Below are 55,461 nucleotides of genomic sequence, written 5' to 3'. Positions count from 1 at the left end.
CTTGGGTACCTTCGCCGCCAGCCGGATCGCCTTGATCGGCGCGCGCTCGGCCGCGGTTTCGTAAAAGCCCAGCGCGCCGGTGCCGCGCGGCAGCGAGGACAGCAACTCCATGCCCTTGATCACGCGGCCGACCGTGGTGATGTTGAGGTCGAGGTGGCGCGGCGATTGGCCGATCACCACGTACAGCTCGGCGCCGTTGCTCGAATCGATGGCCATGTCGCGGCCGGCGCCGACGGTGCCGTAGCAGTGCGCGAGCCAGCTCGAACCGGTCGCCGAATCGCGCGCGGCTGGGAAACCGGCGGCGAAACCGGCCTGCGGCGCCCAGCCGTCGGGATCGGGCAGCACGGTCATGTTCAGGCCCGCGCTCTTACGCGATACCTCGGCCGGCAGCTTCGGCTTGAAACCCGCGCCGAACGGCTTGCGCTTGCTCGCGTCCTCGGCGTTGGCGTCGCCCCACTGCACCACGTAGTTATCCTGCGAGCGGTTGATGCTGAGCCCGTTCCAATAGCCGTTGCTGGCCAGCGCGCGGATGTTGGCGACGTGCGCGGGCGCGAACTGCGGCGCCAGTTCGATCACCACCCGGCCGCGTTCGAGTTCCAGGTACAGGGTGTTGTTCGGGTCCAGCGCGCGCCAGTCGGCGGGCCGGCTGGCGTCGAGGATGTCCTGCATGCCGCGCGGCTTGGCCGGCGCGGCGGTCTGCGCGCCCGCGGTCGCGGCGATGAGGGTCAGGGCGAGGGCCAGCAGCACGGCTTGGGAAAGCGAACGCTTCATGCGGTTTCCTGAGAGAAGGTGGGCGGTGACGATACGGCCGCCTGCGAACCGGGCGACGATCGCCGAAGCGTAGCCGGTTGCAACCGCCCGCGCAGCCGCGGTGTCCCTGTCGGCACGGTCTGCCAGCCCACTCACTCCTCACTCCTCTGAACTCACTCCTCCAGTCGCCCGCCGTTAGCCACGATGACTACCGGCACATTCACTATACCGAACTTAGCACTAGCATCAGCTCCAACCTAGAGGAGCCTGCCGTGACCGAGCTCGACAGCCAATTGCGAAAGTTCCAGAAGGAGCTCAGCGCCGGCACCGTCTCACTGGCCTTGCTGGCGGTGCTGGGGTCGGCGCGCGAGCCGATGTACGGCTACCAGATCGCCAAGCGCCTCGAGCGCGAAGGCGAGGGCGTGCTCAGCGGCAAACAGAGCGCGCTGTACCCGGTGCTGCGCAACCTAGGCGCGGCCGGGCTGCTCGACAGCCACGTCGAGCCGTCCGTGACCGGTCCGCCGCGCCGCTACTACACCATCACCGACGCCGGACAGGCCGCGCTGCGCGAGTGGACAGCCGCCTGGCGCGCGACCCGCGACTCCGTAGATTCCGTACTCCAGGGGCTGAACGCATGAACGCCATCAACGACGCAGGTCGCCACGATTCATCCGTCGACGCGGACCTGCCGCGTTCGATTCCCGACTACCTCGACCGCCTGCGCGCGGCCTTGCGCGGCGCCGATCCTGCATTGATCCAGGACGCGCTGTACGACGCCGAGGAATACCTGCGCTCGGAACTGGCCGAGAACCCCGACCGCAGCGAGGCCGAAGTGATCGCCGCGGTCGCCGGCAGTTACGGCGCGCCCGACGAGGTCGCCGACATCTACCGCGACACCGAGATCAAGGTGCAGACCGCGCTGCGGCCACCGGCGCCGAAGAAGCGCAAGTCGCTGCTCGGCCGCTTCTTCGGCGTCGCGCTGGAACCGCGCACCTACGGCGCGCTGTTCTACATGCTGCTGTCGCTGGCGACCGGCATGTTCTACTTCACCTGGGTCACGACCGGCCTGTCGCTGTCGATCGGCATGCTGATCTTGATCATCGGCATTCCGTTGCTGATCCTGTTCCTGGGCTCGGTGCGGGTGCTGGCGCTGGTGGAAGGACGCCTCATCGAAGTGATGCTCGGCGAACGCATGCCGCGCCGGCCGTTGTACACCAACCGCGAGCTGTCGGTGATGGAGCGGATCAAGCAGATCTTCGTCGACCCGCGCACCTGGGGCACGCTGTTGTACATGCTGCTGATGCTGCCGCTGGGCACGGTCTATTTCACCATCGCGGTGGTCGGCCTGGGCCTGTCGTTGTCGCTGACTCTGCTGCCGTTCGCGCACTTGTTCGGCCTGGTCGGCCACGGCGTGTACCTGGACGGAATCGAAATGGTCGACGCGTGGGAACCGTGGGCGTGGCCGATATTCGCCGCGATCGGCATCGTGCTGCTGTTCGTGACCCTGCACGCGGCGCGCATGATCGGTTATGCGCATGCCCAACTGGCCAAGCACCTGTTGGTGCGGTGGGCGCAGCACGACTGAAACCGCCGCGTCGTCCGCGTCATCCATCGATCAGCCGGCCGCGAGGCCGGCTGATCGTTTTTTCCGTCTGTCCGTTCGCGTGACCGACGCCAGCGCGCGCGGCGCGGACTACCAATCGTTGAGCAGACACACGGCGAATGGATAGAACCGGCTGTCTTCGACGCCTTGCGCGCTGACGCAGGCGGGATCGCTGGACGAGCCCGCGCTCCGGCAGGTGCTGCGCCGCTGGCCCCACGCAGCGACGTAGGCAATCGGCGCGCGCTGGCATTCGTAGCGGGTCGCCGGGCACTGCTGGATCACCGAACGGACGAAGTCGTACTCATAAGCTTCCTGGGCGAGGCAATCGGGATCGTTGGGTCCGTTGATCCGGCAAAGTTCGATGCGCACATCGCGCAAGCCGATGATTTCGTCCACCGCCGGCGCGCACGGGCTCGCGAGCGCGACGGTGGAGAACGACAGGGACAAAACGAGCAAGGCCAGCGATGCGGTCTTCATGGACGGCTCCAGTGCTTGGTCGCGGGTCGGTGGAGAATCGGGCGATCGGTACAGCGAGCTTGGACGGCGCGCCGATCACTGCATGAAGCAACTCAGCTTGACCTGAAGAAAGCTCACGTCTTCCTGCTGCATCGCGGCCTGGCAGACCGGAGCCGTCGACGACCCCGCTTGCTGGCATTTGATCGCGCGCTGCTGCGACACGATGTCGTACAGCTGACGTTGGACCGCGCATTGCGGCGCCGGCGCGGGACACACCGCATCCATCATCTGCCACTGCAGTTTTTCGACCTGCTCGTTCTGGCGGCAGACCGGGCTGTTGGGACCTTGCGAAGTGCACGACAGCACGCGCTGGGTATGGCTGACTTCGACGTGCAGGCGCGCGCTGGCGCAGGCGGGCGTGGCGGCGTGGGCCGCGCCGGCGCACGATGCGATGGCGAACAGGCTTGCGCAAAGGGCTTGGAGTTTCATGGTGGTCTTCCTTGTCGGTGGCGATGTGGGTGGCGATGTAAGCGTTGATGCGGGGCGATGAGTGCGGTGCCGCGCGTGGCGATGCTCATCCGGGCCGCGAGAGATAGCCGCAGTTCCCCATCACGGCGTAGTACAGGTCCTCGTCGTGCTCGACCGCAGCCACGCAGGCCGGATCGGACGCGCTGCCGGCGGCGTGGCAGATCGCCGAGCGATGCGGCCAATACTGGTAATGCTGGTAAAGCGCGGATTGGCATTCCAGGCTGGGGACCGGGCAGTTGCGCCGCAGCGATGCCAGGCCGGCGAGTTCGCGGTCTTCGGCGGCTTCGCAGCTCGGGCTGGACGGGCCGTCGGTTTCGCATGCGATCACTCGTTCGAAGCGATCGCGATGCAATTGGGTGGCGGTGAGGAAACACACGCTGGGCGCGGCGTGCAGCGTCGCGGCGAAACTGCAGCAGCACAGGAAAAGCAAAACGGCGAGGCGACTGGACATGAACGTCTCCCGATTGGGTTTTCGGTCCGAGGGCCTGTCCGGCGGGCCCGATTGCACGCGTGGCTCAATCGCGCGGCTCAAGAAACGTGAGTTAACAAGCTTGGCTCAACGAACGCGGTCGGACGGGCCCGCTTCGATCGATGTGGCGCGGTCGAAGCGGGTTGGCCGATGCCGCGATGGAACACTGGAATGCGGCATGGTCGGGTCGTCTGTTTTCGCTATCCGGGCGCGGTCGCGCCCGGCTCGAAAACATCGCGTTCAAAGCATTACGTTTAAAGCATTACGTTCAAAACACCATGCATTCGCGTACGAAGCGCTTGAATTGCTGGAACTCGGCCTGACGCAGCGCCTGGCATTGCGGATCGAGCGCGGTCCCGGCCTGGCGGCATTCGAAGCTGCGGGTCGCGGCGGCTTGTTCGTACTGATCGCGGACCACGCTGCAGTAGTCGTCCAGCGGCGGGCAACTGCTGCTCATCGCCTGCATGGCCGCGGCCTGTTCGGCTTCGCGCGCATCGCAACTCGCGCTGTTCGGGCCCTGGTTCGAGCAGGCCACGTCCTTCTCCTGGAACGCGGCCATCCAGTCCTGGCCGGCGTAGACGCAGGCCGCATTGGCCGCGGCCGCGCCGCTGCACAACATCAATACCGACAGCGCGGCGGATGCGAAGACGGATCGTGTACGCAACTGGGTGCGTAACGGAATAAGCGATTTCATGCGGGCTCTCCTTGGCGTGGGCGATGCGCGAAGCCCGGTGCGGCCTTCGCGCGTTGAGTGCACCGACCGGGCCGTGATGGCGCGAGCGGCGTACTTGGGTTGGTTTCAGATGCGGTCGATCGAATGCACGCGCGGCGGCTGACGCGAAGACGGCGGTGTGGCTGGAACGATGCGGGATGGCGAAGGCCGACGGTTGCGACCGTGTGCGTGCGCAGTGCGCGCGCTGCCTGCGTGAAGGTTCATCCAGCTCTCCTTAGCTGCGCGGGAATCGTGATCCTGCGATCGCGCGGACTGATTCGCCGCGCGGCTGAGGCGACTGTAGCCATCCCGGCGCCGGCCGCCCTCGTGGCCGTGCGTAATTGATGCCCAGTCGACAGTTTTTAGCGGCGCATGTCGCTGTTTTCTGATCGCGGCGCGCACAGGGGCGAGGTTTTCGCGGTTGTACGGCGTACGAATGCGCGCAGGCCGTCCAGCGGATGGCGAACGGTTGCGCACTTGCGCGGTCGCTCACGGGCGACCGTAAGCTACATGCCGTCTGAGTATTGCGCGTCGCGCAAAATAAAACGGTCCGCCCGACGTTCAGGTCGAGCGGACCGCGATAAAGCGCAGTCGTGCCGGATGCGGCGGTTTACTTCGCCGCGTATTTGGCGATGAAGTTGCGCACCTGCGGATACACCTGATCGCGCCAGCGACGGCCGCTGAAGATGCCGTAGTGGCCGGCGCCGTCGACGGTGATGTGCTGACGGTCGGCTTGCGCCACGCCGGTGCACAGCGTGTGCGCGGCGCGGGTCTGGCCCTGGCCGGAGATGTCGTCGAGTTCGCCTTCGATGGTCAGCAGCGCGGTGTTGTTGATCGCGCCGGGATCGACCCGCTCGCCGGCCACGTCCCACAGTCCGCGCGGCAGCAGGTGTTCCTGGAACACGACGCGGATGGTGTCGAGGTAGTACTCGGCCGGCATGTCGAGCACGGCGTTGTATTCGTCGTAGAAACGGCGATGCGAGTCGGCGTCTTCCAGGTCGCCCTTGAGCAGGTCCTGATAGAAATCCCAGTGCGACTGGAAATGCCGCTCCGGGTTCATCGCCACGAAGCCGCTGTGCTGCAGGAAGCCGGGATAGACGCGGCGGCCGCGGCCGGGGAAGTTCGCCGGCACGTGATGGATCACGTTGTTTTCGAACCACCACAGCGGCTTGTGCACGGCCAGGTCGTTGACCTTGGTCGGGCTTTCGCGGGTGTCGATCGGGCCGCCCATCATCACCAGCGAACGCGGGGTGGGTTCGCCGCGCGCGGCCATCAGCGACACCGCCGCGAGCACCGGCACGGTCGGCTGGCAGACGCTGATCACGTGCAGGGTGTCGGCGCCGATCAGGCGGATGAAGTCCTGGATGTAGCCGATGTAATCGTCGAGGGTGAACGCGCCGTCCTCGGCCGGCACCATGCGCGCGTCGATCCAGTCGGTGATGTAGACCTTGTGGTCGCGCAGCAGGGTCTTGACCGTGTCGCGCAGCAGGGTGCTGTGATGGCCCGACAGCGGCGCGACCACCAGCACCGGCGGATCGTCCTTGAGTTCGGCGATGTTGTCGGCGTCGTCGGCGTAGCGCTTGAAGCGCAGCAGCCGGCAGAACGGCTTGCGCTGCATCTCGCGCTCGATCACCGGGTAGGTGTTGCCGTCGATCTGGATCGAATGGATGCCGAACTCGGGCTTCTCGTAATCCTTGCCGATGCGGTAGAGCAGTTCGTAGCCGGCGGCCAAGCGCGAGGCGCCCGGTACGGTCGACAGCCAGCTGCCGGGCGCGGCGAACATCTTCGCGCCGGCATCGGCCCAGTAGGTCATCGGGGCCATCCAGGCGCGGCCGAATTCGTGCATCTGATAAAGCAGCATCGGGTCGGAGTCTCTTTGGCGGGCGAACTGGCGCCGGAGCGTAACGGGTTCCGGCGTCTGCGGTTTGCTGCGGCGCAGCATAGCGGATTGGGACGGCGGTCGCGTGAATGGCGCGGTGGGTGGCGGGTTGCGTTCCACCAAGTGGTGAGACGCGGCGGCAGGCACCGCGATCTCTGAAGGCGCCCCGTGTAGGAGCGGCGTAAGCCGCGACCAACCGAAGCAGCGCACGCAAGCGCCTAATCCGAAGCCCAGACACCCGGACGGCTGTTTTAAAACCTCGAACGGTATCCGAGAAGGGCGTCGTAACCGAAGTGCCGCGGTCGCGGCTCACGCCGCTCCTACAAGGGGCTAAGGGACTCAGCCGGCCGTTTCCAGCGCCGAGGTGCCGAAGCGCAACCGCCGCGCCAGCCACAGGTGCGAGCCCAGCGCGGTGAAGCCCTGCGCGGCGAAGCGTTCGCGATAGAACGCGGCCGGGCGGCGCTTGAAGTCGTCGGTGTCGCCTTCGATGCCGTCCTCGCGGGTGAAGGTCTCCAGGAACGCGACCCCGCCGCACAGCTCGGCCAGGCCGGGCAGGCCGCGATCGAGTTCGCGGGTGTCCAGGTAATGCAGCACGTCGCTGCAGATCAGCAGGTCGACCGGCGCGCACGGGCGCAGGTATTCGAAATCGCCGAACCGCGCCAGGTGCAGGTTGCGACTGCGACCGAAGCGCGCAGTGGCGTACTCGCTGCTGTCGAATCCCAGATACTGCAGGCGCGGGCGCAGCTTGAGCAGCGGCGCGCGCCACGGGCCTTCGCCGCAGCCTATGTCGAGCACGCTGCGGATCGGGCGCTCGAGGTGGTACTCGGCGGTGGCGACGGTCAGCGCGACCTTGCGCGCCAGTCGCGCGGCGCCGCCGATGGCCTGGTGCTTCAGGGCCGGGTCGCGGTACCAGCGCTGGAAGTAGGCGGCGTCGTACTGTTTGCTCATCGGGGCGGTGGCTTGCGGTGGAGCGTGGCATCCTAACGCGCCTCGGGACCGGTGCGGCGGTGGGCTCGATCCTCGCCGCGCGATGCTGTCGATATCGGCGCCATCGCGAGTTGGCGTCGCCGGCGGCGGCGCGGCGGTTCGCAGCCGGCTCCCTCACTCTTGTATCAACCCGCCAGCCCTTATCAGGAAGCCCGCGATGAATGCCTATCTATGGACCAAGACCTTCCATGTCGTATTCGTGATCGCCTGGATGGCCTCGGTGTTCTACCTGCCGCGGATCCTGGTCAACATCGCCGAGGCCGGCAACGAGCCTGCGGTGCGCGCGCGGCTGGTGTTGATGGGGCGCAAGCTGTATCGCTTCGGCCACGTCATGTTCGGCATCGCGTTTTTGTGCGGCCTGTTGATGTGGCAGGGCTATCGGGTGTTCGGCGATGGGTTGCCGCAGATGTTCGCGGTCGGCGGCTGGTTGCACGTCAAGTTGACGTTGGTCGTGGTGCTGCTGGTGTATTTCATCTTTACCGGGCGCTGGCTCAAGGGCGTGGACAAGGGGCGGGCGCTGCCTTCGTCGCGGACGTTGCGTTTGTTCAATGAGCTGCCGTTGCTGGCGTTGATTGCGATTGTCTGGTTGGTGTTGGCTAAGCCGTTTTGAGGGATGGGACGTAGGTAAAGGCACGAGCAGAAGCAGGAGCAAAAGCGAATCCCCCTTAATCCCCCTTTTGCAAAGGGGGAGACTGCATTCGTTGCTTCGGTGGGTTACGTAGCGGGCTGCTGGTTGCGTGGGCTGCTGGTGATTCGAGCCGCTGGTGATTCGCGTTGAGCGCTAGCGCTTTGAAAAAGAAAAACGGCGACCCCAAGGTCGCCGTTTTCATTCCGAGCCAGTGCTGTTCCCCCCTTTGCAAAAGGGGGGCAGGGGGGATTCGCTTTTCGATCAGCCCACGATGCCCACTCAGTTCTTGAACTGACCCGCGTCAGGCAACTTCACCGGCACCTGGTTCGCATCGCAATCGCCCTTCGCACACAACGAAGCGCGCAACTTCGGCATCGACTGCAGCAGGAAATGGTAGATCGTGTTCTGTTCGACGCTGCCGCGCACCGCGCTGCTGCCGGGGCCGCGAGCCCAGATGCCGACGTCGTCGCCGCCGTGGGTTTCGGCGGTGGTCGGGACCAGGGCTTCCTGCATGTAGTCGGGCGCCTGGGTGTCGACGTTGCTCAGGTCCGGGCGGCCCTTTTCGATTTCCTGCATGCCGCTGGCGGTATGCGGGAAGGTGTGCGGGCCTTCGGGCTGTTGCGAGCTGGCACCGGTATAGCCCGGGCCGTTGCTGTAACTGAGCGTGGTGTAGGGCTTGCCGAGCGCGTCGCGGGCGTAGGCGTTCGGGTCGCCGTCTTCGCCGCTGGTGCCGCGCACCTTGCCGAGCATCGGGTTGCCGCGGGTCGGGTAGCCGACGAAGCTCAGCGTGTGCGAGTGATCGGCGGTGACCAGAATCAGGGTGTCGTCCGCGGAGGTCGCCTTGTTCGCCGCTTCCACCGCTTCGCTAAGCGCGATGGTGTCGGTCAACGCGCGATAGGCATTGCCCATGTGGTGCGCATGATCGATGCGGCCGCCTTCGACCAGCAGCACGAAGCCGTTGTCGCCCTTGATCTTCTTGAGCCGTTCGATCGCCGCGACCGTCATTTCCGCCAGCGACGGCTCGCCGGCGCCGTCCTGCGGGCGGTCGTGGTCGAACTGCATGTGATCGGGTTCGAACAGCGCGAACAGCGGCTTGTCCTTGGGCGCGGCGGCGAACTGCTTGGCGTTCCACACGTACTCGCCGCCGGGGTGGCGCTGCTTCCAGGTCGCGATGAGGTCGCGGCCGTCCAGGCGCTGGCCGACCTTGTCGTCGTACTCGGGATCGCGCTGCTCGACGGTCATGAAGTTGCCGCGGCCGCCGCCCATCAGCACGTCCGGGCCGGTGCCGTACGGCGACTCGATCATCTGCCGGGCGATGTCGATGCAGCCTTCGGACTTGGCCTTGTCGGTCAGGTCCATGTCGTTTTCCCAGTTGCGGTCGGCCGAATGGCTGAAGGTCGCGCCCGGGGTGGCGTGGGTGACGCGGGTGGTGGTGACCACGCCGGTGGCCAGGCCTTGGCTCGCGGCGAGTTCCCACAAGGTCAGCATCGGCGCCTGCAGGGCCGCCGCGCAGTCGCCGCGCAGCCCCTTCTGGCCGATGCTGAGCACGCCGGCGCGGGTCTTCACGCCGGTCGCCATGGCGCTCATGGTGCCGGCCGAGTCGGGCGTCTGCGAATCGGTGTTGTAGGTCTTGCTCAGCGCGGTCGAGGGAAAGCGTTCCCAGCTCAAGCGGTTTTCTTCGCCGGGCGCGCCCTTGAGCTGGCCGGCGAGGATGCGCGCGGCGGCGACCGTGGTCAGGCTCATGCCGTCGCCGACGAACAGGATCACGTTCTTGGCCTTGGCCGACGACGCGCCGCGCTGCGCGGCCTGGGCGGCGCCGTCGCGGTACCACCAGGCCGGGGTTTCGCCCTGCGGATGCTGGATCGCCGGGACCTCGATCGCGATGCCGGCGCCGGGCGCATCGGGTCGGGTCGGAGCGGCCGCGGCGCAGGCGGTGAGCAGCGCGGGAACGAGCAGAACGGAAACGGAACGCAGCTTGGACATGGGCGGGCCGGGCGTTGGGAATGACGAGCCGGCGATTATGCCTCGGGCGTGTGACCGCGGTTTGGCGGCGGCGGCCGAGGAACGAGTTCGCAGGAGTGAGAAACGAGTAAGGCAGCCTGCTCTACTCGTTTCTCACTCCTGTGAACTCGTTCTCCGCATAGCCCGCCAATCCACTATTGTTCCAACCCAGCCCGACTGGTTTGCCGAAGCTGGCCGAAGTAATAATGTTTGGTTGCCGGCTTATGCGCTCAGATCAGGCAGCGCCGCGGCGAAGCTGTTTATCGTGTCATCCCGTCCGCGCGCGTCCGCCATCAGCCGCGTGCGCTTCGCAGCCACCGACGCACTCACCGACGCACTCATTGGATAGCCCGCGATGACCGCTTTGTTCTCGGCCTGGTTCCGCATCCCGTTCTGGCAGCGCGTGGTCGCCGGCTTCGTGCTCGGCGCGCTGGCCGGCTGGGCCTTCGGCTCGGCGGCCGACACCTGGTTCGGGCCGCTCGGCGATCTGTACGTCACCCTGATCAAGATGATCGCGGTGCCGTTGGTGTTTTTCGCGGTGATCAACGCGGTCGCGTCGCTGCATGGACAGAAATCGATCGCCGCGCTCGGCGGCCGCACCTTCGCCTGGTTCGCGATCACCGCGGTGCTCGCGGTCGGCATCGGCCTGGCGGTCGGCACGATCCTGCAGCCCGGCGCCGGCGTGACCGGGCTGGCGGTGGATTCGGGCTACAAGCCGCGCGACGTGCCCAGCGTGGTCAAGGTCTTGCTCGACGTGGTGCCGAGCAATCCGTTCTATGCCTTGACCGGCATCGGCGCGACCAAGAACGCGGCCGGCGAAACCGTGCTCGCCGCCGGCAAGGGCTCGATCCTGCCGGTGATCTTCTTCGCCGGGTTGCTCGGCTTCGCCATGGTCAAGCTCGGCGAGAAAGTCGCCGGCGTGCGCAAGCTGGTCGGCGAAACCAGCGAGCTGATGATCCAGGTGACCCGCTTCGTGCTGGAGGTCACCCCGATTGGCACCTTCGGCCTGATCGCCTCGCTGGTCGGCGCGTACGGCTTCGAGAAGCTGCTGCCGCTGGGCAATTTCGTGCTGGCGCTGTATGTCGCCTGCGCGCTGCACATCGTCGTGGTCTACAGCGGCCTGTTGCTCGCGCACGGGCTGAATCCGCTCAAGTTCTTCCGCGGCGCCGCGCCGGGCATGCAGGTGGCGTTCGTCAGTTCGTCGAGCTTCGCCGCGATGCCGGTGGCGATGCGGTCGATCACCCATAACCTCGGCGTCAATAAAGATTACGCGGCGTTCGCTTCGCCCTTGGGCGCGAGCATCAAGATGGACGGCTGCGGCGCGATTTATCCGGCGCTGTGCGCGGTGTTCATCGCCCAGTACACCGGTACGCCGTTGACCGCCGACCAGTACTTCATCGTGATGATCGCGTCCGTGCTGGGCAGCTTCGGCACCGCCGGCGTGCCCGGCACCGCGGTGATCATGGCCACCGTGGTGCTCAGCGCCGCCGGCCTGCCGCTGGAGACGATCGGTTATCTGTACGCGATCGACCGCGTGCTCGACATGATGCGGACCATGACCAATGTGACCGGGCAGATGCTGGTGCCGGTGCTGGTGGCCAAGGAAACCGGTCTGCTCGACAAGGCGGTCTACGATGCGGCGCCGACCAATGTCGGGATCGAGGAAGAAACGCGCGCATGAGTTGGCTGCGGCGATGACGCTCGCGTCGACGGACTGCCGTGCGAAGCGGCGCGTCTGGATTCGCATCGTATTGCCCGTCATCGCCGCGGTCATGGCGATGTGGGTCGTCGGGTGCGCGGCGCCGACGCGTCCCGATGCGGTTGTATCCGGCCAGTGAGAACCAAAGAAAAACGTTTTTTTTGAATCAAGTGCCCGCAAGTGCGGAGCTTCCGCGGGCATGCGCCACACGAGACATCCTGTCTCGGTGGCGCACGGCGCACATCCCTGTGCGCCGCCCTTCGGGTGTCCTTTTGTTCTCGCGAGTCAGTGGCTTCGCAGCGTTGAATGAACTGCGCGACTTCAAGTCCAAGCAAAAACGACATGGCCTCCCTGCCTCCCTGTAGGAGCGGCGTAAGCCGCGACCACGCCACGACGCCAACGTCGCAACTCACGACGCAATCGCAAACTCACGGCTGTCGATCGAACGAACTTCTCCATGGGACACCTGCCCAGGCGCCAGCGCGCGAGATGCCCCGGTCGCCCGATCATGGCAAGATCCACAGCGCCGCTTAAGACAAAATCGAGCACGCGGCCCGAAGCTGCGTAAGCCGCCAAGCGCGTGTGCTCGGCTACCGACATCATCGCAACGGCATAACGAATACCCACGTGGTCATGGAGACAACGATGCGATTCAAATCATGGATGCTCAGCGGCTGCGTGGTGATGTTGGGCGCCTGCGCCAGCGTGCCGCCGCACAGCGCGGCGCAGGACGACCCGCATACCGGCGCGGTCGGCGTGCGCTCGATCGACAAGCTGCTGACCGCGCCCGAGCGCATGCAACTGGGCGACAACGAAACCTTCCAGATGCCGTTGGCCGAACGCGACAACGCCGCGCCGGCTTATCCGCGCGAGTTGCTGGCGCAGCGATTGGCGCCGCAGACGGTTTGCCTGAACGTGGCGATCGGCGCGGACGGGCGGGTCAGCGGCAGCCGTCCGGTCGGGGTGGAGCAGGGTTGCCCGGCGGCGACGGCGGCGGCCCCGCAGTTCGTCGAAGCCGCGCAGGCGGCGGTGCTGCAGTGGCGGTTCGATCCGGCGTTCCGCTGCATCTATCCAGGCGTCAAGCCGCAGGAGGAAGGCTGCGTGACCGGCAAGGAAGAAGCGGTCGCGGTGAGCCTGGCTTTCAGCTTTGTGTTCGAACAGAAGGAAGGCAAGGGCACGGTACGCGTCGGTGGTTGAATGCACCGGCATGGCGGTCGCCGGCAACGGCGATGCAGCGGCGATGGTGCGTCTACGCGCTTGACTGCGCCGGCGAGCGCCGGCCGCGCAGGTGCTTTACCCGTGTCGGGTTTTTGCTGAAAGCCCCAGATGCGGCTGGACACACGGAGGTACGAGCATGGTGGCAAGGACGACGATGGTGGCGATGACCCAGGACGAGCGCGGCAGGCTCGAACTGATAGTGCCCAGGGCGAACGAGTTGATGGCGTCGACGGACCAATCGCCCGATCAGGTACCCGCCCACATACGCCACTGGCGAATGGAATGGCTGAAGAGCTGCGCCGCGGTCACCGGTTTTTTTCTGGCCGTGCTGACGATTTCGGTGCTGAGCCTACGCAGCGGCAGCGCGCTGGCGGGCTGGGTCGCGGTCTATTGGCCGTATCTACTCGCGGCCTGCCTGTTGCTGGGCATGGTGTATGCCTCGGTCAATGCCTGGACCTTCGCGCGGCAATGGCGCGCGATCAAGCGCAGTACGCTTGGGGCCTTTCAGATCGATGCACAGGCCGGCGTGGTGCGCGAGGAGCGTTATGCGCTGGGCGATTGCCGCGCCGTGCATGACCCCGAACAGGGCGGGCGCATTTATCTGCTGCGCACTGAGGACTCGCGTTGCCTGGTGGTGTTCGACTCGCAAAGCTTCGATCTCGCGCACAGCGGTAGTGATCCGGCGCGAAGCCCGCTGCGGCCGGCGCGCGAGGCGATCCTGCGTTGGGCGCCGGTATCGGGACTATTGTTGAACCTGGAATTTCGCGGCCCGATGTTCCCGCACGGGCCGGCCGAACGCGTGCGCGGTGCGCTGCCGGACTGGGCCTGCCATGGCCGTATCTGGGAATCGGACTGGGGCGAGGTCGAACAGCTTTTATCGAAAGGGTGAAACGGGCTTGCCGTTGTTCCGACTCGCCAAGTCAATCCGCGAGTTCCGACTCCAGCAAGTCCCACACCCAACCGCTCAAACCCGCGAATACTTCCACGACACCATCCGCCCGTCGCGGTACGGCATCACCCCGTGGAACGCGCGCGGGTCGGCGTCGAACACCAGCGGCAGGAACTCGCGGTCGCCTTCCCACATCGGCAGTTCGTGCAGGCGGTCGAGATCGACCCATTCCAGCGAACCCTCGGGATTGCTCGCGAACGGCACGCCCTCGAACGCGGTAACGGTGAACACGAAACCGAGCCAGTCCTCGCCGCGCTTGCCGAAGCCCGGCCAGCTGATGGTGCCGCGCAACTGCATCGCGGTGCAGTCGATGCCGGCTTCCTCGAAGATCTCGCGGCGCATGCCGGCGACCACGTCCTCATCGGCCTCCAGCTTGCCGCCCAGGCCGTTGTACTTGCCGAGCTGATGATCGTCGGGACGGGCGTTGCGATGCACCATCAACACTTGGCGGCCATCGGGCGAAAGCACGTAGCCCAGGGTGGCCACGATAGGCGTGTACGGCATCGGCGGGTCGGTGGGGCAGGGACGCGGGGCGCACAGTGTCGGCGATTCGCGCGGCGACGGCCAGCGGCGGGCCGTGCGCGCGATCTCCCTACGTGACTTTCGACCCGCATGCGCGGCCGGCCCGGGCAGGTTAAGGTGCGCGGGCCCGGGACGCGTCGAGGGGCTCGACGCCATTCGCCACACCCGCACACGCACCATCATCCGACTCATCTCGACACAACATCTCGACAAAGACAGGGAGCCACCCATGCGCACGCGTCATCTGAGCGTACTGCTGGCCGGACTGACCACGATCACGACCGCCGCGTTCGCTCCTGCGTCCGCGGCCGAGAGCGATCGCTGGCAGGTGCCGGTGGCGGTCAAGAAACTCGACAACGGACTGACCGTGGTCGTGTCCGAGGATCACAGCTCGCCGACCGTCGGCGTCAGCGTGGTCTATCACGTCGGCATGCGGCTGGAGCCCAAGAACCGCACCGGCTTCGCTCATCTGTTCGAACACCTGATGTTCCAGGGCACGCCGACCGCGCCGAAGGGCGTGTTCGACCAGGTCATCAGCGGCGGCGGCGGCCGCAACAACGGTTCGACCCGCGCCGACTTCACCAACTACATCGAGGTCGCGCCGGTGTCGGCGCTCGACCGCATCCTGTGGCTGGAAGCCGACCGCATGAAGACCCTGGACTTCAACCCGACCACGCTGAAAAACCAGCAGGACGTGGTCAAGGAGGAAATCCGGGTCAACGTGAAGAACCAGCCTTACGGCGGCTTCATGTGGATCGACATCGGCCAGCACGCATTCCAGAAATGGGAGAACAACCACGACGGCTACGGCAGCTTCCAGGATCTGGAAAACGCCAGCCTGGCCGACGTGCAGTCGTTCCATCGCGATTACTACGGCCCCAACAACGCCGTGCTCGGCATCGCCGGCGACATCACGCCGGCCGAGGCCTTCAAACTGGCCGACAAGTACTTCGGCGCGATTCCCGGACGCTCCACGCCGCCGCCGCCGGATTACAGCGAGGGCCTCAACACCCAGGAAAAACGCGTCAATCAGACCGACGCGCTGGCGCAGGTGCCGGCGATCGCCGCGGCCTGGAAGATGCCCGCGCGCGGTAGCCGCGATCACGCGCCGATGGCGGTGCTCGGCAGCGTGCTGGCCGGCGACGAGGCCTCGCGCCTGTACCAGAGCCTGGTCAAGCGCAAGCAGCTCGCGCTCAGTGTCGACGCGCTGTACGGCCTGACCGATCCGTGGACCTACAACGGCCCGACCCTGTACACCTTGTTCGCGCTGTACAAGCCCGACAGCAGCGCCGACGCGGTGCTCGCGGCGATCGACGAGGAAGTGGCGAAGATCGCCCAGGGCGGGGTCGACGCGGCCACGCTCAAGCGGGTCAAGACCAAGATGCTGGCCGATTGGTACAACGGCCTGGAAAGCTACATCGACCGCGCCGACACCGTCGCGCGCATGCAGACCTTGTGGGGCGACGCCAACGTGGTCAACAAGATTCCCGGCTGGATCGAAGCGGTGACCTCGGCCGATCTGCAGCGCGCGGCCAAGACCTATCTGACCCGCGCCAACCGCACCGTGATCGACCGCCGCCCGACCGCCATGGCCGCGCCCGCCGCCGCCGCGCCGTCCGGCCAGAACTGAGCGAGGAGACGAGATGAACATGCATAAGAATCTGCTCGCCGTGGCGACCTCGCTGGCCCTGGTCGCGATCGGCGGCGTCGCGTTTGCCGGCCCGGCCGCCAAACTGCCTTCGCAACTGCCGCCGCTGGCCGCCGACAAGGCGTTGCCGGTGCCGCAGATCGCGCAGAAGACCCTCGCCAACGGTTTGGAAGTGTGGGTCGTGCCGCGCAAGGGCCTGCCGCGGGTCGACTACGTGCTGGCGGTGCGCAATGCCGGCTTCGCCGCCGATGCGGCCGACGCCTCGGGGTTCGCCTCGCTGTATGCGCAATTGCTGACCCAGGGCACGCCCAAGCGCGACGCCAAGGCGATCGCCGAGGCCGCGCAGGGCTACGGCGGCACGCTCGCCGCCAATGCGCTCAACGATGGTGTGATCCTCAGCGGCTACGCGCTGCCGACCCAGTCCGAAGCGATGCTGCGGCTGCTGGCCGAAGTCGCCCAGCAGGCGAGTTTTCCCGATGCCGAGGTCAAGCTCGCCCAGGCCAATGCGCTGCAGGAATTGAAGGTCTCGCAGGCGCAGCCGGGGTTCAAGGCCACCCGCGCCTTGCTCGCGGCGACCTACGGCGATCATCCCTACGGCCACACTCAGCCGACCGAGGCCGCGATCAACGCGGTCAGCGCCGACAAGGTTCGCGCCGAACACGCGCGCCGGTTCCGTCCCGAGCGCGCGTTGTTGATCGTCACCGGCCGGATCAGCGCCGACGAGGGCTTCAAGTACGCCGAAGCCGCGTTCGGTGGCTGGAAGGGCAGCGGCGAGCCGATCGCCGACACCGCGCCGGCGCGGCGCGAGGCCAAGCCGCAACGCCTGTTCGTGCAGCGCGACGGCAGCGTGCAGTCGGCGGTGCGATTGGGCCGTCCGGCGATCGCCGCCACCGATGCCGACTACATTCCGGCGCAGCTCGCCGGCATCGTCCTCGGCGGCGGTTTCAGCAGCCGTCTGATGCAGAACCTGCGCGAGGACAAGGGCTACACCTACGGTGCGCGCGGCGGGCTCAACGCCTTGCGCGCCGGCGGCATCGTCCAGGCCTCGGCCGACGTGCGCAACGAAGTCACCGGCGCGGCGATCGGCGAATTCATCTACGAATTCGGCAAGCTCAACGATTACCCGGTGCCGGCGCAGGAGCTGGAAGACACCAAGCGCTATGTGGCCGGCGGTTATCTGATCGGCAACCAGATGCAGGCATCGGTGGCGGCGTCGCTGGCGAGCAACTGGCTGTACGGCCTGCCGCCGCAGTTCCTCGGCGAGTACGTGCCGAAGGTGCGCGCGGTCGGCGCCGAGCAGGTCCAGGCGGCGGCGAAGAAGTATTACGCGACCAAGGACCAGTCGATCATCGTGGTCGGCGACTACAAGGCCGTGCAGAGCCAGCTCAAGGAGTACGGCGAGTTCAAGCTGGAGAAGTGAGCGCGGCTTGAGCTTGCGCGCGGCCGTTGCTGATCGCCGCATTGCTGGAAACGACAACGCCCCGGCCTCGGCCGGGGCGTTTGCTTTGGCGCGGGCGCTCACCCGGCTTCCCGGCGGCTCGCGCATAATCGGCCGATTCGCCACGGAGCACCGCATGTCCGCCAGCCCGATCGACCCGTCCCCGCGTCTGCTCGCCTTCGCCGGCAGCCTGCGCGCGGGGTCCTACAACCGCCGCCTGATCCCGGTGCTGGCCGAGGGCGCGCGCGCCGCCGGCGCGCAGGTGACCCTGATCGAGCTGCGCGATTACCCGCTGCCGATCTACGACGGCGATATCGAAGCCGAAGGCCTGCCCGAGAATGCGCTGCGCCTGCAGGCCTTGCTCGGCGAACACGACGGCCTGCTGATCAGCACGCCCGAGTACAACGGTTCGATGCCGGCGCTGGTCAAGAACACCCTCGACTGGATCTCGCGGCCGATGCCCGGCGGCCGGTCCGGCACCACGCTGTTCGCCGACAAAGTGGCCGGCATCGTCTCGGCCTCGCCCGGGCCGCTGGGCGGGTTGCGTTCGCTGCTGGTGTTGCGCGATGCGTTGGCCAAGCTCGGCCTGATCGTGGTGCCGCAGCAGGTCGCGGTCGGCCAGGCCGCCGAAAAGCTGCACGACTACGGCCAACTCGACGACGAACGCGCGCGCGAAGCGGTGCATCGGGTCGGCGCGGCGGTGGTGCGGCATCTCAAGGTGTACACGCCTATCGGAGCCAGCGCATGAAAGGCCAGCAACGCGAATTGAACCTGCGCTTCCTCGCCCAGCCCACCGATGTGAACTACGGCGGCAAGGTCCACGGCGGCATGGTGATGAAATGGATCGATCAGGCCGGCTACGCCGCCGCGGTCGGCTGGAGCGGCAAATACAGCGTGACCGTCGCGGTCGGCGGCATCCGCTTCGTCGCCCCGATCCGGATCAGCGATCTGGTCACCGTGCACACCAAGCTGATCCTGACCGGCAACAGCAGCATGCATTTCGCCGTCGACGTGAAAGCGCGCGACCCGGGCCTGGACGACGGCGAGCCTGAGGAGCGGCTGTGCACGCACTGCGTGATCGTGTTCGTGGCGATGGACCAGGTCGAAGGCAAACCGACCGCGGTGCCGCCGTGGACGCCGGAAACCGAGGACGACAAGCGCCTGGCCGAATACGCGCTCAAGGTGATGGAACTGAGCAAGGGCATCGAGGCGACGGTGGAGCGGTATGTGCATGAGGGCGATGCGGGGAAGTGAGTCCCGCAGATTGAAGTTTGCTTGGCTCAGGCGCATCTCATTCCAGACGTTCGTCACTCAGCCGCACGTTACTTAGACGCCCGTGGCAAGTCGCACCTTCCCGCGCGCCCCACGTTTGCTCTCGCCCTCGCTTTTGCATTTCCCCCCTTTGCAAAAGGTGGGCAGGGGGGATTCGCTTTTGCTCTTGCTCTTGCTTCAACCCACCGCCGGCCGCCTGAAAGCGAATCCCCCGCGCACCGACCGCCACCCAGGATCGAACCAAGCCGGGCGCTCGCCCCCTTTTCCAAAGTGGGCGCTGATTTCAGCCGCGGCTTCGTGCGAAAAACGGCCGGCTTCGTAATCCATGAGGAGCGAGCTGCGTCTCGGCAAACGCAGTCTCCTTCCAGACACGCCACCGTCGACGCGGCAAGCCAAAGCGCAAAACTCATCCCCCACAACGCAACAGGCCGCCCGAAGGCGGCCTGTTGCGTTTGAATCTTGAAGCGCGAACTCAGATCCCGTCGACCCGACGCGCTTCCATGAACTTGCCGCTCCAGTAGCCGCTGTCCAGGCTGGACACGGTCACGTCCTTGCCGGTGCGCGGGGCATGCACGAAGCGGCCTTCGCCGAGGTAGATGCCGACGTGGTCGACCCGGCCGCGACGGCCGAAGAACACCAGGTCGCCTTCGCTCATCGAATCGCGGGCGATCACTTCGCCGGTCTTGGCCATCTCGCGCGACACGCGCGGCAGTTCGATGCCCAGGGCGTTGCGGAACACGTAGCCGACCAGGCCGCTGCAATCGAAACCCTGGTCCGGCGAGGTGCCGCCCCAGCGGTACGGCGTGCCCAGCAGGGCCAGCGCGCGCTGCAGCATGCCCTTGATGCGGCCTTGTTCGGCCACCGGCATGTCGGTCTTGCTCAGAGCCACGTCCTGGCCCTGGCCCAGCAGGCGGTTCAGGTCGGTCGCCAGCAGCAGGGCGCGGTCGGACAGGGTCATCGCTTCCGGCAGCATGTTGCTGGCCGACGGTTGCGGCGCGTCGGCCGAATCGTTGCGCAGCGAGGTCGCCGAAGGGAGGGCGCCGGCGGTCGCGGCCAGCGCGGAAGACTGCTGGGCGAAGGCGGGCAGGGCGCAAACCGCCAGCGAGGCGGTCAGCAGAAGTCGTTGGGTGGCCCGGGCCGAGAGGCCTTGGGCGGTAGCGCGCGGTGCTTGGGGGGTGGCAGCCTTGCGGTTGTGGCGAGTGGTTTGGGTCGTCACTTAGTCATCACGAAGTCGTCACCGGTAGGGGATCATGCCCGTGAAGCGCGAGAGGTTGGTTCAAATTTCGTTAGAGGCTCGTTAACAGGTATGTGATTTTGCTCACATTTCTGACGAGTCTGGGAACCTTCCCGCATTCAGGAAGTGATCTCAGTTCTTCCTGAGAACCCGCTTGGCGCCGCTGTAGTGGTCGCGCCAGTAGGGGCCGTCCAGCCGGTCCAGGCGGACCGTGCCGCCGCTGCTGGGGGCGTGGACGAAGCGGCCTTCGCCGACATAGATGCCGACATGGCTGACGTTGCCCGAGCTGCCGAAGAACACCAGATCGCCCGAGGCGAGCCGGGTCGGCTCGATCTTCGGCCCCTGGTAGCCGGCCAGGTCGCGCGAGGTGCGCGGCAGGTTGAGCGCCAGCATGTCGCGGTAGACGTAGTTGACCAGGCCGCTGCAGTCGAAGCCGCTGTCGGGGGTGTTGCCGCCGTAACGGTACGGCGTGCCGACCAGGCTGATCGCCCGCATCAGCACCGCGTTGGAGGCGCCGGGGTTTTCCGGTTCGACGTGCGGCCAGACCCGCGCGGGCGGCTGCGGGACCGGGCCGCGGCGGACGACCTGCTTGCCGCCGCCGCAGGCCGCGAGCAGCAGGCACAGGCTCAGCCCCACGGCCAGCGCCGGCCACGGCAGTGGCCCGCGTGCTGGCGCGGGAGCGGTGTTGCCGGGATAATGCGCGGCCTTCGTCACGGCCGATAGCTTGGCGGCTAACGGCAGCGGCGACAAGACAATCGATGTCACCTTTTGTGGCGGCCCGCTCATTGCGGCACCGCCGTTCCTTTCCTGATCGCCGCGTGGCGGTCTTCCCAGCCGGATTTGCCATGAAAATCGAGAAAGATCGCGTCGTTCAATTCCACTACACCGTTTCCGAGCAGGGCAGCGAGCCGCTCGAGAGCTCGGAAGGCCGCGATCCGCTGGCGATCCTGATCGGCCACAACAACATCATCCCGGGCCTGGAAAAGGCGATGGAAGGCCACGAGGCCGGCGACAAGTTCGAAGTCGACGTGGTCGCGGCCGACGCCTACGGCGTGCGCCAGGACGGCCTGACCCAGCGCGTGCCGAAGAAGTATTTCAAGGACACCAAGCTGGAAGTCGGCATGCAGGCGGTGCTGCAGACCAATTTCGGCCCGCGCGCGGTGACCATCCAGAAGATCGGCATGAGCGTGGTCGACGTCGACCTCAACCACCCGATGGCCGGCAAGGACCTGCATTTCGCGGTCGAGATCGTCGAAGTGCGCGAGGCGGCCAAGGAAGAGATCGAGCACGGCCATGTCCACGGCGACGGCGGTCACGCTCACTGATCCCTGCGCGGCGGTCGTTGACCTTGCCCAGACCGGACGGCCCGCGCGAGCGGGCCGTTCGTTTTTTCGCGGTCGCGATGGCGCGTCGGAGACGGAGCGCGACCGCCGCGCGGTATCTTCTGGAGACGGGTTTCAGCCTCGATCTCTTCGATCCGCGCACGCCAGGCCGGGATTTCCTGATCGCTGGCGCGATCCGAAAACAAGGCGCCGGGACTGAAGTTCCGCCCCCAATAGCCGCCTGTTATGCAGAAGCTGTCGTTTCACAGCGCATGGTTTTTGCGGTCACCGCGCAGACTGATGCCGATCCCCGTTTAGCCGAGAAGCCGCGCGAACCGATGCGTCCCGTCCCGACCGAACTCGCGCCCATCGCCGAACGCGACCGCCTGCAGGCGCTCGACGCGCTGCGCGGGATCGCGCTGCTCGGCATCCTGCTGAGCAATGTGTCGGGCTTCGCCGGGCCGTTGAACGAATTGCGCGAAGGCATCGATCCGGCCTTGCGCGGTTCGGATCGCGTGTTGTCGGCGTTCGTTTATCTGGTGGTGCGCGACAAGTTCTGGACCCTGTTCGCGCTGCTGTTCGGCATGGGCTTCGCGGTCATGCTCGAACGCGCGCGCAACGCCGGACGCGGTTTCGGCGCGGTCTATCTGCGTCGCAGTTTCGGCCTGTTGGCGCTCGGCCTGATTCACGCCTGGCTGATCTGGGGCGGCGACATCCTGGTCACCTATGCCTTGAGCGCGTTCGCGTTGCTGGCGCTGCGTTCGTTGTCGCTGGATTTCTGGCTGAAGCTGGGCCTGATCCTGTACCTGGGCACGATCGGCTACATGCTGATCATCGCCGCGGCGCTGACCCTGCCGGGCGTGGCCGCGGGCGACGCGGCCGATCTGGCCCGGGCCCAGGCGTTGCGCGCGGTCGAGGTGGCCGCGTACGCGCATGGCGATTACGCCGCGGTCACCGCGCAGCGCCTGCAGTTCTTTTTCGAGACCACGATCGCCGGCTGGAGCATGATGCTGCCGCTGTCGCTGGGTCTGTTTCTGATCGGCGCGTCACTGGTGCGCGGCGGGGTGATCGCCGATCCGGCGCGTTATCGCTGGGTCCTGCGCGCGCTGATCGTGCACGGCCTGCCGACCGGCATCGTGCTGACCGCGATCAGCGTGGCGATCGACAGCGCGCCGTCGCTGGCGGTGTTCAGCGCTTCGTCGATCCTCGCCCAGACTCTGCACATGCTCGCCGGCCTGCCGGTGGCGCTGGCGCTGATCGCGACGGTGGTGCTGCTGTTGCACGGCGGCGCGCGCTGGCCGCGCGCATTCGCGCCGGCCGGGCGGATGGCGCTTAGCAATTACCTGGGCCAGTCGTTGATCGCGACCTGGGTGTTGTACCACCACGGTCTGAATCAATGGGGACGCTGGTCGTACACCACGCTGATCGTGGCGGCGCTGGTCTTGTTCGCGGCGCAGCTCGCGGCGAGCGCGTGGTGGTTGCGGCGGTTCCGTTTCGGACCGGTGGAATGGCTGTGGCGCGCGTTTGCGTACGGCCGTTGGCCGCCGTTGCGGATGCGCGACCGGGCTTGATGCGCGCTCGCGCGGCGCGGGTGATTGCGCGCGGACGGAGCGAAAAAAACGGCCCGCAATGCGGGCCGTTTTCGTGTCGCGCGACGATGGATCAGTTGACGCCGGCCGCCGACCAGGCGCGGGCCACGGTCTGGTACTCGGTGGAGCCGTTGCCGTACAGATCCGCCGCCGCCTGCAGCGTGCCGGCACGCGCCTGCGGATAGGTGGTGCTGGAAACGAAGTAACGGGTCAGCGCGCGATACCAGATCGCGCCGGCCTTGGCCCGGCCGATGCCGACGATGGTGGTGTCGTTGTTGCAGACCAGCTGCGCCTTGGTGTAGTTGAAGCCGGTCTGTGGGGTGACGCCTTCGGCGAACAGGAAGAACGCGCGGTTGCCGACGCCGGAGGTGTTGTGCGGATCGTACTTGCCGCCGCGGTTGGTCAGCGACGCGGTGAACCCGCCGATGGGATAGCAGGCAATCGACTTGCCGTCGGCGTCCTGCTTGAACATCAGGCGCAGCGCCCGGGTGTCGCCGGGATTGCTGATGAAGATCTCCTCGCCGATCAGGTAGTCGCCCGGATCGTTGGCGTTGGCGACAGCGAACTCGACCAGGCTGCCGAAGATGTCGGAGGTGGCTTCGTTGAGGCCGCCGGTATCCTTGACGCCGTAGTAGCCCAGACGCGCGGTCGCTCCGGTTACGCCATGGGTCATTTCATGGCCGGCGACGTCCAGCGCGACCAGCGGACGATAGGTCACGCCGTCGCCATCGCCGTAGTACATGGAGCCGCCGCTCCAGTAGGCGTTGACGTAGTTCCTGCCCACATGGACATAGCTCTTGACGCCCTTGCCGTCGTTGAAGACGCCGTTGCGGCCGTGTGCGCCCTTGTAGTAGTCCCAGGTCGCGGCGACGCCGTAATGCGCATCGGTCGCGGCGGTCGCGCGATCGCTGTTGGTGTTGTTGCCCCAGACGTTGTCGCTGTCGCTGAAGGCGGTGGCGCTGAAGCTGTTGGAGGCGCCGTTCGCGTCCAGGGTCTGGCCGTTGCCGCGGCTGGGATCGGTGAGCTGGAAGCCGCCGCTGACCGAATTGGTGACTATGCCGACGTTGCCCAATGTCAGCGTCCTGCCGGTGCCGTTGGCGGCGGCGGTGTGGACGTGGTCGTCGGCGTGCAGCACCTTGCCGGTGTTGGCATCGACGAAATAGGACAGATCGCCCGGGGTCTGGTCGTTGTGGCGCTCGCCCTTGAGGTCGACTTGATAAGCCAGGGTCGGCTCGGTGCCCTTGGCGAACACCACCAGTCCCTTGTCGTCGATCGAGGCGACCGTGCCTTCGAACGCGCTGCCGGCTTCGATCCGCGCCTGCTCGGCGGTGATGCCGGGCTTGAGCTGCGGACGCAGCGTGGTGCGCATGTTGTCGCCCTGGGTGATCGACTTCAATTGGCCGTTGTTGGAATGAACGACCATGTCGCCGCCGATTACCGGCAGGCCCTCGTAGGTGCGCTCCATGCGCACGTGCTCGGTGCCGTCGCGATCGATCATCACGTCGCGCGCGACGAAGCCGTCCGCCGCGACCAGATTCACTTCCTTGGCGGCGGCATCGCGCAGCAGGCGGCGGGCGCGGTCGGCCGCCGAAGTGGTCTCGGCCTGCGCGGGCGAGGTGCTGGCGAAAGCCAGTTCGCTGCCGGCGCGCGCGCCGGTGTCGCCGAGCTCGGCCAGATGCGGATGCGGGTTCGACCGGCTGGCGGTGGTCGCGTCGGGCGCGACGCGCGCGGTCGCGGTCGCGGTGCCGGCGGCGGGCTGCGCGGTCGCGATGTGGCCGGCCGGTACGTCGGAACGAGCGGAGTGGAACGCCACGCCGACCAGAGCGGCGACGACGGCGGTGCTCAACAGAGCGGTCTTCAACTGCATGTGTGATCCCCTTCAAGAAAGAGCGAGCAATGAGTGATGACGGACACCGCGGAGCAAATGCAGAGGCGACGGATCGCGCTCGGTGCGCACGCAGCGGACGAATCGCAATGCGCTCTTCATGGTGGAGCGCGCGCGATGTGTCGACACAACCTTAGGCCGTCGTCCAGGCCGCGCGCCGTCCGTGCGCGGGCGATAACAGGATGTTAATGCGGGGCTTATCACAGAACCGGAGATTGCTGTTTCGCCCGCGCAATTCGCTATTTTCCTGCGTCGGGCGGCGTCGCGATCGAGCATCAACACAAGCGGTGCCGGCAAGGTGAGATGGATGTGTCTGTCGGTGTTGTGACGAGAATCCGATTGCGTGGGGTGGCGCGTTTGTGATGCGTGGACATCGCTGTGCGTGCAAGGCATCCAGTGCGGCGGTGTTCTGCATGGCGGCGGCGCGGGCGTGGGCCGAGGCGGCCGGCGCGGCGAGCGAACCTGCGCGGCGGCCAGGGCGGGGAAGGGGGCGGAGTCCGAATGGGTAACGCACACAGCCAAGCCCGCGAGTGCGGCGATCGCGGTAGTGCGGAGTAATGCGGTCTTCAATTGCCATGGAAGCGATTCGCGGGAACATCGCGGAAAGACGGCATTCCCGCGGCCGGCCTGGGGGCGGCGTTGAGATGCCGGTGTGACCGGCTCGTCTGCCTCGATGGCGTCGGGCGGTCGTAGCGGGGCGTCGGGATCAACCTGCGCCACTGCTATGGTGTGAGAGATCCATTTTCAAAAATGGAAAATGTGAGTGAGGTCGCAAAGTCCTTGGGTTTGAGACAGTCTCAGGACTCATTGACCGCGGCGCGGGAGCCGCCACCGTTCGCGCGCGAGGCGTCGATGCCCTGATGGCTGTGCCGATTGCGGCATCGGATTGCCGGGCCGGTGCCTGCGGGCCTCGCGCGATCGTCGCCTGGCCGCCTGGCCGCCTGGCCGCGATCTGGATCGGCGGACCGGTTTCGCTCCGCCGCCGATCCGGGCGGGATCGCGTCGCAACACCGGGCGGGAGCCTCGCCGGCGCACTCTGTCTCAGTGCAACCCCACGTCGCCGAAACCCTGTATCCGATCCACATCGCGATCACATCCGCGCATGCTCGTTACTATGTCGGCGGTGCCGCACGAAACGGCCCATGGCAGTGCCGCGCCGCCGCGCGCGGATCGGTTCGAACCAGGCGACGGAGCACAATGGGCGCAGTGCAGGTGGGTGAGGATTCGGCGGCCGCCGTCGCGGGCCGCCGCGAGGACGTGATCGTGGTCGGCGCGGGCGTGATCGGGCTGACCTGCGCGCTGGCGCTGCTCGACAACGGTCGCGCGGTGCGGGTGATCGATGCGCGCGCGGTCGGCGCCGGCAGCTCGCACGGCAACTGCGGGACCATCACCCCGAGCCACGCCACGCCGCTGGCCGCGCCCGGGGTGATCGCGCAGGCGCTGCGCTGGATGCTGACCCCCGACGCGCCGCTGTACGTGCATCCCAAGCTCGATCCGCAGCTGTGGCGCTGGCTGCTGGGCTTCGCCGCGCGTTGCAATCCGCGCGACTGGCGGGCCAGCGCACAGGCCAAGGCGGCGTTGTTGAACGACTCGCGCGCGCGCCTGGAGGACTGGGTGACGCGGTATGGCCTGGTCTGCGAATTCGACAGCTCCGGCGTGGATTACGTCTTCCGCGATGCCGCCGCGTTCGCCGCCGGCCAGCACGAGCTCGATCTGCTGCGCGAATTCGGCGTGGGCATCGAGCTGATCGACGGCGCCGCGTACAACGTGCAGGACCCGGCGTTCAAGCCCGGCCTGGCCGGTGCGATCCGCTTCGATCACGACGCGGTGCTGCGCCCGGACAAGTACGTCGACGAACTCGCGCGCAGCGTGCGCGAGCGCGGCGGCGAGATCGTCGAGCAATGCGGCCTGCGCGGCGTGCAGCGCCGCGACAACGCGCTCGAACTGGACACCACCCGCGGGCCGATGCGCGCGCGCGACGCGGTGATCGCGCTGGGCGCGTGGTCGCCGCAGTTGTCCGACGCGATCGGTCTGCCCTCGCTCAAGCGGGTGATGCAGCCGGGCAAGGGCTATTCGATCACCTACGACCGGCCCGCGCTGACCCCGCGCCGGCCGGTGGTGCTGCGCGAACGCAAGGTCTGCGTGACCATGTGGGACAGCGGTTTCCGCCTGGGCAGCACGATGGAATTTTCCGGCTTCGACGACAGCCTCAACCCACGCCGCCTGGCCGCGTTGGAGCGCGGCGCGGCCGAATATCTGCATCAACCTGTCGGCCCGGTCGAGCGCGAGCGCTGGCAGGGCTGGCGGCCGATGAGCCTGGACGACGTGCCGCTGATCGGCCGCGTGCCCGGCCGCGACGGCCTGTGGCTGGCGACCGGCCACGGCATGATGGGCGTGAGCATGAGCGCCGGCACCGGCCAGCTGATCGCCGACCTGATCGCCGGGCGCGCGCCCGCGATCGACCCGCATCCCTATCGACCGGAGCGTTTCGCTTGAACGCAGACGAATCACAACTCAAGGCAGACCCCGCCCACTTCGACCTGATCGTGATCGGCGGCGGCTCCGGCGGCCTGGCCGGCGCGTTCCGCGCGGCCGAATACGGCGCGCGCGTGGCCTTGCTCGAACCGCATCTGCTCGGCGGCACCTGCGTCAACGTCGGCTGCGTGCCGAAGAAGGCGATGTGGCTGGCCGCCGACATCGCGGGCAAATTGCGCATGGCGCAGTCGCTGGGCTTCGCCGTCGACAGCCCGCCGAACAAACCCTGCGAACTGGACTGGCCGACCTTCATCGTCCATCGCCAGCGCTACATCGCCAATATCCACGACAGTTACCGTCGGCGCCTGGATGCGGCCGGGATCGTGGTCCAGCCCATGCGCGCGCACCTGATCGACGCCAACACGATCGAATGCGAGAACGGCGTACGCCTGCAGGCCGCGCGTTTGTTGATCGCGACCGGCGGGCATGCGGTCAAGCCGTCGATTCCCGGCGCCGAACTCGGCGACACCTCGGACGATTTCTTCAACTGGCGCGCCGCGCCCGAACGCGTGGCGATCGTCGGCGCGGGCTATATCGCGGTCGAACTGGCCGGGGTGTTGCAGGCGCTCGGCAGCCGGGTCGAGGTGTTCGCGCGCGGCCAGCGTTTTCTGGAAGGCTTCGATGAAGAGCTGACCAAGCAATTGGCCGACGATTACACCCAGAGCGGCGTGCATCTGCATTTCGGTCATGCGGTCGCCGCGCTGGAAGCCGATGGCGCGCGAGTGCGGTTGCGCGGCGTCGACGGTTCGCTCAGCGAGGCCTTCGACAAGGTGCTGTTCGCGACCGGGCGGCGGCCGAACACGGCGAACATCGGCCTGGAGCGGGTCGGCATGATGCTCGATCCGAACGGCCACATCATCGTCGACGACCTGCACGCGACCAACGTCGACGGCGTGAATGCGATCGGCGATGTCACCACCGATCTGCCGCTGACCCCGGTCGCGATCGCCGCCGCGCGCCGGTTGATGGATCGTGTCTACGGCCAGCGCGAGGGTCGGCTCGATCCGAACGATATTCCGACCGTGGTGTTCTCGCATCCGCCGATCGGCAAGGTCGGCCTCACCGAAGACGAGGCGCGGGCACGACATGGTGACAATCTGCACATCTATCGCGCCGGGTTTCGGCCGATGCTGTACGCCCTGGCCGAATCGCCGCAGCGCAGCCTGTTCAAGCTGATCTGCGTCGGCGAGGAACGCCGCGTGGTCGGCATCCATCTGCTCGGCGAGGCCGCCGACGAGATGCTGCAGGGCTTCGCGGTCGCGCTCAAGCGCGGCATCACCCTGGACGACCTGCGCGATACGGTCGCCATCCATCCGACCAGCGCCGAAGAAGTGGTGCTGATGCGCTGAACAAACCAAGCCACGGGAGCAGGCGGCATGAAGGGTAGGGATCGCGGGAACACACGGTCATGGCGCTTGCGCGGCGCGGTTCACGCGGCGCTGGCGCTGGCCTTCGCCTGCGCGGGACTGGTGCACGCCGCCGAAACGCGGGCCAGTCCGGGCGAGTTCGACATCGCCGACCTGCTCAGCGCGCCGCAACCCGAACAACTCGTGGGCGCCGGCAATGCGCCGGTGATCGCGTGGGTGTCGAACGAACGCGGCGTGCGCAATCTATGGTCGGCGCGCGCGCCGCAGTTCGCTCCGCGCCAGTTGACCGCGTTCGACGAGGACGACGGGCAGTTGCTCAGCGCGTTGCGACTCAGTCGCGACGGTCGCTGGCTGGCCTATGTGCGCGGCGGCGGGCCCGACGCGGCCGGCAACAACAGCAATCCCACCGGCGATCCGGACGGGCAGGAGCAGGCGGTGTGGCTGGTGGCCAGCGACGGCTCGTCCAAGCCGCAGCGCATCGCCGCCGGGCGCTCGGTGCAGTTCGCGCCGCAGGGCGATGGCTTGATCGTGCAGGGCCGTGGCATCGGCTGCTATCCGTTGCCGGGCGCGGCCGCGCCGGCGTGGTGCAAGGAAGCGCTGATCAAGACCCGCGGCGCCAATGCCGCGGCCGGGTTCTCGCCCGACGGCAAGTTGCTCGCGTTCGCGAGCAACCGCGGCGATCACGGCTTCATCGGCGTGCTCGACCTGGACAAGCGCGAAGTGCGTTGGCTCGGCGCGGATTTCTACAACGACAGCAACCCGGTGTTCTCGCCCGATGGGCGCCGGGTCGCATTCCTGCGCAGCGCCGCCAATCGCCCGGGCGAGCAGTTCGACCTGACCAAAGCCAATCCATTCGAAATCTGGACCGCCGACGTCGCCACCGGGCTTGCGCGGAAAGTTTTTCGTTCCAGCGACAACGCTGGCGGCTACGCCCAGTTCAACGGCGCCGCGCCCTTGCTGTGGAGCCGCGACAACCGCCTGATCTTCGCCTCCGAACAAAGCGGCTGGCTGCATTGGTACGCGATCGCGCCCGAAGGCGGCGAGCCCACGCCGCTGAGTCGCGGCGAATGCGAAGCCGAAACCGTCGCCCTGGCCGACGACGACGGCGCGTTCGTGTTCAGTGGCAACTGCGCGCAGATCGATCACCGGCAGCTTTTCAGTGTCGATGCGAAAGGCGTGGCGCAGACTTTGCTCAGCGCAAAAGACGAAATTTCCACCGAGCCGGTGCTGCTTGGCGACCAGTGGATCGCGTTCCGTCATGCCGATGCGCGCCGGCCGACCGCGATCGCGGTGATGCCGCGCGGCGGCGGCGAGCCTAAGCGGATTTTCCCGGCGAGCTTGCCCGCGCAGTTCCCGATCGATCGTCTGGTCGTGCCCAAGACACTGAGCCTGCGCGCCAGCGACGGCGTGACCTCGCATGCGACCGTGTTCGAGCCGCCGGCGAGTTTCAAGGGCAAGCGCGCGGCACTGATCTACGTGCATGGCGGCCCGATCCGGCAGATGCTGCCGGGCTGGCACTACAGCAGCTATTACTACAATGACTACGCCAGCAATCAATGGCTGGCTAGTCGCGGTTACGTGGTGTTGGCCTTGAACTACCGCGACGGCACCGGTTACGGCCAGCGCTTCCGATTGGCCGACAAACAAGGTCCGCGCGGCGCGAGCGAATACCAGGACGTGCTCGCCGCGCAGGCCTATCTGGCCAAGCGCGACGACGTCGACGCGCGCCGCATCGGCATCTATGGCGGCTCCTACGGCGGGTTCCTGACCGCATCGGCGCTGTCGCGCAATTCCGATCTGTTCGCAGCCGGCGTCGACCGCCACGGCGTTCACGACTGGCGCGAAAGCGCCAAGGGCGGCGACAACAGCGGCCTGTGGGGGCTGGGGCCGGATGAATTGGAGTTGGCGTTCAAATCCTCGCCGGTCGCCTTCGTCGACGGCTGGCGTTCGCCGGTGCTGTTCGTGCATGGCGACGACGACCGCGCGGTCAAGTTCTCGCAGAGCATCGATCTGGTCGAGCGCTTGCGCGCGCGCAAGGCGCCGGTGGAAACCCTGGTGATTCCGGACGAAGACCACTTCTTCCTGCGCTACGCGACCTGGCTTGCGGTGCATCGCAGTACCATGGACTTCTTCCGCCGGCATCTGCAGTCCGGCGCCGACTGAGTCGTCGTTATGACCATCCCGCCCCCGACCGAGCCCGTATTCCAGTTGCATCGCGGCACCGCGCCGCTGTTGATCAGCCTACCGCACGACGGCGAGTTGATCCCCGACGCGCTGAAGGCGCGCATGGTCGAATCGGCGCGACGCGCGCCCGATACCGACTGGCATGTCTCGCGCTTGTACGATTTCGCGCGCGAACTCGGCGCGTCGATCCTGGTGCCGCGCTACTCGCGTTACGTGGTCGATCTGAACCGGCCGCCCGACGACACCTCGCTGTACCCGGGCCAGAACACCACCGGCCTGTGTCCGGCGGTGCAGTTCAGCGGCGAGGCGGTGTACCTCGACGGCCAGTCGCCGGATGAGGCCGAAGTCGCCGAGCGCGTCGAACTGTATTGGCGCCCGTACCACCAGACCCTGGTCGCCGAACTCGACCGCATCCGCGGCGAACACGGTCGCGCGGTGTTGTGGGAAGGCCATTCGATCCGCGGCGAAGTGCCGTTCCTGTTCGAAGGCCGCTTGCCTGACCTCAACCTCGGCACCTCCGGCGGCAAGACCTGTCTGCCCGAGTTGCAGGCCGCGCTGGAAGGCCTGCTGGCCGCGCAGAGCGATTACGACTGGATCGCCAACGGCCGCTTCAAGGGCGGTTACATCACCCGTCATTACGGCGACCCGGAGATCGGCGTGCAGGCGGTGCAATTGGAGCTGAGCCAGCGCAACTACATGGACGAAGAGTCCTTCGCCTACGACGAAGCCAAGGCCGCGCGCCTGCAGCCGCTGTTGCGCAAGCTGTTGAGCGCGACCCTGGCCTCGCAGGACGCATGAGCCGGGCGCGCGTGGCCGCTGCCGGCGCCGCGCGCGCAACCGCGGACGCGGCGTCGTCGGGCGAACCGGCATCGCAAGCGATCGCGCCGGTCTCGCCCGTTTCGCCGCTCTCGCTGACCCAGGCACGCGCCCTGCACCTGCATGCGCAGGGCCTGCTCACGCGGCCGCGCAAGCGCGCGAGCCGCGCCGATGCGCTGGCCGCGATCGCGCGCATGCAGTTGCTGCAGATCGACACCATCCATGTCGTCGCGCGCAGCCCGTATCTGGTGCTGTTCTCGCGATTGGGCGACTACCCCGCGCAGTGGCTGGAAGAGTTGCTGGCGCAGCGCGCGATCTTCGAGATCTGGGCGCACGAAGCCTGCTTCGCGCCGATGGACGATTACCTGTTGCATCGCAACGCGCTGGAGCAGCGCGCGCACCACTGGGCGATCCGCAACGCACGCCAGCATCGTCAGGACCACGGCGAGCAGATCGATCGTCTGCTGGCGCATATCCGCGAACTCGGTCCGGTCAAGTCGTCCGACTTCGAACGCGAACAGCGCGGCAGCGGCGGCGGCTGGTGGGGCTGGAAAGACGAAAAACGCTGGCTGGAAACCGGTTTTGCGCTGGGCGAGCTGATGGTCGCGCGGCGCGAGAATTTTCATCGCGTCTACGACCTGAGCGAACGCGTAGCCGGTGTCGCCGTGCCGGGCTGGGACACGGATGTGCTCGACGCCGCGCAGGTGCGGCGCGAAACCGTGCTCAAGTCGGTCAAGGCGCTAGGCATCACCCAAGCGCGATGGATCGCCGACTACTACCGCACCAAACCGCGCCTGCGCGATGCCGACCTCGATGGCTTGGTCGACGAAGGCGTGTTGCTGCGCGTCGCGGTCAAAGGCTGGAACGCGCCCGGTTACGTGCATGCCGATCATGCCGCCGTGCTGGCCCAGGCCGCCGCCGGCCGCCTGCGCGCCAGCCATTCGACCCTGCTGTCGCCGTTCGACCCCGTGGTCTGGGATCGCGAACGCGCCAGCGAATTGTTCGACTTCGATTACACCCTGGAGTGCTACACGCCCGAGCCCAAGCGCCGCTACGGCTATTTCGTCTTGCCGATCCTGGTGCGCGGCCGGCTGGTCGGACGCCTGGACGCGAAGGCGCATCGCGCCCAGGGCGTGTTTGAGGTCAAGGCGCTGTACCTGCAAGAAGGCCTCGACGGCGACGAAGCCTTGGCCGCCGATATCGCCCGCGCGATCGACGACTGCGCGCGCTGGCACCAGACCCCGACGGTGAAGCTGACGCGTTGCCGGCCGGCGGCGTTCGCCAGGCCGCTGCGAGCGGCGTTGGCGGCGCTGGGCTGAGCGATCGGCGCGGAAGCTGCGTCGCGACGGGCGACGATCAGCGCGGCCGCGGCCTGCTGGCCGGCGTCATGCGCGACTCAACACGCCATGAAGGCCATCAGCAGGACCACATCGTCGTCCTGCAGCGGCAGATCGCGATCCTGGCGCGCGCAGAATTGGTTGTCGCCGCGCCGCAAGAAATCTGGCCTACACGCCCTTGGCGATCAGCACATACGCCGCGACCAGCCCCAGCAGGGGAATCATGTTGAGCACTAGCGCCGGCACCGCGATGCCGCGCCGCTCGCCGCGGAACAGCGCGGTGATCGCCAACAGGCTGCCGAACAGCCAGCTGGCCGCGCTGTACATGATCGCCTTGCCACTGCAGTGCAGACTCCAGTCGCCGCACTGGTTCTGCGGAGTCAGGCTGAACACGATCGCCCACGCCAGCAACGGCCCGAGCAGCAGGGCGAACCAGGCGAGCACGCCGAACAGGCGGCCGGCGGAATCGGCCGCGGATTTGCGTCGGATGGTGTCGGTTTCAACGGCCATGGCCATGGTCCTCGCCGTGAGGTCGATCCGGTCGGTGTGGGGCGGAATTGCAGCGTCCTTTCATATTGATCTCCTGATCGCGGGGCGATGCCCGCACGATGCGGCATTAAGCCGCATGACTGCGTGATTATGTCGCCGGGCGCGTGCGGGCTGGGCGTGTCGAAAACGCAACGCTGCTTGCGGTGACGTTGGGGTCGAGCAGACGCCTTGGGAAGGCTGGGCCGGCACAGAGCCGTCGCAACGCTTCGTTGGGGCCGCGTGAGAGCCCGCGGTTAGGCGCCTGCACCAAGCCATAGATCATGGTGGTCGCTGCCGCGGTCATTGAGCGGCGTAGCCCAGCAATCCTTCATAGCTTGCGCCGCCGCAAGACATTTGCGCGGATACGAAGTGATCGCCCCCATTGCGGCAGCGGTAGAGCGGATAAACGTCGGGATGGCTGGGATCCAGACTGAAGCCGATCACCGAATCCAAGGTGCCGGCGCCTTCGCAATTGCGATCGGTAGTGACGAAATCTCGGTAAGCGCCTTCGATCGGTGAGTTGATCCAGCACCGATAGATGGCGCCGCCGCCGTCCACACCCGCCAAAGGTCGCAGGCCGAACTTGTGCGCGGCCAGCGACCGCGGTTGCTCCTGGGCGTAGCGGGCCTCGTAGTGAAAGCCGCCGGACATCAACTGATAAAGAGTCCACTCCACGACGCCGCCGCGATCGAGTTGGTAGGGCAGGGATACCTCATTTCCGGTTCCCTGCGCTTGATTGGCGTCGATGGCGCATTTGTCGCGGTCGACCACGCCGGGCGAGGTAGTGGTGCAGCGGTCGCCCGCATTGATCTGGCGGTAGAGCTCGCCGGCGCCAGCCACGATATTGGTGTTGAGCCGCAAGCCGTTGAGGATCGAATTCTCGTTGCGCAGCAGCGCCGCACCTGCATGGTTGTAAACGTAGTTGTCGCGAATCTCCAGGCCATTAACGACTTGGGCCGGCTGGTTGAGCGCGCTGAATCCGCCCGCCTCGATGGCCCAGACCGGACGGTGATAGGCCGGTGAACTGGCGCAGTTGTCACAGCGTCCATCGCCGATGATGTTGCCCTCGACCATGGTCGCGTCGCCTAGCGGAACGTAAATCTGGCCGCCGTTACACGGTTCGTTGTTGCCCAGCCCGCACCAGTAGTAGATGCCGTGGCGATGATTGCCCAGGAACAGGCTGTTGCTGACTCGATTGGCTGAGCTGTTGTACAGCGCGACTGCGTTGGTGGCCGCTGCAGTGAAAATCGACCGGTCGATCGCAATACTGCTGGAACCATGGCTGCCGCTAGGTCCTGCGAATAGCCCCATCAAGCCAGCATTGTGTATTTTCGAGCGGTCGAGCAGAAATCCGTTCATCCCGCTGGCGACTACGGCAAAACCGCCGGCGTCGTAAACCTCCATCCGATCCATAGTCACATCGGTGGAGTCCTGGGCCAGTAAGGCGATGGTGGCCGGACAGGCCTCACCCTGATAGCAGGGGGCGGTCGTGAGCGCGGGCTCTTCCTGGACGATCAGATTCCTGATGCGGATCCGATTTGAATTCGTTACCGACACGGCCTGGCACTGGGTGGTGTTGCCGGTTCGAGTGATGCGATGGCCGTTGCCGTCGAAGACCACGTCGGATTTACCGGCAATTCGCACCAGAGCCTGGCCGCTGGGACAGCATTGCGCCCCGTTACACGTCAAGTCGGCCCGCAAATTGATCTGATTGTTGTTTCCCCCGGACGCCAGGCATGTCGCCAGCGACGGCAGATCGGACGCATCGCAGGCAGCCAATGCGGGGCGCGCGAATGCGGACAGCATCAGCGCGGCGAAGATGAGAATCGGCGGCTGCAAGCGTTGCAGCAGGGCAGACCATTCCATGGTGAGAATTCCTTGAGGCGTCATACGAAGACGGCATCGATTGAGGCGTGATGCACGCCTGCCAGGCCGTGCATCAACAAGCTGTGCATCAAACTTCCAGCGTCGCCAGATCGCCCTTCGTCTCCAGCCAGGCCTTGCGGTCGCTGGCGCGCTTCTTGGCCAGCAGCATGTCCATCAGCGAGTGGGTCTGGGCGTTGTCGTCGATGGTCAGCTGGACCAGGCGGCGGGTGTCGGGGTGGATGGTCGACTCGCGCAGCTGCGAGGCGTTCATCTCGCCCAGGCCCTTGAAGCGGGTGACGTTGACCGCGCCGCTCAGGCCCTTCTTGCGATCGCCTTTCTCGCGCTCGATCTTTTCCAGCAGGATGCGCTTTTCCTCTTCGTCGAGCGCGTAGAACACGGTCTTGCCCACGTCGACGCGGAACAGCGGCGGCATCGCCACGAAGATGTGGCCGGCCGCGACCAGCGCCGGGAAGTGGCGCAGGAACAAGGCGCTGAGCAAGGTCGCGATGTGCAGGCCGTCGGAGTCGGCGTCGGCCAGGATCACCACCTTGCCGTAGCGTAGCCCGCCGATGTCTTCCTTGCCCGGATCGCAGCCGATCGCGACCGCGAGGTCGTGCACTTCCTGCGAACCCAGCACGCTGCCGGACGCGACTTCCCAGGTGTTGAGGATCTTGCCGCGCAGCGGCAGGATCGCCTGGAAGTCCTTGTCGCGCGCCTGCCGCGCGCTGCCGCCGGCCGAGTCGCCCTCGACCAGGAACAGCTCGGTGCGCGACAGATCCTGCGAGGAGCAGTCGGCGAGCTTGCCGGGCAGGGCCGGGCCCTGGGTGATCTTCTTGCGGGTGATCTGCTTTTCGGTCTTCAGGCGCGCGGCGGCGCGCTCGATCGCCAACTGCGCGATCTTCTCGCCGAGTTCGGTGTGCTGGTTGAGCCACAGCGAGAACGCGTCGTGCGCGGCGCCTTCGACGAAGCCGGCGGCCTGGCGCGAGGACAGGCGTTCCTTGGTCTGACCGCTGAACTGCGGGTCGGTCATCTTGATGCTGAGCACGAACGCGACCCGGTCCCACACGTCTTCCGGCGCCAGTTTCACGCCGCGCGGCAGCAGGTTGCGGAAATCGCAGAACTCGCGCAGCGCGTCGGTGAAACCGGTGCGCAGGCCGTTGACGTGGGTGCCGTGCTGGGCGGTCGGGATCAGGTTGACGTAGCTTTCCTGGGTCAGCTCGCCGTCCGGCGCCCAGGCAACGGCCCAGTCGGCGACTTCGTTTTCTTTCTTGAGCTGGCCGACGAACAGATCCGGCGGCAGCAGTTCGCGCTGCGGCTGGCCGTCGCGCAGTTCGCTGGACAGGTAATCGCGCAGGCCGTCTTCGTAATACCATTCGGTGCGTTCGCCGGTGGCTTCGTCGAACAGCTTGACGTTGAGGCCCGGACACAGCACCGCCTTGGCGCGCAGGATGTGCTTGATCGAGCGCAGGTTGAACTTGGGCGTATCGAAGTACTTGGCGTCGGGCCAGAAGCGCACGCGAGTGCCGGTGTTCTTCTTGCCGACATTGCCGACCACTTCCAACGGGGTGGCGCGGTCGCCGTTGTTGAAGGTCATGCGGTATTCGTTGCCGTCGCGCTTGATGTGCACTTCGACCAGCTTGGACAGCGCGTTGACCACGCTGACGCCGACGCCGTGCAGGCCGCCGGAGAAGGTGTAGTTCTTGTTGCTGAACTTACCGCCGGCGTGCAGGCGGGTCAGGATCAGCTCGACGCCGGGGACTTTCTCCTCCGGGTGGATGTCGACCGGCATGCCGCGGCCGTCGTCGGAGACCTCGCAGCTGCCGTCGGCGTGCAGGATCACCTCGATGCTGCGGGCGTGGCCGGCCAGGGCCTCGTCGACCGAGTTGTCGATGACTTCCTGGGCCAGGTGGTTCGGCCGGCTGGTGTCGGTGTACATGCCCGGGCGGCGTTTGACCGGGTCCAGGCCGGAAAGGACTTCGATGTCGGCGGCGTTATAGCGACTGCTCATTAACTGTTGGGTCTGGCCGTGGGGTTCGGAGCGGCGAGGATGAAGACGGCGGGCGGGGTGGTCAAGCCGGCCGGGGTGATGGGCGAATGAAAAGCTTGGCGGGCCGGCGTCTCGCCCGCTGCGACGCTCGCGCCGGCGGGTGTCGGCGGTGGCGCGGCGCGCGGTGGCGGGTCGCGCTGAGGGCCGCTCAGCGGCCCGGGCGGGCTGCGTCCTATCGTCGCAGCGGTGGCGGCGACGCGGCCGGGTTCGCGCGGCGATCGTCGGTCATGCACGCCGAAACCGGCGGTCGAGACCGCGAACGTGGCGCCAACGCGCCGCCTAACCGGTCGCCGAGCCGCCCGCGCGCGCGATCCAACGGCGGTTTTCGGCATGCCCGGAGCTGATCTGGCGCAAGGTGGGCCGGGTCGGACGCTGCCATCCTGCGCGCCGTTTTCACCCATGCAGGAGGCACCGTGTCGGTCCAGGATTCCTACGACGATTTGCAGCAAAGTTACGGACGCTGTCTGGTCCGCAAGGGCTTCATCGAACGGTTCTACGAGATTTTCATGGCCAGCCACCCGGACGTGGCGCCGCTGTTCGAACGCACCGATTTCCAGAAACAGCGGCTGGCGCTGCGCCGCGGCATCAGCGTGGCGATCTTCCACGCCGCCGGCAGCGCGGTGGTGCGGCGGACCTGCGAGGAAATGGCCGACGCCCATTGCCGGCGCGGTCGCACCCCGATCGCGCCGGGGCTGTATCCGTACTGGATCAACAGCCTGCTGCTGGCGGTGCGCGAATACGACGAGCAGGCCGACGACGCCCTGCTGGGGCGCTGGCGCACGGCGATGCAGTCGGTCACGGGGATGTTCAGCGCGCGCTATTGAGGCCCGCCCGTTGCGATGCCGCCATCGTTGAAGTCGCGCGCAGCCAGCCTCATATCCATACCGGTCCGCGGCGCCCCGGCCGACCGGACCCCTCATTCAGGCCGCAGCGAGGGTAGCGGGGCTAGGGTTCGCGGCGTCGATGCATGCGTCGCACGCCCCGACCGCCCCGCAACGGGCCAGGCGCGTCCCGCGCCGGCCCGGCGCCGGTTTCACTTGTCAGGAGTCCACCATGAAGATCCGCTCGCTGTTGCTGCCCGCCGTCATCGCCGCCGCCCTGACCGTGCTGATCGCGCCCGCCGCGTTCGCCCAGCAGGACCCGCAGGCCGACAAGAAGGCCGAAGACGCCAAGAAAGCCGAGGACGCGAAGAAGGCCGAGGCCAAGAAGAAGGCCGACGCCGAGAAGAAGTCCGGCGACCGCGGCGTGGAGCCGGAGGAAGAGGGCGACAAGTAACGCAGTCGCGCTGTTTGCATGCGATGACGAAGAGCCCCGGTTCGCCGGGGCTTTTTCGTGCCTGCCGATCATCCTTGCCGCTTTACCCACGCAAGCCGTAGGGCGCCATGACAAAGAAGGCGGGCGGCGGTAGCCGATGACGAGGCTTGCGGTAGCGTCACGCGCTACTTCTCGTGCGGATTGTCGGCCCATGCGGCATGGTGACCGGGCCCGCCCTACTATCTCGGCAGCCTGCTGCGATGGCGGGGTCTGCACCGGGAGCTATGCATGAAACGGATGCTGTTGGCGGGGATACGGGTTGTCGTCGGCTTGTGTCTGCAGATCGTCGGACTGTTCTGCGCGCTGCAGTTTCTGCCGTTGAGCGACGAGTTCGAGCAGCGGGGGGTCGGTTCGGTGATGCTGTTCTTCTGCATCGTGGGCGTCACCGGCGCGGTCTGCGGCCTGGTCGCGCGCCGGTATCTTCTGCTGCCCGCGTTGCTGCTGTTCTTGGGGCTGTGGGCCGCTTTCATCAGTCTCGACCAGTCGCCTGAAATAAAGCTGGGTCAAGAAACCTATATGGACGGGGTGGTCGAACGTCTGTTGCAGATAGTGATCTCCAGCGCGACCTTGGCCGGGGGCATCGTGCTCGGCTACCGCTGGGCGCGCAAGTTTTGGCCGGCCGCTCGCGTCGACACCCAGGCTCCGGCGCCATAGAGGACAGCATCGATGGCGATACGCATCGTCAGACTCGGCAGCTCGCGCAGCGAAGGCGAGGGCACTCGCATCGGCACCGTGCGTCGCCCGCCGCGCGGCGTGCCCAAGGCCGAATTCGCCTCGCGCGATTGGTACGACGTGTGGTTTCCCAACCTCGCGCCGAGCCTGGAAACGATGAAGCAGGCGCAGGCCGCGCAGACGCCGGCGCAGTGGAAGGCCTTCGTGCGCAAGTACAAGGCCGAGATGGCCGCGCCCGATGCCAGTCATGCGATCGAGCTGCTGGCGACGATGTCGCAGCACAGCGATTTCTCGGTCGGTTGCTACTGCGAGAACGAATCGCATTGCCATCGGTCGATTCTGCGCGAGTTGCTGCTGGCGCGCGGGGCGAAGCTGGCCTAGTTCGAAGAGCTCCGCGCAGCCGACCCAGGCGACCGGGCGGCGTGGATCCTGGTCGTGGCAGGCCGGATCGGCGCGAGCCCGGACATCGTCGGCGCCGGTTGCCGGGCCTGCCGCGGGAGCTGTCAGGCGCGGGCGGCTCGCCCGCACGACCCGCCCGGTTTTGGCAAAAATCCGGGTAGAACCGCGTCGTTCAAGGCGTTGCCGGGTTCGGTCCGGGTCCGGCGTGGATGTCAAGCAGTCGCGGCTTCACCGGCGAGCCTGTAAACTACGGCTTTCCAGCGGCAGCAAAATCCATGACTCCCCTGATTTTCGTCACCGGCGGCGTGGTGTCCTCCTTGGGCAAGGGCATCGCAGCGGCCTCGTTGGCGGCCATCCTCGAAGCGCGCGGCCTGCGCGTGACGATGATGAAGCTCGACCCCTACATCAACGTCGATCCGGGCACCATGAGCCCGTTCCAGCACGGCGAGGTCTACGTCACCGACGACGGCGCCGAGACAGACCTGGACCTCGGCCACTACGAGCGCTACCTGCGCACGCGCCTGAGCCGCAAGAATTCGATCACCACCGGCCGCATCTACGAGAACGTGATCCGCAAGGAACGCCGCGGCGATTACCTCGGCGGCACCGTGCAGGTGATCCCGCACATCACCGACGAGATCAAGCGCCTGATCGTCGAGGCCACCGAAGGCTTCGACGTGGCCCTGGTCGAGGTCGGCGGCACGGTCGGCGACATCGAGTCGCTGCCGTTCCTGGAAGCGATCCGCCAGCTGCGCACCGAGCGCGGCCCCGAGTTCGCCTTGTTCATGCACCTCACCCTGGTGCCGTACATCGCCGCGGCCGGCGAGCTCAAGACCAAGCCGACCCAGCATTCGGTCAAGGAACTGCGCTCCATCGGTATTCAACCCGATGTGCTGCTGTGCCGCAGCGAACAGCCGCTGCCCGACAGCGACCGCCGCAAGATCGCCTTGTTCACCAACGTGCCGGAAAAAGCCGTCATTTCGGCGGTCGATCTGGACAATATCTACAAGCTGCCGCAGTGGTTCCACGAGCAGGGCCTCGACGCCATCGTGCTCGACCGCCTGCGCATCCAGTGCGGCCCGGCCGAACTGTCGGAGTGGAACGAAGTCGTCGACGCCAGCGAGCATCCGGTCGACGAAGTCACCATCGCCGTGGTCGGCAAGTACATCGACCATCAGGACGCGTACAAGTCGCTGTCCGAGGCGCTCAAGCACGGCGGCCTGCGCCAGCGCACCAAGGTCAAGCTGAAGTGGCTCGAATCCAGCGAGATCGAGCGCGATGGCGTGGAATCGCTCAAGGGCGTCGACGGCATCCTGGTGCCGGGCGGCTTCGGCGATCGTGGCTTCGAAGGCAAGGTCAGCACGGCGAAATACGCGCGCGAAAACAAGATCCCGTATTTCGGCATCTGTTACGGCATGCAGGCGGCGGTGGTCGATTACGCGCGCCACGTGGTCGGACTGGACAACGCCAACAGCTCCGAGAACGACAAGCACAGCCCGCACCCGGTGATCGGCCTGATCACCGAATGGCGCACCGCCACCGGCGAAGTCGAGCGCCGCACCGAAACCAGCGACCTCGGCGGCACCATGCGCCTGGGCCTGCAGGACCAGCGGATCAAGCCCGGCACCCTGGCGCGCGAGTTGTACGGCAAGGACGTGGTCGGCGAACGTCACCGTCACCGCTACGAATTCAACAACCGCTACCGCACCCAGTTGGAAGACGCTGGCCTGATCATCTCGGCCAAGTCGATGGACGACCTGCTGGTGGAAATGGTCGAACTGCCGCGCACCGCGCATCCGTGGTACCTGGCCTGCCAGGCGCACCCGGAATTCCTGTCCACGCCGCGCGATGGCCACCCGTTGTTCATCGGCTTCGTGCGCGCCGCGCGCGAGGCCAAGGCCGGCGGCAAGCTGCTCAAGGAAGTACGGGGATGACCCCGGCCGCGCAGGCCGCGCCCGCCCGCTCCACGGCGCTGAAGCTCGGCGCCTGGCTGGCGGCGGCCTGCCTGGCGCTGCCGCTGTTGAGCGCGGTGCTGTATCAGCAGTGGCAGCAAACCACCGGCGCGAGCGATGCCTACGCGATGATGGCGACGTTGTTCCTGATCGGCACCGTGGTGATCGAAGTGCCTTTGCTGCTGATCACCGTGGTCGTGCTGGTGATCGCAGCGGTAAACCATCGACGTAGCCGCCGGAGCGCCACCTCGGCGCCCGGATCGGCAGCGTGATCCAGCCCCCTGAGCGGCCCCCTGTTCAATTGGAAACACACCATGAAACTCTGCGGTTTTGACGTCGGCCTGGATCAACCGTTCTTCCTGATCGCCGGCCCGTGCGTGATCGAATCGATGCAGTTGCAGCTCGATGTCGCCGGCCAGCTCAAGGAGATCACCTCCGCGCTCGGCATCCCCTTCATCTTCAAGTCCAGCTTCGACAAGGCCAACCGCACCTCGGCGACGAGTTTTCGCGGCCCGGGTGTGGAGGAGGGGCTCAAGGTGCTGGCCGAGGTCAAGCGCCAGATCGGCGTGCCGGTGCTGACCGACGTGCACGAGTACACGCCGCTGGCCGAGGTCGCCTCGGTGGTCGACGTGCTGCAGACCCCGGCGTTCCTGTGCCGGCAGACCGACTTCATCCAGAACGTGGCGCGCGCCGGCAAGCCGGTCAACATCAAGAAAGGCCAGTTCCTGTCGCCGTGGGAGATGAAACACGTCACCGCCAAGGCGCAGGCGGTCGGCAACGAGCAGATCATGGCCTGCGAACGCGGCGCCAGCTTCGGCTACAACAATCTGGTTTCCGACATGCGCTCGCTGTCGGTGATGCGCGACACCGGCTGCCCGGTGGTGTTCGACGCGACCCATTCGGTGCAGTTGCCCGGCGGCATGGACGGCAAGTCCGGCGGCCAGCGCGAGTTCGTGCCGGTGCTGGCGCGCGCGGCGATCGCGGTCGGCGTCTCGGGCGTGTTCATGGAAACCCACCCGCGCCCCGAGGAAGCCCTGTCCGACGGCCCCAACGCGGTGCCGCTGCCGAAGATGCGCGGCCTGCTGGAGACCCTGGTCGAACTGGACCGGATCACCAAGAAGAACGGATTTCTGGAACAGGATTTCTGACCGGCGGGTCGGCGCTCGCCGGCCCGTCCCAGCGCAGACCCGCAGAGCGCCGATGCTTTGACTTCGATCCGCTTCAACCCGCTCGAACGTGACGCCATGCTGGCGCTCAAGGGCGTCGGCGAAACCGTGATCGGCCGGCTTGAGCAAATCGGCTACGGGTCGCTGGCACAATTGCGCGACGCCGACCCCGTGACCGTCTGCGCTCAGGTCGCCGGCGTGCTGCGTTCGACCTGTTGGAGCAATAGCCCACAGGCACGCGGCGCGATCTCGGCTATCGTTCACCTCGCCAACTCTTTCCCCTCCTCCCTTATCCGGCCGACATGACCTCGATCACCCAGATCCACGCCCGCGAAATCCTCGACAGCCGAGGCAACCCGACCCTGGAAGCCGAGGTCACCCTGGCCGACGGCAGCTTCGGCCGGGCCCTGGTCCCGTCCGGCGCCTCCACCGGCAGCAAGGAAGCCGTGGAACTGCGCGACGGCGACAAGACCCGCTACCTCGGCAAGGGCGTGCGCAAGGCGGTGGAGAACGTCAACACCACCATCGCCCAGGCGCTCAAGGGCCTGGACGCGACCGATCAGGCCGGCCTCGACCGTCGAATGATCGATCTGGACGGCACCGAGAACAAAGGCCGCCTGGGCGCGAACGCGCTGCTGGGGGTTTCGCTGGCCAACGCCCACGCGGTGGCCGCGTCGAAGAAGTTGCCGCTGTGGAAGTACCTGGCCGGCGACCGCCAGGCCGTGCTGCCGGTGCCGATGATGAACATCATCAACGGCGGCGCGCATGCCGATAACAATGTCGACCTGCAGGAATTCATGATCCTGCCGGTCGGCGTGCCGAACTTCGCCGAAGCGCTGCGCGCCGGCGCCGAGGTGTTCCATGCGCTCAAATCGGTGCTCAAGGGCCGCGGCCTGAGCACTGCGGTCGGCGACGAGGGCGGTTTCGCGCCGGACCTGCGCAGTAATGAAGAGGCGCTGGAAACCATCCTGGAAGCGATTGGCAAGGCCGGTTACAAGGCCGGCGAAGACATCCTGCTGGGCCTGGACGTGGCCTCCACCGAGTTCTTTGATAACGGCAAGTACCACCTGGTCGGCGAAGGCAAGCGCCTGACCAGCGAGCAGTTCGTCGATTTCCTCGCCGGCTGGGCCGCGCAGTACCCGATCATCACCATCGAAGACGGCATGGCCGAGGACGACTGGAACGGCTGGAAGCTGCTTACCGACAAGCTCGGCGGCAAGGTGCAACTGGTCGGCGACGATCTGTTCGTCACCAATCCGAAGATCTTCGCCGAGGGCATCGACAAGGGCGTGGCCAATGCGATCCTGATCAAGGTCAACCAGATCGGCACCCTGACCGAAACCCTGGAAGCCATCGCGATGGCCGACCGCGCCCACTATGCGGCGGTGGTCTCGCACCGTTCCGGCGAAACCGAGGACACCACCATCGCCGACATCTCGGTCGCGACCACCGCGACCCAGATCAAGACCGGCTCGCTGTGCCGCAGCGACCGCGTGGCCAAGTACAACCAGTTGCTGCGCATCGAGGAAGCGCTCGGCGCGGGCGCTCGTTACGCCGGCCGCGACGCGTTCGTGTCGCTGCGTCGCTGAGCGCGGCCGGGTCCGCCACGATGAGCGAGAAGACGGGCAGGGGCTGGCTGGGCGTGCTGGTATTGGCGCTGCTGGGCCTGCTCGCCTTCCTGCAATACCGCTTGTGGTGGGCCAGCGGCAATGGCGGCGGCGTGTCGGCGTTACAGGCCCAGGTCGACGGGCAGGTCCGCGAAAATCAGGGATTGCAGCAGCGTAACGATGCGCTCGCGGCCGAAGTCGAGGACCTCAAGTCCGGCGAAGCCGCGGTCGAGGAACGCGCGCGCAGCGAATTGGGCATGATCAAGCCGGGCGAGACCTTCTATCGCGTGGTCGAAGCGCGGCCGTCGGCGCCCGGTCCCAACGCGGCGGCGGCGGTCAGCGCGGTCCAGAACGGCCCGGTGCAGGACGTGCCCGATGCGGACGCCGAGCCGGGCCTGGAAGAGCAGGTCGACGAACCGCCGACCGAACTGCCGCCGGCTGCGCCCGAACCTCACCCCGCGCCGGCTCCCGCGCATTGATCCGATCGGCGCCGCCCGCGCGCGGGCGGTTCGATCCAATCGAGGCGGGCCTTACATGATCTTCTGGAGCGCCGCATGATCTGGGCCGTGATTCCCGCCGCCGGCAGCGGCCGGCGCTTCGGCGGGCCAACCCCGAAGCAATACCTGCAGGCGGCCGGCAAGCCGCTGATCGAACACGCCCTGAACGCGCTGCTGTCGCATCCGCGTATCGCAGGGGCGATGGTCGCGTTGTCGGCCGACGACGAACGCTGGCCGGGCTGGACCGAGCTGTGCGGTAAACCGGTGCTGCGCTGCGTCGGCGGCGGCGAACGCGCCGATTCGGTGCTGGCGGCCTTGCGCGCCTTGCCGGCGCAGGTCGGCGAGCGCGCGCTGGTGCTGGTGCATGACGCGGCGCGGCCTAACCTGCGCGGCGAAGATATCGACCGGCTGATCGCCGCGGCCGAGTCCGGCGCGGACGGTGCGGTTCTGGGCGCACCGCTGCGCGACACCCTCAAGCGCGCCGAATCCGGCCGCATCGCGAGGACCGAGCCGCGCGACGGCCTGTGGCGCGCGTTCACCCCGCAGGCATTCGCGCGCGGCGCGCTGACCGCGGCGCTGAGCGACGCGGCGGCGCGGGGCGTGATCGTGACCGACGAGGCGTCGGCGATGGAGCTGGTTGGCGCGAAGCCGGTGTTGGTCGAGGGGCGCGAGGATAATTTGAAGGTGACGACGCCGGCGGATCTGGTGTTGGCGGAGTTTTTGTTGAGGGCGGGGCGGGGGTGATTGGTGGGGTGTTGGGAGAGGCGATGCTTGGTCTGCTGGTCTGCTGGTCTGCTGGTCTGCTGATTTGATGATCGAACGCCAACGCCAACGCCAACGCCAACGCCAACGCCGATTGTCGACTGCTCGACAAGTCGACAGTTTGAAAAACCGATAGATCGGTACTTTGGTTTGCCGATGGATCATTTGGGTGTTGCGCCGTTGGCATTTCCGTCTCAGAGACTTCAGCGCGTTCCAACCAGCCCGTCATTCCCGCGAAGGCGGGAATCCAGCGACTCTCGTGCGAGAACGTTTGAAGTCACTGGATTCCCGCCTTCGCGGGAATGACGATAGGTAAGTACGCTGTTCCCGATTCCCGATTCCCGATTCCCGATTCCCGATCCCCAATCCCCAATCCCCAATCCCCAATCCCCAATCCCCAATCCCGACCCAGAGACCCCAACCCATGCGCATAGGCCAAGGCTACGACGTCCACGCATTCGGCGACGGCGACCACGTCATGCTCGGCGGCGTGCGGGTGCCGCACGATCGCGGCGTGCTCGCGCATTCCGACGGTGACGTGGTCCTGCACGCGCTGTGCGATGCGATGCTCGGCGCGCTCGCGCTCGGCGACATCGGCCAGCACTTTCCGCCCAGCGACGAACGCTGGCGCGGCGCCGACAGCCGTACGTTCCTGCGTCACTGCAACCGCCTGATCGGCGAACGCGGCTACTGCCTCGGCAACGCCGACATCACCGTGGTCTGCGAACGGCCGAAGGTCGGCCCGCATGCGCTGGCGATGCGCGAGGCGATCGCGGCCGATCTGGGCGTCGAGGTCGATGCGATCAGCGTCAAGGCCACCACCTCGGAACAACTGGGATTCACCGGCCGCCGCGAAGGCATCGCGGCGATGGCGGTATGCCTGCTGCTGCGCGCCTGAGCGCGCCGCGTCGCGAGTAACGCCGCGCGATTACGCTACTTCACTGCAATACGCTTCCACGGATCAGCACGACTTGAATTTCCCCGACCAGACCTCGCACGACCCCTCGCACGACGCTCCGACCGCCAACATCGAAGCTACGTCCGCGTCCGAACACGGCCTGCCGCGCGCCCACGGCGCGCCCGCGCTGCGCGCGCGCATCCGCAATGCGCCGGAGGATTTCCGGGTCGAGGAACTGCCCGGTTTCGCCGCCAGCGGCAGCGGCGAGCATCTGCTGCTGACCATCGAGAAGCGCGGCATGAACACCGCGTTCGCGGCCAAGCGGCTGGCGGCCTGGGCCGGCATCGGCGAGGTCGGCATCGGCTATGCCGGAATGAAGGACCGCCACGCGGTCACTGTGCAGCGTTTCAGCGTGCATCTGCCCAAGCGCGTCGCGCCCGATCTGGCCTTGCTGGAAAGCGACGACCTGCGCGTGCTCGAACACCAGTGGCACGCCAAGAAACTGCCGCGCGGCGCGTTGGCCGGCAATCGCTTCGTGTTGACCTTGCGCAACGTCGAGGGCGAGCGCGAGGCGATCGAAGCGCGACTGGCGCAGATCGCCGCGCACGGCGTGCCCAACTATTTCGGCGAACAACGTTTCGGCCGCGGCGGCGACAACGTCGCCAATGCGCTGGCGATGTTCGCCGGCCGCCGCATGGGCCGCGAGCAGCGCAGCATGCTGCTGTCGGCGGCGCGTTCGGAATTGTTCAACCGGGTGCTGGCCGCGCGCGTGCTCGACCGCAGTTGGAGCGGTCTGCGCGAGGGCGCGCCGCTGGCCGGCGAGGTCTGGGCGCTGGCCGGCAGCCGCAGCGTGTTCGGTCCAGAGCCGTGGAACGACACCTTGGCGCAGCGCCTTGCCGAATTCGACCTGCACCCCAGCGGCCCGTTGTGGGGCCGCGGCGAACTGCGCAGCCAGGACGAAGTGCGCGAACTGGAACTGTCGGCCCTGCAAGGCGAACAAGCGGCGGCATTGCGCGCCGGCCTGGAACTGGCCGGCCTGGATCAGGAACGGCGCGCGCTGCGGCTGCGCCCGGACGCGCCAGCGTGGCGCTGGCTCGAGGACGATGTGCTGGAAGTCGGCTTCGCCTTGCCGGCCGGCGCCTACGCGACCGTGGTCCTGGCCGAACTGGGCGAGATCGAATCCGGCGCCTACGCCTGACCAATCCCGAATCCCGAATCCCCAATCCCGGCCCCTAAACAACCGCTCGTCGGGTGGTATCGGCCGGCACTGGATCACGATTTCAGCGGGCGTATAAGCCAAGTAACAGTCGGCAGGGGCCGGCTGCCGCCCGGCTCCGGTTTCGGGACCGGGTTCCATGCACGTCAGGGAGCCCAGGTCATGAACGCTCTATCGCGTATTGCCGTCCTGTCGTTGTCCGTTCTGGGGTTGGCCGCTTGCGCCGGCACCCAGGCCCGCAGCAGCTATGTCGAACCCGCCAGCGTCGCGCCGCAGGCCTCTTCGGAAATGAGCCGCGACGATCGCTACATCGCCACGGTCGAGCGTATCGCCCGGCGCCGCGGCATCGGCGTGGTGTGGATCAATCCGCCCAATCGCGAACGCGCCGTGGCGCAGCAGGTCGAATAAGCGCGATCGCCGCGCCGCTCAGCGCCGTCGCTGCGGCGGCGCGAGCAACACCAGCACCGCGCCGGTGCCGCCCTGCGCGGGCGGCGCGGAGTGGAAGGCGAGGATGTCCGCGCGATGGCGCAGCATCCGGTCGACCAGATTCTTGAGCACCGGCAAACCGCGGCTGTCGACATAGTCGCTGCTGCCGTTGCGGCCCTTGCCGTGGATCACCCGCACGCAACCCAGACCGTGCTCGCGCGCATCGTTGAGGAAGGCGCGCAGCAGCGCTTCGGCTTCGCGCGCCGGGCTGCCGTGCAGGTCGAGTTCCTCCTGCGCCGAGATCTCGCCGCGGCGCAGGCGCGCGAATACTCGCGGCGGCAATTCGTCGCGGCGATAACTCAGGGCGTCGCCGGCTTCGAGCAGGCTCTCGTCGAGGGCGTGACGGAATTCCTCGCGCGCCAGCGCCTCGTCGCGTTCGGCCATGCGCGCGCGCGGCCGCGGCTTGGGCGCGGTCGGTGGCAGAACCGCATCGGGCAAGCGGCGGACCTCGCCGATCGCGGCGCGGAACAGGGCCGCGTCGTCGCTGTCGTCGTCGGGGCGGTCGGGCGGGGGCGTCATGCCCACAGGATAGTCGGCGCCGGGCCGCGGTGCAGGCAACGGGCGGGTGATCGGGCCGCATCGTCGAAACCGGGCCATCGAACCCGGCGCGATCAGACGCCGCGCATCAAGCGCCGCGCGATTAAAAGCCCCGGCCCTTCCTTGGGACTTGCGGACCGTCGGTATCGGGCCGGCACCGGGGAAAACTGCTGCCGCGGTGTCGGTCGGCAAGTCCCCTCGCGCAAGCGCGCATGCCTCGACGTGTACCGCGGTGCGAAGTTGAACATGGCGCGCGCGGCACCGATGCGGCGCCTGTAAGAACTGACAGGCGCATGCATGAGCGGGCAGGGCAGTGCGAACGCGCCGCATCGCCGATGAGGCCAACGCGCTGCGAGTGCGCAGACTCAAGGCGAAAGCTTGATGTGCTTTGGATAACGCATCGGCCGAGCGATCCTGCTGGATACGGCTCGGACCGGTCAGTCCTGAGGCAGGCCATCGACAGCAGTCGACGAAACGGCAGATTCGGCAAAGTGCCGGTCGGTCAGGTGACCCGGACGTCCCACGCAATGCGGACCGCGCGCCGTCACCGCCTCACAGCAGGATCAACCCCAGCGCCACCGCGCGCGCGCAGGCCGCGCGCCGGCCCTTGACGCCCAACTTGCGCGAGACCTGCTGCAGATGGAAATTCACCGTGCGCTCGCTGATGCGCAGGATCATCGAGATCTCCCACGAGGTCTTGCCGACCGCCGACCAGCGCAGCACTTCGCATTCGCGCTCGCTCAGGCGCGGCGCGCTGCGCGGCCGCCGCAGCAGGCGATCGATAGCGGCGTGCATGCAGCTGACGAAATACACCGACTCGCCGATCAGCGGGATCAGCTCGCGCGGATCGAGCACGGCCTTGTGGGTGAAGGTGGTGAAGGCCCAATGGGTCGACGGCGACCAGCTCGGCACGGTGATGCCGCCGTGCAGGCCGAATTCGCCGGCCTGGATCAGGGTCTTGCGCGTGCGCTGGGCCAGCGAGGCGCCGGGCGGTTCGTAGTTGGTGCGGCCGCGCGAATTCCAGGCCGCCGCCGGAAAACCCTCGCGCGACATCACGATGCGCGGATCGGTCTGCTCGGCCTGCGGCGTGAACAGGCGCGGATAGGTCTTGGACCAGTCGCTGTCGAAATCCTCGAAGAACAGGAAGTCCGCGCCGCCGCTCAGCGGTTCGCGCAGTTTCGTCGCATAGCCGTGATGCTCGAAGCCGATGGCCTTGGTATACGCCGCGGTGAACGACTTCACCTCGTCCATCGTGTTGGCGCGCATCACGCGATCGATATGATCCCAATACTCCATGCCGTGCTGTGTACCTGCGTCCCGGCGGTCGTGGGCTCATCATAACGCCGCTCGGCCGCCGCGTGCGGCGCGGGGGCGCCGGCCATATCGGGTATCATCCGGGGCTGGTTTGCCAGTTTTTTACTTGCGGAGTCTCATGCGCGTATTGGTCTCCAACGACGACGGTGTCGACGCCCCCGGCATTCGCATCCTCGCCCAGGGCCTGCGCGACGCCGGTCACGAAGTGCTGGTGGTCGCGCCCGACCGCGACCGCTCCGGCGCGAGCAATTCGCTGACCCTGGACATGCCTGTGCGCGTGAGCAAGCTCGACGACAGCACCTGGCGCGTCTACGGCACGCCGACCGACTGCGTGCATGTGGCGATCACCGGCATGCTCGAGGTCGAGCCCGACATCGTCGTGTCCGGCATCAACAACACCGCCAACATGGGCGACGACGTGATCTATTCGGGCACCGTCGCCGCGGCGATGGAAGGCCGCTTCCTCGGCCTGCCCGCGGTCGCGGTGTCGCTGGCGACCGCCGACCACGTCGGCCATCACTACGAAAGCGCCGCGCGCGCGGCGGTCGAGATCATCGCCCGCCTGCGCACCGACCCGTTGCCGGCCGACACCATCCTCAACGTCAACGTGCCCGACCTGCCGTGGAGCGAGATCGCCGGGTTCGAAGTCAGCCGCCTGGGCAATCGCCATCGCGCCGAAGCCTGCGTGCAGCAGCAGGACCCGCGCGGCCGCCAGTGGTGGTGGATCGGCGCGGCCGGCGCCGAGGCCGACGCCGGCCCGGGCACCGATTTCAACGCGGTGCGCACCGGCAATATCTCGATCACCCCGATCCACGTTGATCTGACCCGCTATCAGGCGCTGGAGCAGGTCGCCAGCTGGGTCGGCGGCCTGGCCAGCGCACTCGATGGCGCGGCGCCGGACGCGGAGCGCTCGCAATGATCCAGCGCATGCGTCTGCAGCCCGAGGCGATCGGCAGCGGGCTGACCTCGCAGCGGGTCCGCGACCGCCTGGTCGAGCGCCTGCGCGAATCGGGCCTGCGCGACGAGCGCGTGCTCAACGCGATCCGCACCGTGCCGCGGCATCTGTTCGTCGACGAAGCGTTGGCGATGCGCGCCTACGAAGACACCGCGCTGCCGATCGGCCACGGCCAGACCATTTCCCAGCCGTGGGTGGTGGCCAAGATGACCGAGGCCCTGCTCGAGGACGGCATTCCCGGCAAGGTGCTGGAAATCGGCACCGGTTCGGGCTATCAGGCCGCGATCCTGGCCGCGCTGGGCCTGGAAGTGCATACCGTCGAACGCATCGGCGAACTGCTGCGCACCGCGCGCAAGCGCTTTCGCCAATTGGGCTTGAACGTGCGCAGCAAGCACGATGACGGCCGCATCGGCTGGCCCGAGAACGGCCCGTTCGACGCGATCATCGTCACCGCCGCGGCGCCGGCGCTGGTCGACGCGCTCACCGACCAGCTCGCGCCCAACGGCACCCTGATCGCGCCGGTCGGCGCGGCTTCGTCGCAGTCGCTGCTCAAGCTGCGCAAGGACGCCGACGGCACCATCAGCCAACACACGCTCGCGCCGGTGGTGTTCGTGCCGCTGCTGTCGGGCATGATCGACTGAACACGATTCGCGACAGAGGCACGATTTGAAGATCTTCGGACCGCTCTACGAGCGCACCATCGCCTGGGCCCGGCACAAGCACGCCCCGGCCTACCTCACCGGCCTGAGCTTCATCGAGGCGATCATCTTTCCGGTGATGCCGGAGGTGATGCTCGCGCCGATGTGCGTCGCCCAGCCGCGGCGCGCGTTCTGGTTCGCGACCTTGAGCCTGATCGGCTCGATGGCCGGCGCGCTGGTCGGTTATGCGCTGGGCCATTACGCGTTCGAAGCGCTCAAGCCGGTGTTCGCCTCGCTGGGCATGCTGACCAGCATCGAAGCGGGCATCGCCACGGTCCAGGCCAAGATGGTCGAGTCGCCGTGGGCGGTGTTCACCTTCCTGGTGCTCGGCGGCTTCATGCCGATTCCGATGAAGGTGTTCACCTGGGCGTCGGGCATCGTCGGCGTGCCTATGCTGCAATACATCCCGAGCATGTTGATCGGCCGCGGCAAGCGCGTGTACCTGCTGGCGCTGGCGATCCGCATCGGCGGCGAACGCGCCGAGCAGGCGCTGCGCCGTTACATCGAGCCGATCGGCTGGATCGCCACCTTGATCGTGGCCGGCGCGATCGCCTGGCTGGTGTGGCGTTCACAGCAATAAGCCGCGCCCGCCGCCAGACTGTTCGCGACGGCTGTACTTAATTCAGGAATTAACCCGAGGCGATCGGCGCGACGATCGACGCGGCACGAGGACAGGCATGACCCACACGACCCGAACCCCGACCCTGGCGATGGCCGCTTGCGTGCTGGCCGCGCTCGCCCTGATCGGTTGTTCGAGCACGGTCGTGCGCGAGCCCTCGCGCGGCGGCCACAGCCGTCCGGGCTCGTCGGCGCGTCCCGGCGGTTCGCGTCCGTCCACCCCGTCGCAGCCGGCGTCCAAGCCCAAGTACGGCGCCACCTACACCGTGCAGCGCGGCGAAGGCCTGTACCGCATCGCCGCCAACAACGGCATCCAGCTCGCCGACCTGGCCGCCTGGAACAACCTGTCGCCGCCGTACAACCTGTACCCGGGGCAGCGCCTGCGCCTGTATCCGTCCAACGGCAGCCGCCCGTCGGCGTCGTCGGGTTCTTCGTCGGCCGGCGCCACGCCGCCGCGCACCAGCACGCCCGCGCCGACCCCGGCCGCGCCGATCAACAGCGGCATCCGCTGGCGCTGGCCGGCCGACGGCCCGCTGCTGGGCCGCTACGTCGCCAACGAACCGACCAAACAGGGCGTCGACATCGGCGGCGCCAGCGGCACGCCGGTGCGCGCCGCGGCCGATGGCGTGGTGGTGTATTCGGGCACCGGCCTGGTCGGCTACGGCGAACTGATCATCGTCAAGCACAACGAACAATGGCTGTCGGCCTACGGCCACAACCGCAAGCGCCTGGTCAACGAAGGTCAGTTGGTCAAGGCCGGCGAACAGATCGCCGAGATGGGCCGCAGCGGCGCCGCGCGCGACATGCTGCACTTCGAAGTGCGCTACAACGCCAAGCCGGTCGATCCGTTGTTGTACCTGCCGGCGAAGTAACCGATCGCGCACCCGCCGTTGCGGCGGGGCGCCGGGCGAGCCCATGGATTTCGCGACTTTGAAAGCGGCCTGGCCATGGACCGACATCGTCGACTGTCCGGGCCGGTTCGTGCTCAAGCATGCCGATCCCGCGCTGATGCCCGCGGACCTGCTCGGTTCGGATATCGCTGTGTCCGAACACCGCAGCGCCTTGGCGCGCGACGCGATTGTCGTCGCGTGGCTGACCGATGGCGGTCTGATTTCCTATCGACGGGCCGACGGCGGCTGGCTGCATACGCTCAATACGCCCGAAGGCATGGCGCGAAAACTGTCGCAGTTGGGTCTGGCGCCGCCTTAGGCGCCGACGCGCATCGTTGCCGCGCCTGCCATTGGACGGTACGCAGCGGCTCGATGTTGGGGTGCGGACGCATCCGCCCGAGTGCGGTGAGCCGGATCGGTGCAGAATAAGCCGGCGAAACAGCCTGAAGGATCAGCATGTCGACATCGCCGCTTGAAGCCCATATCGAGCCGTTGCCGGATTCGCTCGAAGATGGCGATGAGCTTCAATGGGACGTCGCGGACGGCCGCGATGGCATGTCGGGGAAAATTCAGAGCCGGCCACTCAACCCGCACGACCGGGTGGTGTTGGCTTCCATGCGCGAAGGCTGCGATGGAATTATCGGTTTTCTGGGCGCGATGGCGCTGATCATCGCGATCTGCTTAGGTCTGAGCGGGATTTACACCCTCGATGTGGGTGCGATCGCGGCCGTCGCGTCGGTCGTCGTCTGCCTTCTGGCCGCAGTGGGTTTCCTGCTGTCGAAAGAGGACGGCAAGCTGCAGTCCGATCTGGATGCGGGCATCAAATTGATCGCCTCGGGCCGCATCGTCCGCATGGGCTCCGAAGAGACCACCGGTCCGGGCTTCCTCACCGTGGTCATCGACGAAACGCCCGCGCGGCAGATCAAGTTCTTCGTGGAAAAGCGCTTGTACTTGCAGGTCAAGCCGGACGACCTCGTGCGCATCGCCTACGTCCCGCTCAGCAATACGATCCTTCAGTTGAGGACCGAACATTGCCGCTATTGCCGGCGTCCAGATCCAGACAAGGTCCGGGCGGGCACCTCGGCATGACGGCATCGTCCGGCGAAAACAACACTCAGCCGCTGAGCCAGGACGAGATCGCTCGCCTGGATGCCCTCAAATCCAACGGAGCGTTGGGTGCGATAGCGATCGTCGTGATCATGCTGTTGATGGTGTGGACGACATGGGGGCGTTACGGCGCTTTCTTGATCGCGGTGGCCGTAGTCCTTGGCCTCGCACTGGCGGCGTTGACGGCGCTGGTCAGTTTCGCCACCAACGCGAACCTTCAGGCCGACATGGACGGCGGCATCAAGCGGCTCGCCGTGGCGACGGTGGTGAAAGTAACTCACGACGGCGAGCAATCGCGCTACCGCATCGAGCTGCGAACCGAGGAAACGCCGCCATGCACGCTCGAATTCGACCCGCCGGCCCTCGTGTTTTTCGAGGTTGAATACGGCGAGCAAGTCCGGGTCGCCTATGCGCCGGCCAGCAAGACCGTCATCAGCGTCGTCGCGGTGGGATGCGAGTACGATTTCGCCGCGCCGGACGTGGCCCTGCAGGCCGCGCTGGCGCCCGCGAGCTCGGCCGATTCGCGTTTGCAACAACGCAGGGCGCAGCGTGATGCGGCGCGCGCACTGCGGCGGAAAACCTTGTCCGCGCCCTCGGATCCCGATCTCCAGCAGGCGTCTGCAGCGCTTCGCACGGAAGAGCCCGCGGCGAGCAGCGAAGACACGCCGCAGCGCCAGACCGGACCGCTCAACGAACACGAGCGGAAGATCTTGACCGCGAGGCGGACGAGTGGCTGCGGAATGATCGCTGCGTTGGGCGTCGTGGGCCTGGTTTTCGCGGCGGTGCTGATGTTGGCCGGCGTGAAGGACATGGGCGCAGGCGCGATCTCGGTCGTTGTGGTCGCCGCTCTAGTGGCGGTGGCCCTGATGGTGTTCATCACATCGAACGAAGACGACAAGGTGCA

General features: G+C 67.0%; 54 protein-coding genes and 1 pseudogene (2 of these 55 cut by a window edge). 38 read left to right on the top strand and 17 right to left on the bottom strand.

Translation table 11 applies throughout. The features are described from left to right. Positions 1-771 carry the 5' portion of a peptidylprolyl isomerase gene (locus AC3A4T_RS02610; protein WP_487673942.1) on the bottom strand. It extends 168 nt beyond the left edge of the window, so only the first 771 of its 939 coding nucleotides appear in the window; it begins with the start codon at positions 769-771; the stop codon falls past the left edge of the window. A 251-nt stretch (positions 772-1,022) separates the two neighbouring features. Here AC3A4T_RS02610 and AC3A4T_RS02605 point away from each other — a divergent pair, with 251 nt between their 5' ends. Then, positions 1,023-1,388 (top strand): PadR family transcriptional regulator, encoded by a 366-nt coding sequence (locus tag AC3A4T_RS02605; RefSeq protein ID WP_310978226.1) that lies wholly within the window; start codon positions 1,023-1,025, stop codon positions 1,386-1,388. Continuing rightward, entirely contained in the window at positions 1,385-2,335 is a 951-nt protein-coding gene (locus AC3A4T_RS02600) for a sensor domain-containing protein (RefSeq protein WP_487673941.1), read from the top strand. The genes AC3A4T_RS02605 and AC3A4T_RS02600 overlap by 4 nt, the downstream gene beginning before the upstream one ends. 108 nt (positions 2,336-2,443) lie before the next feature. Here AC3A4T_RS02600 and AC3A4T_RS02595 read toward each other — a convergent pair whose 3' ends face one another. The 6 genes from AC3A4T_RS02595 to AC3A4T_RS02570 all read right to left on the bottom strand — a co-directional run bounded on the left by AC3A4T_RS02595 (position 2,444) and on the right by AC3A4T_RS02570 (position 7,345). Then, a complete protein-coding gene (locus AC3A4T_RS02595) occupies positions 2,444-2,830 on the bottom strand; it encodes a hypothetical protein (protein ID WP_487673940.1) in 387 nt (128 codons plus the stop codon). 75 nt (positions 2,831-2,905) lie between these two features. Then, entirely contained in the window at positions 2,906-3,298 is a 393-nt protein-coding gene (locus AC3A4T_RS02590) for a hypothetical protein (protein WP_487673939.1), read from the bottom strand. 85 nt (positions 3,299-3,383) lie between these two features. Continuing rightward, positions 3,384-3,788, bottom strand: coding sequence for a hypothetical protein (locus tag AC3A4T_RS02585; protein ID WP_487673938.1), 405 nt, complete (start codon positions 3,786-3,788; stop codon positions 3,384-3,386). A 286-nt stretch (positions 3,789-4,074) separates the two neighbouring features. Then, positions 4,075-4,500 (bottom strand): hypothetical protein, encoded by a 426-nt coding sequence (locus tag AC3A4T_RS02580; RefSeq protein ID WP_487673937.1) that lies wholly within the window; start codon positions 4,498-4,500, stop codon positions 4,075-4,077. A gap of 628 nt (positions 4,501-5,128) precedes the next feature. After that, complete coding sequence (locus tag AC3A4T_RS02575; RefSeq protein ID WP_487674037.1) at positions 5,129-6,376, bottom strand: polyhydroxyalkanoate depolymerase; 1,248 nt, start codon at positions 6,374-6,376, stop codon at positions 5,129-5,131. A 360-nt stretch (positions 6,377-6,736) separates the two neighbouring features. Continuing rightward, the gene (locus AC3A4T_RS02570; protein ID WP_036110542.1) at positions 6,737-7,345 is read right to left on the bottom strand and encodes a class I SAM-dependent DNA methyltransferase; all 609 of its coding nucleotides are present in this window, start codon (positions 7,343-7,345) and stop codon (positions 6,737-6,739) included. Positions 7,346-7,541: 196 nt separating this feature from the next. On the opposite strand from AC3A4T_RS02570, the gene AC3A4T_RS02565 reads away from it, so the two are divergent. Then, the gene (locus AC3A4T_RS02565; RefSeq protein WP_487673936.1) at positions 7,542-7,994 is read left to right on the top strand and encodes a CopD family protein; all 453 of its coding nucleotides are present in this window, start codon (positions 7,542-7,544) and stop codon (positions 7,992-7,994) included. 297 nt (positions 7,995-8,291) lie between these two features. Here AC3A4T_RS02565 and AC3A4T_RS02560 read toward each other — a convergent pair whose 3' ends face one another. Beyond that, entirely contained in the window at positions 8,292-9,995 is a 1,704-nt protein-coding gene (locus AC3A4T_RS02560; protein WP_487673935.1) for an alkaline phosphatase, read from the bottom strand. Positions 9,996-10,368: 373 nt separating this feature from the next. Between AC3A4T_RS02560 and AC3A4T_RS02555 the strand changes: the two genes are divergently transcribed. From AC3A4T_RS02555 to AC3A4T_RS02545, 3 genes are all read left to right on the top strand, one after another. Continuing rightward, positions 10,369-11,694 carry a dicarboxylate/amino acid:cation symporter gene (locus AC3A4T_RS02555; protein ID WP_487673934.1) on the top strand — a complete coding sequence of 442 codons (1,326 nt, stop codon included), beginning with the start codon at positions 10,369-10,371 and terminating at the stop codon, positions 11,692-11,694. A 663-nt stretch (positions 11,695-12,357) separates the two neighbouring features. Continuing rightward, on the top strand, positions 12,358-12,909 hold the full coding sequence (locus tag AC3A4T_RS02550; RefSeq protein ID WP_487673933.1) for an energy transducer TonB: 552 nt from the start codon (positions 12,358-12,360) through the stop codon (positions 12,907-12,909). Between the two features lie 298 nt (positions 12,910-13,207). After that, on the top strand, positions 13,208-13,819 hold the full coding sequence (locus tag AC3A4T_RS02545) for a hypothetical protein (protein ID WP_487673932.1): 612 nt from the start codon (positions 13,208-13,210) through the stop codon (positions 13,817-13,819). A gap of 75 nt (positions 13,820-13,894) precedes the next feature. On the opposite strand, the gene AC3A4T_RS02540 is transcribed toward AC3A4T_RS02545, so the two are convergent. After that, positions 13,895-14,383: an NUDIX hydrolase gene (locus AC3A4T_RS02540; protein WP_487673931.1), complete on the bottom strand. Its 489-nt coding sequence runs from the start codon at positions 14,381-14,383 to the stop codon at positions 13,895-13,897. Positions 14,384-14,630: 247 nt separating this feature from the next. Between AC3A4T_RS02540 and AC3A4T_RS02535 the strand changes: the two genes are divergently transcribed. From AC3A4T_RS02535 to AC3A4T_RS02520, 4 genes are all read left to right on the top strand, one after another. Further along, positions 14,631-16,031 (top strand): M16 family metallopeptidase, encoded by a 1,401-nt coding sequence (locus AC3A4T_RS02535; RefSeq protein WP_487673930.1) that lies wholly within the window; start codon positions 14,631-14,633, stop codon positions 16,029-16,031. Between the two features lie 13 nt (positions 16,032-16,044). Next, complete coding sequence (locus tag AC3A4T_RS02530) at positions 16,045-17,469, top strand: M16 family metallopeptidase (protein WP_487673929.1); 1,425 nt, start codon at positions 16,045-16,047, stop codon at positions 17,467-17,469. A 154-nt stretch (positions 17,470-17,623) separates the two neighbouring features. Further along, on the top strand, positions 17,624-18,235 hold the full coding sequence (locus AC3A4T_RS02525) for an NADPH-dependent FMN reductase (RefSeq protein WP_487673928.1): 612 nt from the start codon (positions 17,624-17,626) through the stop codon (positions 18,233-18,235). Next, complete coding sequence (locus AC3A4T_RS02520; RefSeq protein ID WP_487673927.1) at positions 18,232-18,741, top strand: acyl-CoA thioesterase; 510 nt, start codon at positions 18,232-18,234, stop codon at positions 18,739-18,741. Before AC3A4T_RS02525 ends, AC3A4T_RS02520 begins: the two co-directional genes overlap by 4 nt. A 490-nt stretch (positions 18,742-19,231) precedes the next feature. Here AC3A4T_RS02520 and AC3A4T_RS02515 read toward each other — a convergent pair whose 3' ends face one another. After that, positions 19,232-19,975: a C40 family peptidase gene (locus AC3A4T_RS02515; protein WP_487673926.1), complete on the bottom strand. Its 744-nt coding sequence runs from the start codon at positions 19,973-19,975 to the stop codon at positions 19,232-19,234. 150 nt (positions 19,976-20,125) lie between these two features. Further along, positions 20,126-20,779 (bottom strand): C40 family peptidase, encoded by a 654-nt coding sequence (locus AC3A4T_RS02510; RefSeq protein ID WP_487673925.1) that lies wholly within the window; start codon positions 20,777-20,779, stop codon positions 20,126-20,128. Positions 20,780-20,838: 59 nt separating this feature from the next. Here AC3A4T_RS02510 and AC3A4T_RS02505 point away from each other — a divergent pair, with 59 nt between their 5' ends. Together AC3A4T_RS02505 and AC3A4T_RS02500 are read left to right on the top strand one after the other, a co-directional pair. Next, positions 20,839-21,318: an FKBP-type peptidyl-prolyl cis-trans isomerase gene (locus AC3A4T_RS02505; RefSeq protein WP_036114005.1), complete on the top strand. Its 480-nt coding sequence runs from the start codon at positions 20,839-20,841 to the stop codon at positions 21,316-21,318. Between the two features lie 335 nt (positions 21,319-21,653). Further along, positions 21,654-22,886 carry a DUF418 domain-containing protein gene (locus AC3A4T_RS02500; RefSeq protein WP_487673924.1) on the top strand — a complete coding sequence of 411 codons (1,233 nt, stop codon included), beginning with the start codon at positions 21,654-21,656 and terminating at the stop codon, positions 22,884-22,886. Positions 22,887-22,977: 91 nt separating this feature from the next. Here the strand turns inward: AC3A4T_RS02500 and AC3A4T_RS02495 are convergent, their stop codons facing one another. Beyond that, positions 22,978-24,771: a M4 family metallopeptidase gene (locus AC3A4T_RS02495; protein ID WP_487673923.1), complete on the bottom strand. Its 1,794-nt coding sequence runs from the start codon at positions 24,769-24,771 to the stop codon at positions 22,978-22,980. 1,224 nt (positions 24,772-25,995) lie between these two features. Between AC3A4T_RS02495 and AC3A4T_RS02490 the strand changes: the two genes are divergently transcribed. From AC3A4T_RS02490 to AC3A4T_RS02470, 5 genes are all read left to right on the top strand, one after another. Next, positions 25,996-27,285: an NAD(P)/FAD-dependent oxidoreductase gene (locus AC3A4T_RS02490; RefSeq protein ID WP_487674036.1), complete on the top strand. Its 1,290-nt coding sequence runs from the start codon at positions 25,996-25,998 to the stop codon at positions 27,283-27,285. Continuing rightward, positions 27,282-28,673, top strand: a complete 1,392-nt coding sequence (gene gorA, locus AC3A4T_RS02485) for a glutathione-disulfide reductase (RefSeq protein ID WP_487673922.1) — start codon at positions 27,282-27,284, stop codon at positions 28,671-28,673. Before AC3A4T_RS02490 ends, gorA begins: the two co-directional genes overlap by 4 nt. A 66-nt stretch (positions 28,674-28,739) precedes the next feature. Next, complete coding sequence (locus AC3A4T_RS02480; protein ID WP_487673921.1) at positions 28,740-30,854, top strand: S9 family peptidase; 2,115 nt, start codon at positions 28,740-28,742, stop codon at positions 30,852-30,854. A 9-nt stretch (positions 30,855-30,863) separates the two neighbouring features. After that, positions 30,864-31,673: an N-formylglutamate deformylase gene (hutG, locus tag AC3A4T_RS02475; protein WP_487673920.1), complete on the top strand. Its 810-nt coding sequence runs from the start codon at positions 30,864-30,866 to the stop codon at positions 31,671-31,673. Then, positions 31,670-33,010, top strand: a complete 1,341-nt coding sequence (locus AC3A4T_RS02470) for a winged helix-turn-helix domain-containing protein (protein WP_487673919.1) — start codon at positions 31,670-31,672, stop codon at positions 33,008-33,010. Before hutG ends, AC3A4T_RS02470 begins: the two co-directional genes overlap by 4 nt. A 186-nt stretch (positions 33,011-33,196) precedes the next feature. On the opposite strand, the gene AC3A4T_RS02465 is transcribed toward AC3A4T_RS02470, so the two are convergent. The 3 genes from AC3A4T_RS02465 to parE form a co-directional block, all read right to left on the bottom strand. Then, positions 33,197-33,538: a hypothetical protein gene (locus tag AC3A4T_RS02465; protein ID WP_487673918.1), complete on the bottom strand. Its 342-nt coding sequence runs from the start codon at positions 33,536-33,538 to the stop codon at positions 33,197-33,199. Positions 33,539-33,856: 318 nt separating this feature from the next. Further along, complete coding sequence (locus AC3A4T_RS02460) at positions 33,857-35,422, bottom strand: right-handed parallel beta-helix repeat-containing protein (RefSeq protein ID WP_487673917.1); 1,566 nt, start codon at positions 35,420-35,422, stop codon at positions 33,857-33,859. An 88-nt stretch (positions 35,423-35,510) separates the two neighbouring features. Beyond that, complete coding sequence (gene parE / locus AC3A4T_RS02455) at positions 35,511-37,430, bottom strand: DNA topoisomerase IV subunit B (RefSeq protein ID WP_487673916.1); 1,920 nt, start codon at positions 37,428-37,430, stop codon at positions 35,511-35,513. 452 nt (positions 37,431-37,882) lie between these two features. Here parE and AC3A4T_RS02450 point away from each other — a divergent pair, with 452 nt between their 5' ends. The 14 genes and pseudogenes from AC3A4T_RS02450 to AC3A4T_RS02385 all read left to right on the top strand — a co-directional run bounded on the left by AC3A4T_RS02450 (position 37,883) and on the right by AC3A4T_RS02385 (position 48,360). Beyond that, entirely contained in the window at positions 37,883-38,293 is a 411-nt protein-coding gene (locus AC3A4T_RS02450) for a globin (RefSeq protein WP_487673915.1), read from the top strand. A 229-nt stretch (positions 38,294-38,522) separates the two neighbouring features. Beyond that, on the top strand, positions 38,523-38,744 hold the full coding sequence (locus AC3A4T_RS02445; RefSeq protein WP_487673914.1) for a hypothetical protein: 222 nt from the start codon (positions 38,523-38,525) through the stop codon (positions 38,742-38,744). A 267-nt stretch (positions 38,745-39,011) separates the two neighbouring features. Next, entirely contained in the window at positions 39,012-39,437 is a 426-nt protein-coding gene (locus tag AC3A4T_RS02440; protein ID WP_487673913.1) for a hypothetical protein, read from the top strand. A gap of 12 nt (positions 39,438-39,449) precedes the next feature. Next, positions 39,450-39,836 (top strand): DUF488 domain-containing protein, encoded by a 387-nt coding sequence (locus AC3A4T_RS02435; RefSeq protein ID WP_487673912.1) that lies wholly within the window; start codon positions 39,450-39,452, stop codon positions 39,834-39,836. A 293-nt stretch (positions 39,837-40,129) separates the two neighbouring features. Then, positions 40,130-41,788 (top strand): CTP synthase, encoded by a 1,659-nt coding sequence (pyrG, locus tag AC3A4T_RS02430; protein WP_056111081.1) that lies wholly within the window; start codon positions 40,130-40,132, stop codon positions 41,786-41,788. Continuing rightward, positions 41,785-42,078, top strand: coding sequence for a hypothetical protein (locus tag AC3A4T_RS02425; protein WP_487673911.1), 294 nt, complete (start codon positions 41,785-41,787; stop codon positions 42,076-42,078). Before pyrG ends, AC3A4T_RS02425 begins: the two co-directional genes overlap by 4 nt. 42 nt (positions 42,079-42,120) lie before the next feature. Further along, positions 42,121-42,954, top strand: a complete 834-nt coding sequence (gene kdsA / locus AC3A4T_RS02420) for a 3-deoxy-8-phosphooctulonate synthase (RefSeq protein WP_046657456.1) — start codon at positions 42,121-42,123, stop codon at positions 42,952-42,954. Between the two features lie 57 nt (positions 42,955-43,011). After that, positions 43,012-43,278, top strand: coding sequence for a helix-hairpin-helix domain-containing protein (locus AC3A4T_RS02415; protein ID WP_487673910.1), 267 nt, complete (start codon positions 43,012-43,014; stop codon positions 43,276-43,278). Continuing rightward, a complete protein-coding gene (gene eno, locus AC3A4T_RS02410) occupies positions 43,275-44,561 on the top strand; it encodes a phosphopyruvate hydratase (protein WP_487673909.1) in 1,287 nt (428 codons plus the stop codon). The genes AC3A4T_RS02415 and eno overlap by 4 nt, the downstream gene beginning before the upstream one ends. Positions 44,562-44,581: 20 nt before the next feature. Next, positions 44,582-44,953, top strand: a pseudogene (ftsB, locus tag AC3A4T_RS02405) (cell division protein FtsB); the annotation flags it as partial. 180 nt (positions 44,954-45,133) lie between these two features. Then, positions 45,134-45,820 carry a 2-C-methyl-D-erythritol 4-phosphate cytidylyltransferase gene (gene ispD, locus AC3A4T_RS02400; protein ID WP_487673908.1) on the top strand — a complete coding sequence of 229 codons (687 nt, stop codon included), beginning with the start codon at positions 45,134-45,136 and terminating at the stop codon, positions 45,818-45,820. Between the two features lie 442 nt (positions 45,821-46,262). Further along, on the top strand, positions 46,263-46,736 hold the full coding sequence (gene ispF / locus AC3A4T_RS02395) for a 2-C-methyl-D-erythritol 2,4-cyclodiphosphate synthase (protein WP_487673907.1): 474 nt from the start codon (positions 46,263-46,265) through the stop codon (positions 46,734-46,736). A gap of 160 nt (positions 46,737-46,896) precedes the next feature. Then, positions 46,897-47,934 carry a tRNA pseudouridine(13) synthase TruD gene (truD, locus tag AC3A4T_RS02390; protein ID WP_487674035.1) on the top strand — a complete coding sequence of 346 codons (1,038 nt, stop codon included), beginning with the start codon at positions 46,897-46,899 and terminating at the stop codon, positions 47,932-47,934. Positions 47,935-48,114: 180 nt separating this feature from the next. Next, entirely contained in the window at positions 48,115-48,360 is a 246-nt protein-coding gene (locus tag AC3A4T_RS02385) for a hypothetical protein (RefSeq protein WP_148650462.1), read from the top strand. Between the two features lie 18 nt (positions 48,361-48,378). Here the strand turns inward: AC3A4T_RS02385 and AC3A4T_RS02380 are convergent, their stop codons facing one another. Both AC3A4T_RS02380 and AC3A4T_RS02375 read right to left on the bottom strand, forming a co-directional pair. After that, positions 48,379-48,957 (bottom strand): Smr/MutS family protein, encoded by a 579-nt coding sequence (locus AC3A4T_RS02380; protein ID WP_487673906.1) that lies wholly within the window; start codon positions 48,955-48,957, stop codon positions 48,379-48,381. Between the two features lie 570 nt (positions 48,958-49,527). Further along, positions 49,528-50,241 carry a helix-turn-helix transcriptional regulator gene (locus tag AC3A4T_RS02375; RefSeq protein ID WP_162253663.1) on the bottom strand — a complete coding sequence of 238 codons (714 nt, stop codon included), beginning with the start codon at positions 50,239-50,241 and terminating at the stop codon, positions 49,528-49,530. Positions 50,242-50,407: 166 nt separating this feature from the next. On the opposite strand from AC3A4T_RS02375, the gene surE reads away from it, so the two are divergent. The 7 genes from surE to AC3A4T_RS02340 all read left to right on the top strand — a co-directional run. Further along, positions 50,408-51,208: a 5'/3'-nucleotidase SurE gene (surE, locus tag AC3A4T_RS02370; protein WP_487673905.1), complete on the top strand. Its 801-nt coding sequence runs from the start codon at positions 50,408-50,410 to the stop codon at positions 51,206-51,208. Next, positions 51,205-51,885: a protein-L-isoaspartate(D-aspartate) O-methyltransferase gene (locus AC3A4T_RS02365; protein WP_036114076.1), complete on the top strand. Its 681-nt coding sequence runs from the start codon at positions 51,205-51,207 to the stop codon at positions 51,883-51,885. Before surE ends, AC3A4T_RS02365 begins: the two co-directional genes overlap by 4 nt. 25 nt (positions 51,886-51,910) lie before the next feature. After that, positions 51,911-52,522: a YqaA family protein gene (locus tag AC3A4T_RS02360; protein WP_487673904.1), complete on the top strand. Its 612-nt coding sequence runs from the start codon at positions 51,911-51,913 to the stop codon at positions 52,520-52,522. A 97-nt stretch (positions 52,523-52,619) separates the two neighbouring features. Then, a complete protein-coding gene (locus tag AC3A4T_RS02355; RefSeq protein WP_487673903.1) occupies positions 52,620-53,432 on the top strand; it encodes a peptidoglycan DD-metalloendopeptidase family protein in 813 nt (270 codons plus the stop codon). A gap of 43 nt (positions 53,433-53,475) precedes the next feature. Further along, positions 53,476-53,769, top strand: coding sequence for a hypothetical protein (locus AC3A4T_RS02350; RefSeq protein WP_487673902.1), 294 nt, complete (start codon positions 53,476-53,478; stop codon positions 53,767-53,769). Positions 53,770-53,906: 137 nt separating this feature from the next. After that, positions 53,907-54,539: a hypothetical protein gene (locus AC3A4T_RS02345; RefSeq protein WP_487673901.1), complete on the top strand. Its 633-nt coding sequence runs from the start codon at positions 53,907-53,909 to the stop codon at positions 54,537-54,539. Beyond that, positions 54,536-55,461 carry the 5' portion of a hypothetical protein gene (locus tag AC3A4T_RS02340; protein ID WP_487673900.1) on the top strand. The gene runs 280 nt beyond the window's last position, so only the first 926 of its 1,206 coding nucleotides appear in the window; it begins with the start codon at positions 54,536-54,538; its stop codon lies beyond the right edge, outside the window. Before AC3A4T_RS02345 ends, AC3A4T_RS02340 begins: the two co-directional genes overlap by 4 nt.

Source organism: Lysobacter sp. Soil_N_51 (assembly GCF_057655755.1).
Note: the sequence above shows the minus strand (reverse complement) of the source record. Positions and strands in the feature narration are given on the sequence as shown.

What these genes read in the sequence shown, in the direction of transcription:
- AC3A4T_RS02600 (WP_487673941.1), top strand. Translation starts at nt 1,385, where the DNA reads ATGAACGCCATCAACGACGCAGGTCGCCACGATTCATCCGTCGACGCG.
- AC3A4T_RS02595 (WP_487673940.1), bottom strand. Translation starts at nt 2,830, where the DNA reads ATGAAGACCGCATCGCTGGCCTTGCTCGTTTTGTCCCTGTCGTTCTCC.
- AC3A4T_RS02590 (WP_487673939.1), bottom strand. Translation starts at nt 3,298, where the DNA reads ATGAAACTCCAAGCCCTTTGCGCAAGCCTGTTCGCCATCGCATCGTGC.
- AC3A4T_RS02585 (WP_487673938.1), bottom strand. Translation starts at nt 3,788, where the DNA reads ATGTCCAGTCGCCTCGCCGTTTTGCTTTTCCTGTGCTGCTGCAGTTTC.
- AC3A4T_RS02580 (WP_487673937.1), bottom strand. Translation starts at nt 4,500, where the DNA reads ATGAAATCGCTTATTCCGTTACGCACCCAGTTGCGTACACGATCCGTC.
- AC3A4T_RS02570 (WP_036110542.1), bottom strand. Translation starts at nt 7,345, where the DNA reads ATGAGCAAACAGTACGACGCCGCCTACTTCCAGCGCTGGTACCGCGAC.
- AC3A4T_RS02565 (WP_487673936.1), top strand. Translation starts at nt 7,542, where the DNA reads ATGAATGCCTATCTATGGACCAAGACCTTCCATGTCGTATTCGTGATC.
- AC3A4T_RS02560 (WP_487673935.1), bottom strand. Translation starts at nt 9,995, where the DNA reads ATGTCCAAGCTGCGTTCCGTTTCCGTTCTGCTCGTTCCCGCGCTGCTC.
- AC3A4T_RS02555 (WP_487673934.1), top strand. Translation starts at nt 10,369, where the DNA reads ATGACCGCTTTGTTCTCGGCCTGGTTCCGCATCCCGTTCTGGCAGCGC.
- AC3A4T_RS02550 (WP_487673933.1), top strand. Translation starts at nt 12,358, where the DNA reads ATGCGATTCAAATCATGGATGCTCAGCGGCTGCGTGGTGATGTTGGGC.
- AC3A4T_RS02545 (WP_487673932.1), top strand. Translation starts at nt 13,208, where the DNA reads ATGGAATGGCTGAAGAGCTGCGCCGCGGTCACCGGTTTTTTTCTGGCC.
- AC3A4T_RS02540 (WP_487673931.1), bottom strand. Translation starts at nt 14,383, where the DNA reads ATGCCGTACACGCCTATCGTGGCCACCCTGGGCTACGTGCTTTCGCCC.
- AC3A4T_RS02535 (WP_487673930.1), top strand. Translation starts at nt 14,631, where the DNA reads ATGCGCACGCGTCATCTGAGCGTACTGCTGGCCGGACTGACCACGATC.
- AC3A4T_RS02530 (WP_487673929.1), top strand. Translation starts at nt 16,045, where the DNA reads ATGAACATGCATAAGAATCTGCTCGCCGTGGCGACCTCGCTGGCCCTG.
- AC3A4T_RS02525 (WP_487673928.1), top strand. Translation starts at nt 17,624, where the DNA reads ATGTCCGCCAGCCCGATCGACCCGTCCCCGCGTCTGCTCGCCTTCGCC.
- AC3A4T_RS02520 (WP_487673927.1), top strand. Translation starts at nt 18,232, where the DNA reads ATGAAAGGCCAGCAACGCGAATTGAACCTGCGCTTCCTCGCCCAGCCC.
- AC3A4T_RS02510 (WP_487673925.1), bottom strand. Translation starts at nt 20,779, where the DNA reads ATGAGCGGGCCGCCACAAAAGGTGACATCGATTGTCTTGTCGCCGCTG.
- AC3A4T_RS02505 (WP_036114005.1), top strand. Translation starts at nt 20,839, where the DNA reads ATGAAAATCGAGAAAGATCGCGTCGTTCAATTCCACTACACCGTTTCC.
- AC3A4T_RS02500 (WP_487673924.1), top strand. Translation starts at nt 21,654, where the DNA reads ATGCGTCCCGTCCCGACCGAACTCGCGCCCATCGCCGAACGCGACCGC.
- AC3A4T_RS02495 (WP_487673923.1), bottom strand. Translation starts at nt 24,771, where the DNA reads ATGCAGTTGAAGACCGCTCTGTTGAGCACCGCCGTCGTCGCCGCTCTG.
- hutG (WP_487673920.1), top strand. Translation starts at nt 30,864, where the DNA reads ATGACCATCCCGCCCCCGACCGAGCCCGTATTCCAGTTGCATCGCGGC.
- AC3A4T_RS02470 (WP_487673919.1), top strand. Translation starts at nt 31,670, where the DNA reads ATGAGCCGGGCGCGCGTGGCCGCTGCCGGCGCCGCGCGCGCAACCGCG.
- AC3A4T_RS02465 (WP_487673918.1), bottom strand. Translation starts at nt 33,538, where the DNA reads ATGGCCGTTGAAACCGACACCATCCGACGCAAATCCGCGGCCGATTCC.
- AC3A4T_RS02460 (WP_487673917.1), bottom strand. Translation starts at nt 35,422, where the DNA reads ATGGAATGGTCTGCCCTGCTGCAACGCTTGCAGCCGCCGATTCTCATC.
- parE (WP_487673916.1), bottom strand. Translation starts at nt 37,430, where the DNA reads ATGAGCAGTCGCTATAACGCCGCCGACATCGAAGTCCTTTCCGGCCTG.
- AC3A4T_RS02445 (WP_487673914.1), top strand. Translation starts at nt 38,523, where the DNA reads ATGAAGATCCGCTCGCTGTTGCTGCCCGCCGTCATCGCCGCCGCCCTG.
- AC3A4T_RS02440 (WP_487673913.1), top strand. Translation starts at nt 39,012, where the DNA reads ATGAAACGGATGCTGTTGGCGGGGATACGGGTTGTCGTCGGCTTGTGT.
- AC3A4T_RS02435 (WP_487673912.1), top strand. Translation starts at nt 39,450, where the DNA reads ATGGCGATACGCATCGTCAGACTCGGCAGCTCGCGCAGCGAAGGCGAG.
- pyrG (WP_056111081.1), top strand. Translation starts at nt 40,130, where the DNA reads ATGACTCCCCTGATTTTCGTCACCGGCGGCGTGGTGTCCTCCTTGGGC.
- AC3A4T_RS02425 (WP_487673911.1), top strand. Translation starts at nt 41,785, where the DNA reads ATGACCCCGGCCGCGCAGGCCGCGCCCGCCCGCTCCACGGCGCTGAAG.
- kdsA (WP_046657456.1), top strand. Translation starts at nt 42,121, where the DNA reads ATGAAACTCTGCGGTTTTGACGTCGGCCTGGATCAACCGTTCTTCCTG.
- eno (WP_487673909.1), top strand. Translation starts at nt 43,275, where the DNA reads ATGACCTCGATCACCCAGATCCACGCCCGCGAAATCCTCGACAGCCGA.
- ispD (WP_487673908.1), top strand. Translation starts at nt 45,134, where the DNA reads ATGATCTGGGCCGTGATTCCCGCCGCCGGCAGCGGCCGGCGCTTCGGC.
- ispF (WP_487673907.1), top strand. Translation starts at nt 46,263, where the DNA reads ATGCGCATAGGCCAAGGCTACGACGTCCACGCATTCGGCGACGGCGAC.
- AC3A4T_RS02385 (WP_148650462.1), top strand. Translation starts at nt 48,115, where the DNA reads ATGAACGCTCTATCGCGTATTGCCGTCCTGTCGTTGTCCGTTCTGGGG.
- AC3A4T_RS02380 (WP_487673906.1), bottom strand. Translation starts at nt 48,957, where the DNA reads ATGACGCCCCCGCCCGACCGCCCCGACGACGACAGCGACGACGCGGCC.
- AC3A4T_RS02375 (WP_162253663.1), bottom strand. Translation starts at nt 50,241, where the DNA reads ATGCGCGCCAACACGATGGACGAGGTGAAGTCGTTCACCGCGGCGTAT.
- surE (WP_487673905.1), top strand. Translation starts at nt 50,408, where the DNA reads ATGCGCGTATTGGTCTCCAACGACGACGGTGTCGACGCCCCCGGCATT.
- AC3A4T_RS02365 (WP_036114076.1), top strand. Translation starts at nt 51,205, where the DNA reads ATGATCCAGCGCATGCGTCTGCAGCCCGAGGCGATCGGCAGCGGGCTG.
- AC3A4T_RS02355 (WP_487673903.1), top strand. Translation starts at nt 52,620, where the DNA reads ATGACCCACACGACCCGAACCCCGACCCTGGCGATGGCCGCTTGCGTG.
- AC3A4T_RS02350 (WP_487673902.1), top strand. Translation starts at nt 53,476, where the DNA reads ATGGATTTCGCGACTTTGAAAGCGGCCTGGCCATGGACCGACATCGTC.
- AC3A4T_RS02345 (WP_487673901.1), top strand. Translation starts at nt 53,907, where the DNA reads ATGTCGACATCGCCGCTTGAAGCCCATATCGAGCCGTTGCCGGATTCG.